This window comes from Bacillus cereus group sp. MG16 (assembly GCF_040459875.1).
Lineage (GTDB): Bacteria > Bacillota > Bacilli > Bacillales > Bacillaceae_G > Bacillus_A > Bacillus_A paranthracis.
On the sequence record NZ_JARVHE010000003.1, the window covers coordinates 1 to 57,671 of the forward strand.

The following is a 57,671-nucleotide window of genomic DNA, read 5'->3' on the forward strand; positions in this document are numbered from 1 at the left end:
AGTCAATCCCTAACAAATGAACAAAAAGAAAAACTTGAAGATATTATTACCTTGCAGCATTCGTCAGAATCCAATAAACGATATTGGGTTGGTTAAAAGAACCACCGGGACATCCTTCACCCGAAACCTTTTTAAAAAGTAATAGAACGACTCGAATACATACGAGGAATGGAATTAGAAACGGTGCAAATTAATCATTTGCACCGCAATCGCCTGTTACAGCTGTCTCGCTTGGGTTCAAGATATGAACCTTATGCATTCCGTGATTTTCAGAAAATAAACGATATTCAATACTAACCGTCTATTTATTACATCTTAATCAAGATTTGACGGATAAAGCTTTTGAAATTCATGACAGACAATACTTAGTCTCTTATCAAAAGGTCGTAAGGCTCAAGAGGAAATTCAGAAACTGAACGGTAAAAAGCTGAATGAGAAAGTTATACACTTTACGAACATCGGACAAGCTTTGATCAAAGCAAAACAGGAAAAATTAGACGTTTTTGAGGTTTTAGAATCCGTTATTGAATGGAATTCTTTTGTCTCTTCGGTCGAAGAAGCCCAGGAGCTTGCACGTCCTGCTGACTATGATTATTTAGACTTACTGCAAAAACGATTTTATTCACTAAGAAAATATACGCCAACGCTATTAAGGGTGTTGGAATTTCATTCTACAAAGGCAAATGAGCCACTTTTACAAGCTGTAGAGATTATCCGAGGAATGAACGAATCCGGAAAACGAAAAGTACCTGATGACTCACCTGTGGATTTTATTTCAAAACGTTGGAAAAAGCATTTATACGAGAATGATGGTACAACAATCAATCGTCATTACTATGAAATGGCTGTTTTAACAGAACTTCGGGAGCATGTTCGGGCAGGAGATGTTTCCATTGTTGGCAGCAGACAATATAGAGATTTTGAGGAATATTTGTTTTCCGAATTTACATGGAATCAAACGAAAGAGAATACGAGATTATCAGTTAGTTTATCATTCGAAGATTATATAACGGAGAGAACCAGCAGCCTTAATGAAAGGTTAAAGTGGTTAACTGCCAATTCCAACAAGTTAGATGGAGTTTCTCTTGATAAAGGAAAGCTGTCACTTGCACGCTTAGAAAAAGATGTACCAGAAGAAGCAAAAAAGTTTAGTGCAAGCCTTTATCAGATGCTACCAAGAATAAAATTAACCGATTTACTGATGGATATTGCTTATATAACAGGATTTCATGAGCAATTTATTCATGCTTCCAATAATCGAAAACCGGATAAAGAAGAAACAATTATTATTATGGCTGCTCTTTTAGGAATGGGAATGAATATTGGTTTAAGCAAAATGGCTGAAGCAACACCCGGACTTACATATAAGCAATTGGCCAATGTATCACAATGGCGCATGTATGAAGATGCAATGAATAAAGCCCAAGCCGTATTAGTAAATTTTCATCACAAATTACAATTGTCTTCCTATTGGGGAGACGGTACAACATCCTCATCAGACGGTATGAGAATGCAGTTAGGTGTTTCATCACTACATGCAGATGCAAACCCACATTATGGAACTGGAAAAGGAGCCACCATCTACCGTTTTACTAGTGATCAATTCTCTTCTTACTACACAAAGATTATTCATACTAATTCAAGGGATGCGATTCATGTTTTAGATGGTTTGTTGCACCATGAAACGGATTTAAACATAGAAGAGCATTATACAGACACAGCTGGTTACACAGATCAAATATTCGGACTGACTCATTTATTAGGATTTAAATTTGCCCCAAGAATAAGAGATTTAGCAGACTCAAAATTATTTACAATAGATAAAGCAAGTGAGTATCCAAAATTAGAAGCCATTTTACGTGGACAAATAAATACAAAGGTCATTAAAGAAAATTATGAGGATGTTTTGCGATTAGCTCACTCAATAAGAGAAGGAACAGTTTCAGCATCCCTTATTATGGGGAAATTAGGTTCTTATTCAAGACAAAACAGCTTGGCTACAGCCTTACGTGAGATGGGCCGAATAGAAAAAACGATCTTTATTTTGAATTATATTTCGGATGAATCATTAAGAAGAAAAATACAAAAAGGATTGAATAAAGGAGAAGCCATGAATGGACTGGCAAGAGCTATTTTCTTCGGAAAACAAGGAGAGCTTAGGGAACGAACCATACAGCATCAATTGCAAAGAGCCAGTGCCTTAAACATCATTATCAATGCCATCAGTATCTGGAATACTTTACATCTAACAAAGGCAGTTGAATATCAAAAACGGTCAGGTAGTTTTAATGAAGAATTATTGCACCATATGTCACCTCTAGGTTGGGAACATATTAATTTACTTGGAGAATACCATTTTAATTCGGAGAAAATGGTCTCGTTAGATTCTTTAAGACCCTTGAAACTTTCTTAACGTTGTTAAAACTGGGGGAATAGTCGGGGAAATGGGCTTAGCGTTGTAAATCCGCATTTTCCTGACTGTACCCCGACCACTACAAACAAATTAACAGTAAAAAGCCGATTCTCCCTTAGCGTACAAAAAATCGGCTTTTTCTATGTGAAAAATTGCTTAGCGTACGAAATTCGCGTTTTGTTGGTGCTACCCCTAATAAGGGACTTATTTCTCTCAAAGCATCATAAGTTGTACCATGAACGATTGGGATTAGACGATCTGTAGCAAGTAATACAGACAACTCTTTATCCGCAACACCTTCATTCGAAAGACGGTTCAGAAAAGCAGGAGTCACTAGTACAATTCCGACCTTTGAATTTACCAACCCCTTATCAATAGCTCGTAATAATGGTTGACCAAGTAAGACATCTTTTTCGCTAAACCATACTGATACACCTAAAGTCTCAAGTAAATCATGTAAGTCTTTAGCAGACTCTTTTCTATCATCCCAGGCATGACATAAAAAAACATCTCTTAAATCTGGTTGAGTAACAGTTATTTCTTCTACTTTATCACGAATTGGCGTAAGACTTCTAATTTCCGCTGGAGTATAGAGTACTGTGGAAGTAGACTTTGACCAACGTGCTTTAGAATTACGAGCCGCACTTCCATTACTGATTGAGTTACTTCTCCCCGTATTTTCTGAAACTGAAGAATAAGACGGGAAATAAGTATTGGAACTGTAATAATTACCACGAGAACGTCCGCTACATGCTGGGCAATTTGCTGCAGCACTTGCTGAATTATGTCCTCTTACTGGAGCTGTACATCTAACCATTTTTATACCTCCTGATATTTATGATTTAGGATTATACTCTTAGAATATATTACCTATTTTTATAATATCAGAAATAAATATTTTATGAAAAAACTTATTTGATAAATAATAAATCAAATGCCCCTTATTTTCGTAATAAGGAGCACTTGTTCTCAAAACCATGTTCAGTTGAATTTTTAACTTTAGTATATGAAATAGCTACACTTTTTTAGATGGACCTAAAAAATAAAAAGCTCTTCATATTGATTACAGCTTGATTCCATTATATAACAAATATTAATATCCAGAGTTTTAATGTTTGAAAATTATGTGAATTAACAAATAAAGGTCCGCCCTTCCTCTAAAAATCTCATTTATTTATTTTATATAAACAGTTTTAAATCAACATTGATATTATAATAAATTAATAAAAGTGTATACATAGGTAAATAGAAAAGAATGGTGCATTCTTATAGAAGAACATATATTTAAATTTAGGGTGAATTAACTATAAGAAAATGAGTTTTACGTTATAACCAATTACACTTCTTAAATATATACAAATGAAGTTTTCTTATCTTGTTTTAATTATGTTATGAAATAAGGTATATGAAAATTAAACAAACTTTCAAATCTAGGTCTGTCTTCCTCGATAGATTCTGATTCCTCTAATTTCAATTTTCCATCAGCATGTGGATCTGCTACTTAGCAACAAAAGCTAATCGTATTAGTTTGATTTGTTTAGTCAAGTCTGTTTTTGTAAGATTTTTCATTTTCGAAATAAATTGTGATTCGGGACTTGTTGAAATAGAAGAAACAACTTCATTTCCACATAAAACCTCTGTTCCTTTAAAATCGACGGAAAAGTACGGTATATCCCCATTCCAAGATTCCTCTTATGAAATTTCTTAACATTCAGTTTATAAAGGGTTTTACAGTAGAATTCTATTTCCATATATTTCAAGTTTTCTGCACCGAAGTCTTAAAATAATAAAAACCTCTTATCTTTTTCCCTCAATTGAAGGAGTTGTAATAAATGGGTGAATTTTTTTATAAAAAACAAAAATAAATATTTACATTCATATCTATATATGTTAATTTACAGAAAGTTGTAATAAAAAAATCAGAGGAGATGTTGTAATTGAATGATAGGCTGAAGAAATTAATTATATCGGGGACCCTAGCTGGAATCGTATTTAGTATTACAAATGTAGCTTCTGCAAATTCCACAGATATATCAGAAGAAACAATATATACAAATGCGATGAGTAGTGATTATACTAAAGATAATTTAACTTTTTCTACTGCTAATGGAGAAATTATAAAAATTGGCCATCTACAATCAATTAATCCTACAAAAAATAATTTTTATTTTTTTTCAAATAAGAAAGATTCATTACCTAATTTTAAAAAGGTGAAAAACGGAGTTGAACAATCTATAAAAATCGATCCTACAAAAAATAATGGAAAATATAAAGTTCCATTCGATTTCGAAAACGGTGAATCGATAAAGGTAGAGGAAGATGGTTCTGCAGTTATTTACAATAAAAATAAAGAATCAATTGCCGTTGTTATGCCCACTGAGGCTAAATCTCAATCTGGAGAAATTTTAGAAGTACATACTACACTTAAAAACGAGAACACCTTAGAGTATTATGTAAATATTAAAGAAGAAGTTAATCCCATAACAATTAAGAACACAGCCACATCATATGCTTTCTCACAATATTTTTCTAGTGGTAACTGGATTACAAGAGATGGTATGGTTTCTTTAAGCTTAGAACCCACAAGTGTATTAACAAAACTAATCGTAAACCGCGCAATTCGAACAGACAGTTGGAATAAAGTTAAGGATACTTTCTCGATGGATGATCAATGGGGAAATACAAGCTCTATGCAAAATCAATATTTATGTCATTATGATTTTGCAAAATCATTTAAGACACCATGGAACTTGGAACCGCATCGTCCAGATGTCGGCTATTTGAAGACTGTTGCTGCTACATGCAATCCGTAATAAACCCATAACTATCTAGAAGGTTAACTATCTAGTAGAGGTCACCATATAAAGAGCTTTCCAAGTTACATAACTGGAAAGCTTTTTTGTGGGACACAAGTATACAATCCAGAAAAGTCGAAGCCTGATATTCTTTTAAGAAGGAAATGAAGGGATTTATTATCATCTACAGTGATATTGTTCAAATTCAACTAATTGAAAAAAGTATATGGAATTGCAAATTTTATATAAAAAAGAGGATTCCCCATTTGGATACTTAAACTGCTTGAATAAATACTCACTTTTTCACATTCCTTATCTGCCTTTCTTTTTCTTAGTTAGTCATTGTTACTTCAAGTAGATTTCGCCCCACGTTTGCTGAAGTTACGAAAACCAAGCTAAAGTAGGAAGCGTGGTGAGTCAACGTACAAGATACTTATGTTTTCACCGTAGGAACTACGGACAGAGCCTGCTAAGATAACCGGTGGATACATCGGTGTTCGCAGGAATCTCCCACTTCAAACAGTCCGTAAGGACGGTTCAAACTGTTAAATGTAAATAATCATCTATTTGTTAACTACCTATAAGTCCTAGAAAAGAGCCTGAATCTGGCCAAGGAATTTCACGCATGTGCCCTCACCCCTCTTCATTTACTATATCAATGTAGGGACTAACAGGGGGATTCTCAAAAGTTTGTAAGAAACATTTTAGGATGAATATTTGATTCCACTTTATTTTAAATCTACATTAATTGTTCTTTTTATCTACAATTTCAACACTCATTGAACTAAACCATATATGACCAGTACTTTTTAAAGACACTCCTACTGATAATGTTTCTATATTTTTAGGTACATCTAAAATTACAAAATATTCTTTCCACGAATTTTCCACACTTAAGGAATTAGAATTTATATGATAAACCTCCCAGATATCTTTTTCCTGTTGCTCAGCCCTAATCCATAAACCAGCATATTCTTTAACTAACTTTGTCATGATCATCCCTGAAAATTTAACCCTTTCACCTACATATAGATGTTTATCCAAAAAACAGTATGATGTACCATATCCTTCGTTATTTTCTAAAGAATATAAGTTTTTTGAAACTTCATTTGTATATTTCACATTAATATCATTATATAAAATATAATTACCCGGATTTCGTCCACCTAATATCCATTCTGTCACTTTACTAGTCTTCATTATTATACCGCCTATTCATTTATTTAATTTCAATAATCTATTTAACCTAATTTGAATTATACTCATAACTACTATGTTTTTTTTGATAATTTTTGCTAAATGTCATTACAATCAACAACTTCTATATTTAAGCATAGCAGTCGTTGATTTATTAATAACAAATAAGCCCCAAAAGATTATCTGGGACTTCCTTTTCTTCTATTCTTTTTTATGTATTCATAAATACTATCCATAACAAATTCTTCGTTTTTCTTCCAACACCCTTCCGCTTCCTCTAATGTACAAATTTTTATTAACTCATTAATAGCAGTATCTTTTACTAAGAATGTGGCTACAGCGCCTGTAGATTTTGAGTATTTGGCTATTACTGCATCTATAATATTATCCATTTTCAAAGAAAAAGTTCCTTGAATATCTTGTTTTAACATTGCGGTTTCGGATAGTTCTTTTAATCGGGAATTAAGCATATATTCTACATAACCCATTGGCGAATCTATATCCGTACGGAAACGTATATCATCAATAATTTCTAAAACCAATTCCTCATGTTTTTTCCATTTTTCTAATACTGTAGGATATACTTTCCCTTTACATCGCTCTTCAAAACGTTTAATTTTCTGTTCAAATGTATTTGGCTGCTGAAATTCATCTAATTTTTTTTCAAAATGAGCTAAATCCGTGTCCTTTCTTTTTTGACTACCTATAATAAATCTAATTTTTTGTACCTTCCTACCTAACTTAATTTCTTCAAATTCAAAAGATATATCAGTTTTTTGATTTAATTCTTTTTGGGATGGTTTCAATACACGCTGTTTAAAATTCGCATAATTAGGATATACATCAATTGCATCTAAGTAATATCTTAGGTTCTCAAGGCTAATTGTCCGCTCTTTTATATGTTCATATTGTTTTAATAACTCATAAATTCGGATAGCGTATGTACTTTTTAATTTAACAACATTAGCCAATCTATAACTTGTAAATTTACTACTTAATTCTAATAAGAATGGCTTCAATAATGGATCAAAACGCAGATCAATTGTCCCTTTATTTTTGTTATAGATTGCTGAAGAAAGCCAAGAGACTTGTATTAACTCTTCTCCTATCCTAATTTCAATTACTTTAGACACTAATTCCTTTGTAATTTTACTTAGCTCCGTATATTTCGTTGACCCACTTAGACCAAGTAAATCATGAAATTGTTTAATTGGAAATGTATATGTTTTAAAATCCCGATCACTTGGTTCAATATTACTTGCCAAGCAAAGCAGCATCTTTTGTTCTACTAAATTCAAACGTGAATTTGCTTCAATTAAAGTATTAGATTTCGAAACAATATTATTCTCTTTAATCTGCAAATCTTGTTTTAGAGACATATCTACATACGTCCTTTCCTTACCAGCTTTATTGCTATAATAACTATAACAAATATACCTCTTTTGTTATAGTTAATTTTCAATAACCAAATTTGTTATCTTTAAGACCATCTTCGTTATAATAAAGAAACCAGATTTGTTATCTTTAAAACCATTTTTGTTATAGTAAAGCCTTAAAAACCCTTATATATCAAAGGATTATATATCCTTAAAACATATAATCATATAAAACATATAATCATATAAAACATATAATCATATAAAACATATAAAACATATAAAACATATAAAACATTAATATATAAAACAAACAAACATAGTAAATTATGCTTGCTTGTTTATTTATTTTATATATTATTGAACTACCCCCACTTTCACTTCGTTTAGAAGAGGAGGATTCCTAAGTAAAGAGTTCTATCGAACTCTAATTTATTAGGCTATCTCCACAGTCCCTGCGGTTAGAAGCCTTATTGCTTCATTCTTTAGATTGATACTTGCGTTAATATTCCTATCATGATGTGTACGACAAGAAGGGCAGTCCCAGTTACGTAGATTTAGATTTTTAACGTCTTTGTTTTGGTATCCACAACAAGAACATAGTTGGCTAGAAGCAAATGTTTTCGATACAACAATGACTTGTTTACCGAACCATTTTGCTTTATATTCCAACATGGTTCGAAACTGTGACCATGATACCTCACTAATTGCTTTGGCTAACTTATGATTCTTTAACATAATGGTAACAACTAAGAAAGCAGATTGAATTTTTCAATCTGCTTTCTTAGTTGTTACCATTATGAATTTCCCCTCAAAATATCTTCAACTTCTTTTATACTTAATTTACTTGCTTTTGCAATCGTTTCAATTGGCAAACCAAGCTCATGCATACCTTTAATCATTTGTATTTTCCCTTGCTGAACCCCTTTTTGAATGCCTTCTTTTTTCTTCATTACAAGCATAAGCAAATTTCGCGGCTTCATCCATCAACGCTTTTTCCCTCGCCTCATACGCTTGTCGGAAAGAAGAATTTTGACTCACAATTTCCCATTTATTCATTTATAATTCAAGAATTTCTTGTATTTCTTCTATAGATAAATTCGTAAATTTCGCAATATCTTTTATTGGCATCCCGTTTTTGTGCATACCACGAATAAGCTGTATCTTCCCTTGTTCAATACCTTTTTCAATGCCCTTTTCAATACCTTTTTGTTCTGCATAAGCAAACTTTGCAGCCTCATCCATAAGAGCTTTTTCCCTTGCTTCATATGCTTGTCGGAAAGAAGAATCTTGACTCATACGTTCCCATTTAGTTATCGCTTTTTGTAAAATAGGGTCTTGGTTCATCGCAATATCCTCCAATGTTTGGGTTAAATGTTCATCTTCATTCGCTGGAAGTAATAATAACCAACGAACAAACGAATCTTCCCAGGGATTTACTTGTTCATTCCGCCACTGTTGCATGAGTTTTGGAATTTCCACAATATGAACTTCAATATCATCACTTAACTTCTTTTGTTGCTGTTGATTCCATAGGATTCCTGTTGTATGGAATGCCTCGTATTCAGGAAACATAACAAAATTTAACAAATTGATCGTAATTGTTTTATGAAGAGAGCTATATGGCATTCCCTTTTTTAGTTGGGATGTATATAGCCTTCCCCAGTAATACAAACTTCTCTTAATCATGTCATGATTGTTATTCAGCTGTATTTCTACATTTACCTTTGTTCCGGTATCTAATGTTGCAGAAATATCTAAAATCGATAATTTATCCTCTTCATGTTCTCGATGCAAGTGTGGGTCTTCTAATTGTAAAGAAACAATAGGTGATTCTAAAGAACCTTGCAACATAGCATTTAAAAAAGCAATTAAAATATCTTCATTTCCACTTGTGCCAAATAATTGTTTAAAAGCAAAATCAATGCGTAAATTTACTAATTGTTGGTTGGACATGGGTTTTCCTCTCCCCATCTCATATAATGTTTTTCTTTCATTGTACATAAAAGAGTGATCCATATGCAAACAAGCTCTTATATCCGTAGAAATAAGAGCTTGTTCGCTACCATACATAATTAACAGATTAGTTGGCTTTCATAGAAATTGAAAGATTGCCTACTGTAAGAAAAACTCACGTTTAGTATACAAAATACGAACAAAAATGCCAATACATAAATATATTCAAGATAGTACATTACATTTAAAAAGTAAAACTAAGTTTGTATCTTTTGTAAAACTCCTTTTCGATTTACAAAAGATTTATTGTTAAAATCACTTCAAATCCCACAAGATTATTGGACCACTAATTTTTTATTACATGAATATGAAATTATTTTAGCTTGATGAACTTATATGGTTGCCTTTAAACAAATTCAGATTTTATATTTATTTGTATTTTTTTAAAGTTCCTTCATAATAAGCTACAATCGAAAACGTGGAACGTTCCTGAGAAACAAGATTGAGTGTCCCTTGATAAGTACCATCATCATATGTAAAAGTATTAGGGATGCTTATTATTGGACCGAGGAAAGGATTCGGAAATGTTTTAAAACAGCTTTTCACATATTCATTTGCTTCTACATTTTGTGTAACGTCTTTACATATCCCTTTATTGCTAGGAATATTCAGTCCATCCGCTTTTGCAGAGATTCCTCCCATAACAAGAAATCCTAATGTTAATACACTTACAACAAATTTTTTAAACATATAATCATCCCTTTTTATTAGTTGTCACCCTGATGAGAATTAATAACCTTAAAATACAGCTATTTGTTCAATTATAAACAATCTAAAGAGTGAATTCGTTTTGTAACACTAATACAAGTTAATTACTAGCTGTTATAGTATATTTCCACTTAAATATACAAAATCCTCCTTTTTTGTTTTGGGAGCGTTATAAGATTCTTAAGTTGATGGATGTGCAATATCCCCCCATAAAATAATAAAAAGTCTTGCTGTAGAAACAAGACTTTCCACTTCTATTTTTGTTCGATTGCATACCGGCTATCTTCGGAAGCATATAAACTTGCTGTATTCACTTTTATACTACATTTTCCTAGCCGCCGTTTTACTTCTGATTGTAATTTTTCATTTGCTTCTTCTAAAGAACTTGCTGAAATAATCGTAGATTGTGAGTCTGTTACCTTGCCACTATACATCACTGAAAAGTTCAATTCATATTGATGTATCAAGTTTTTCCCACTCCTTTTTTCCTAAATTTCCTCACAGATCATTCTTATTTATTGCTTGCTCCTGTAGTTTTTGAAGATAGGTACGCATTTGCGGTACATACCAGCTTTTTCTTAATCGGATGATCGTAATACCTACAATTAAAACCAAAAAGGCTTGTAGGAAAATATCTTGTGTTTCCCATAACGTGCACAAATACAGAAGGCTTCCCGAACAAAAATAATACATGGCCAATAATAGATTTATATTTGCAATTAGCATTTGTTTCTTTACAATAGCGGCTATTCCTGCTAAAACAACTGTACAAACTCCTATACTAAGCAAAATATATGCAATAACCTTTACAAAAATCATCCTCACACCCCTTTTTCTCTAAAAACTCATTTAAGCCACTTGAAAGACCGAATAAAGAACATAATCTTATTCGATACCAAATGTATCAATAGTTTCTTTAAAGTTAATTACAAGCGAATTTGAAGCGTCATTTTTTCTGAAAGGGAAACTTTTTGTGTTGAAAATCATATATACTTTGTTTTCCAACACATCCAATTGAAAACCCTGTAAAAAAAGTTGCACCTATGATTTTTAATCCCCATTGCCATGTATTTTCCTGTAAAAAATGATGCGAAACATAGAGACATACCCCTGTACAAATAATGATCCAGATTCCATATTCATCATATTTTCTCTGTTCTAACTTTTGTTCCTGGAACGGATATACCTGGATAAATAAAAAGGCTATCAGCAAAACTGACAGCCCAATTCCCAATACAATCATTTTTTATCGCCCCATTTCCACTCGATTACACCTCTTTATAGCGCTTCTGTAACAATTGCTGTACACGTGCCGCATACATTTTAAAATAGGGAATATTTTGCGCGGCAACCTTTCCAAAGTCCATATTCATTAATGTTTCTTCTAATAGTTTGAACTCAAATTCTAAGAATGTATCATGCTGTTTCTGAATTGAATGCGGGATATTATGCAAGGCATCCGCAATTTCTCGCACGTATGTCACACTGGATTCATCTTGGTTTGAATAGGAAAATACATTTCGAATCAATACAAACGTTTCTTGCAATATTTCATACCCGATATGATGCAATACATTTTGATTCCCCAACTCCCCTCATTCCTTTCTCTATGGTCCTTCAATTCCTGTATTGATCTGGAACTCATAATTTTCTATAAACCATTTTTCACCTTCTAATAGTAAATTTAATTTCATCGTGTGTTTTTCTTGTTGTTCTGTTCCATCAACCGTTACAAGATAATCATATTTAACCGTTACATCTGCTTTATTATCAGCGGTTTTGATGTAGTACATATCTGTTATCTTTGCTTTCGTTTGAATATGCATAGAGCCATCACCTTCTATATGGTTATGTACATCCTCTGGCGCATTTAATAATTTGTTTCGTGCTTCCCCTGTTATCATTTCTTTAATCTTTTCAAATCCTGGCTTTTCTTTTTGCTTGTTATCATTCTGTATTAACAGCTCTACAAACTGTTTTGCTACTTCTTGCCCTTTATCTTGGGTATTTTCTGTTAAAACTGTTACACGCTTTTCCAATGCTCGATTCTCTGTTTTTAGCTCTTTTACTTGTTCCGTCCATTTCCTTTCTGTCTGCTCAACTTTATGCTGTAAGGTGCGATTTTGGTTCCATAACCATACACTGATACCCATTAGTACAACTATGATTAAACCAACGATTCCCTGTTTCATCCCTAATCCTCCCTTTCTTTCCGCTTATTTTGGCAAATAAGGTGCTGGGTCGACTTGACCAAACGTCAAAGATGTTTTGATCTCAAAGTGAAGATGTGGTCCTGTTACTTGCCCTGTTCTTCCGCAAACACCTACCTGTTGACCGACTCCAATGTTTTGACCTTCCTGTACAGTAATGGACGACATATGACCGTATAAACTCCAATATCCATTCCCATGATTGATTACAACTACGTTTCCATATCCGCCAAACCCCGAACCAGAAGCGCCAAATTTCGCCCACTCTACAACGCCACCTTTCGACGCGGCAATTGGTGTGACACCGTCTTGGCAAGAATAATCAATACCTTTATGAATAGTGCCCCAGCGTGGCCCAAATGGGCTTGTGATCGTTGTTTGAGCGATAGGACGAATAAACCCTTGTGAGCTTGCTGATCCCGTATCTACAACGCCGCCTGGCTTTCCCGCTTCACAATTAAAAGTAAGGCCGCCCATTTGCGTCACAAATTTTGTTACTAATACAGGCCATAAACCATTTGTACCATGCGGATCATTTACGGCTCCTGGCGGTGCATATTTAGCTCCAATTGCTTCTATTGTTGTAATCCCCATACCGATATAATTTTTATATAAGTTTCGGGCCATAGCGTTGATTCCTTCATCTAAGGTGGCAAATTTCATGAAACCTTTCATTTGTGAACTACTAGGGTCCATGAGACCACCAGGGTTGTTATAGTTCTTTACTGCATTAGAAGTACCATTCCCCGTTTCCAATCTTGCAATGGCCGCTAATAAAACGGGATCGATTTGGTTTTGTGTTCCTGCATTTAAAAAGGCTTGTGCTTTCCCTGTAAAAACGCCTCCTAAATGGGGCTGTAATTCTTCTGGTGCCACTGTTTTTCCACCTGGCCGACAAACCGTCATTCCATTACTTGGGATGGTTGCTGGCGCTTCCTCTTCTTTTTTACCAATGCCTTGCCCCAAAACGATAAATAATAGAAATCCAATACAGACGAACAATCCTATTATGAAAGTAGAACTCCCAAAAAGAAATGTCAGTAACCAGGATTTCTTTTTCTTCTTCTTTTTTTGTTCTTGTGCAATCTCTTCTTGTACCGTTTTGTCTACAACTTCTTTTATTTCTGGTCTCATATCATCCCTCCCCCCTTACAACATGTATCAAGATTGATTGGAATATTTTCGAACAATCAGCCCATATGTAAGGGCCAAAAGAATAGGTATAATCGCTAAAACATGAAATAGTAACGTTAAAACAGTAGATTGCTGGTTTTGTATAAAGTCTAATAATCCAAAATGACAGATTCCTACAAACCAAATAAAAAAGGTTAGTTTCGCTCTATCATCAATAGGGCAACGTAACTCATTATGAATAATTTGGAGAGTTAGAAGAATGAGCGTATACCAGATCAGTAACCCTAAACCAATCCACCCTAATAAATCTGTCGGCCATTCTCTCTGTATGAAAAGAATGATTATGTTCATCCATCCTAAACACCCGATGCAAAGAAAAATACTGATACTCACCATTTTCATACACGTTAATCCCCAGTGTTTCATAGCTATATCGCTCCTTTTTTCGTAAAAAAATAGTAAAGTCCTAAAAGTCTAGGACTCTACTCATCTTTTTTTGGTGGCTCCAAATCATCTAAGTTATCTAAGTTTTGTGGATCAGTAGAAGGCATCCAGTTTTCACTTCCCGCGGCTACAGCTCCATATTGTATATCTGGCGTATCGATTGTTTCCGCTTCTCCTTGAATCGGTTCATTTTTACTTACTTCTTTCTCGTTTACTCGTGTTAAATCAGTAGAGGAAACAGATTCCGTTGGGATAAATGAGTCAGAAGAATTTATTACTTGTTTAGTTGACTCGACATCTATATTAGTATTTTTCACGACAATTTCCCCCGCTTCATTCACTTCTGCAGGTATAGCATCTGGAATGTCTGCACTTGTTGTTTCTGGTGTATGAGGTACAATGACACCATCTTCACTTACATCTGCACGAATTGTATCTGGTATTAAAGGTTCATTTGCCTCTGTTTCAATTGGTGTTGAGATTTCTTGTTGTGGAATATGTGTTGAAGTTTCCTGTTCTGGCTGTATTTCTTCTCTTGAAATGTCCATCGGAATTTCTTCTGTTGGAATGTCTTGTTGTGGGATATCGGATGGGATTTCTTCATGTGCTTCATGATTTGTTGACACTTCCTCTAATGGCAGTTCTTGTGTTGGTACTTCCGTTTGAATCTCTTCATATGCCTCCATATCGTTTGAAACTTCTTCTAGTGGTATTTCTTGTTCTGGTACCTCTGTTTGGATTTCTTCATATGCCTCCATATCAGTTGAAACGTCTTCTAATGGTACCTCTTGCTCTGGTACTTCTGGCTGTACCTCTTCATATACTTCTATATCAGTCGGAATGTCTTCTAATGGCACCTCTTGTTCTGGTACTTCTGGTTGAAATTCTTCATATCCCTCTATATCAGCTGGTATTTCTTCCCCTGTTGGAATTTCCTCATTCTCTAAAGATACAAGTTCTGGTTGAACGTCCATTTCTGATTCTTCTACCTCCGTTCCTTCTTGTTGTCCTTCTACTTCCTGTTCTAATGCTTCTTTATCTAAGCTGATAAGGTCTTGTTGCATTGGTGCCTCTTCTTCACCTGGTGTCGTTTGTTCTTTCCCTTCCTCTTCCTGCTGTGGTAAATTCCCCTGTTTATCACGATCCTGTAGAGAAATAAGTTTTCCTTTCTTTTGATTCTCTTCTTTTTCTTGTTCCGTTTGATTATTTGGTAAATCATTCGGTATATTGGCTTGCACTAACGGGTTGGCTTTTGTCTTTTCGTCGTTTGTCCCTGCATTTTCTAACTGGCCGCCTGCCGCCGCCAATTCAGCCGCGTTGTTAAAATGCATTCCCATTTTGTCTCCAATATAAGACATTGTATTTCCAGCGTACTCTTTCCCCTTATCTACAAAGTTTTCAGTCATAAGAGATATATTTGTGACCGTTTCATACACGCCACGTGCTCGACTAAAGGCCGCAACAATATTTCCTCTAAACAGATAGCAAAGAACGAAAACAAGAATTTGGAAAATCATTGTAGACACATATCCTGCAACGCCCACTTCTGGTAATACATACAGTAATTCTGCCACTGTAAAGATGATAACAAGCATGACTGACATAAAGATTTTTAATGCCAATGGGCGAATCCATTGTGAAGCCCAACTTTCAATGACTCTGCGGTGTCCTGGCAATAGAGCCACCGCCATAACGATTGGTGAGATAATACTCATGACAAGGAACCATAATTGGAACGCTACAATTAGTAAACAAAACGCAATTACTGGAACACCTGCGAATGTATTCACCACATAATACATGACTGTAAATACAAGACGTTCCCCTACAGACGTAACAATCATCATTTGGTTTCCTCTTTTTATTTCCTCTTGTACCTTGCTCTCCCTGTCTTTTCCTGGTGCTGTTGCTAATAATTCATCTACTCGTTTAGTACCTAATTTTTCTTTTGAATCTTCCCCGTATTGTAAAAATAAGTATGGTCGTTCAACTAACAAATCCCAAATCTGCTTTTTCACGGAAAAGATTGCATCTGTTTTGGAACGTCCTGGATCACCCGCAACTGTTCCCGTTGCTTTTGCTAACACCGTTACACTAATTTCAGAACTAATCGTATTTGCACTCTTTAAAATCGCACCTGCATTTCCAATGTACGTAACAATAAAAGCAATGACAAATACTGTTTTTACTAACTCACTTAATCCTTTTGAGGGCTGACGTTTAATAAAAAAGATATAACCCGCATAACAAGCGGATAACACACACGCAATACCGATAATTGCGGGGAATAATCCAGAAGATAAAAAGCCACCTTTTCCAATACCAGCTATATTTTGCATAGCCGCGCCTAGTTTATCCGCAACCGTATCTACAATGTCCAGGTTCAACGCTTGATCGACTAAGAAAATGGTTAATTGCCCCAGAATCACATTTAACTGAAAGGCCATATTCGCAAACCATTGACAGGTTGTATACAACATTCTTTGTAAGTCTTTCCCTACACTATCATCACCAAATAAGTATCCACCAACCTTTTGAAACACGTTCTTATCTTCTTCCTTTGGTTGATATGTGTCTATTTCGTAATACTTATCTTTGTAAATCCCATCTGTGTACCCACTAAATAGATTTTCGGAAATTCTCGCTCCCTTTTGTTCCTGTTTTTCTTCTTTTTTTGTATCTTCCGCTAGGGCCACATGGGACCCTAACGGTAGTAAAAAGAATACAAGAATCATACAAATAGAGAAAAGTTTTTTCATTCCTTTTGCCCCCATTTATGAACATGAACTGGTTCCATACTTCCTACAGTTGAATTTAAATTGTTCCAGTTCCATTCGTAATTTTTCCATTTCCCGTCCTTTTCGTCTTTTACCATTCTAAGATATAATCCCATTTGAGCTTGTTCTACAGGATCATAATATTTTACTCTGTAATAATACTCATTTTTATCTTCTTTCAACTCATATCTAAACAGGTCATATCTTTCTTTCATTTCTTGGCTAATATTTGGATTCCTTACTCCTTCTTCCATAAATTTGTATTTTTTATATTGAAGATCGTTTAATTTTTTTGTATCCATTTCAATATAAGCCTTTACATATTCCATCGCGGCTTTATCCGCTTCTTTCATATCACGTTCTTTCTGACTTTCTTGTTGATTTGCATTGCTCTTGGTTTCATTTGAGCAACCCGCAACCCCCGTTACCATCAACATTCCTGCTACACATAATCCCGACAACATACGTAATTTTTTCATCGTTCCATCCTCCATATACAGATAATTTAGAATACTCTTATCTGTATTGTAATACGAATTACGCCAATTGTTGTGCGCGTTCTTCGTCTGTTTTCGTAGAGGAATCAAATGCAGTCTTTAATTCTTGGAAAACAGGATCAATTTCTACAACCGCGGTTCGCCCAAAAATATCCTGGAATAAGGCTTCGCCACGTCTAAGCTGGCGTAACATTAAGATATTTTCTTCTGTGACCGGTAAGTTATAGTAACGCAACATTTCTTCCGCTTCCTTATCGTATTTCAGTGCAAAACAGAATTTCATCCCCACATTTGCAACCTCTTTATTTTCAGATTGATAATCGGATGCGTTTTGTGTTCCTAAATACAACCCGATATTGTGATAACGTCCTTCTCGAATGATTTTGTCAGAAGACGCCGCACCCTCTTTATTTTTCAAAATACTTGATGCCTCATCTTGTAGGTATACTTTGAAAATACTACGGTCGGAATGCATTAAGGATTTACCAAATGCCGCTAATGCAATTAAGATACTACGAGATAATTTATCTGTAACACTTTCATTCTTTTCCTCTGATTTCGGAATGCGTAAATGTTGAATTTGTAATACCTGTAATGGACGTTCTAGACTTAATACGCGGTAATCTTGACCTTGTTTACCAAACAATAAATCTCCTAGCTGGATGCCTTCTAAAGTCGCTAAACGATTTGTAAGAGCATTTAACTTTTCTAATTCAGTAGGCAATAAGTTAGGTTCTTTCTTCATTTCCACTAGCTCTTTACGAACCAAAGTTAAACATGCATCTTCTTTTTCCGCCACTCGTTCAATCGCTTTATATAAATAGTCATATCGGATATCCTCTAAACCTACATCGGATAGGAACGTCAAAATTTCAAGTGCTAAACTCTTCGCATCTTCTATTGTTGCGCTTATTCGGAATGGGTCTAAACAGCCCGCATCCTTTTTATCCTTCCCAAGTGTCCATACTTGCAAGGTCTCCTCATTGAATCCTGGCAATAATTCGGGCCACCTTGTGCGATCGCCCTTAGGATCAATAATAAATGCCCTTCCGCCACTCATCACGATCCAGAAAGCGAGTAAGTTCATTAAGAAGGATTTTCCTTTCCCTGTTTGCCCCGCAAACATAACCGACAAACTCTCAAACGCTGTCACAATGTTATCTAGTGCTTTCGCCGCCAAGTCTGGACGAACAAAAACAGGACGATTTAATTTCTTTGTCTTTCCAATGTAAAACCCTTGATTGTCGCCAATTTGTGTCGTGGCCCCAAACATGCCCTGTGCAAGCACACCTGGCTCTACAAATAACTTAAAGTCCGTATTATAACGTTTCGAGCCTGGTAAGAACTCGTAGAAGTATGCTAATTGTTCTCCATATGGATTGACCAATTCAATTTTCATTTTGCGATATTCTGTAATCAGTGTATTGACGCGTGATTTTAATGTTTTCTCATCTTCTGCATATACACAAAACAGTACACTTAATTCATATCCAGGTGCTCCCGTTGTTTCAAATCGATCTTTTACAATTTTGACGCCTCTTGCTTTGCGATCAATTGTTAAATCTGTTGTGCGGCCGCCTACCATTGCTTGTTGGCGTTGATCGTTTAATTCCAGTTCACTATTTGAGAGCTTTTGTGTAACCATTTGATTTTCCAAGTGATACGCTCGAATACTCATTTCAACAGGAAACTTTAACGAATGCGATTGAATGCGATAAATCCACTCTCCACCAGGAAAAGCCGATATTTCGGGCATATCTTTCACCGCAAGAAAAGCAACATGAGAGGTTTCGATTTCCCCTTCTTCATTTTGTCTTTCGAGTATAAGAGAACGTCCTGGGCTTTCATCAATCACCGTATCCGTTAATTGGATCATTTCTTGTAAATCTGGGCGGCGTACTTTTACCGCCTTTCCTTCTTCATTTTGCAACGTAACTGTAGAACCTACTTTCCAGTTTTGATCCCGATTCAGTTCTTTCATGCCACGTTTGAAATTATGATGGAATAAAAAGCGCGTTGTTGACGGTTTCGCACGTCTGGTATTATGAAAGGCCCCTCTAACCTGGCTAAATAACACGTCTTCTACTTCTAAATAATTTTCAATTTCCTCTTCTAAAATATCCGTCACATTCATACCCGATATGTTTTGGGCTGTCTCTGCAAATCCTTCTCTTATCTTCTTCATAAACTTCCATGTTTCTACGACAGGGTTACGAATTTGTCTTTCTTTCTGTTCCATATTCAGTTGTACTAAAACGAAAAAGCGATATTCCATGTTCTCTTTCGCAATGGCCGCATTTCGTAAGTATTCTTTTACCTTTTTAAAAAGAAAGCGTCCTGTTGGGGCCATTGGCCCTTTTAAAGTGGAAATATGTTCATCCAGAATTTCATCTGAATTTGTTGTACGAGGAATCACAAGTAAGTGGATATCATATTCTTGATGGGTAAAAAGAGCGAGTTGATTGCGATAATATACTTTTTTCGTGCTTTCGTCTTGATGATCGTATTCGAATCCGTCTACTTCATATACTGCGGATACTTTTCCGTCTGTACTAAACGCTAAATTCTTTTCAACGTGCTTTAATGGTGATCTGTTCATCGTTTTCAACATATTCAACTTCCTCCTTTTGGGGTAAAAATGTTAGGTTATAAGCGTGTATGTCTTTCTCTTCTTCTTCGCTAGATGAATGTACGATAGATATATCTTTAACGTCATATTGCACACACACATGACCACGAATCACATGTTTTTTTAGTTTAGGCAAGGTCACTAATCGGCTACTTTGATGTTTACGTAAACGAAATGTAACCCAGGATCGAACAAAAGAGAAAAGTGATTTTCCATCTGTTTTATATTTATCCGCGCCCCATACGAGGAAAAGAGGAATCACACCATAATACATGAGCCAAACTTGATCGATCATATCGCCAAATATCCATTTAAAGGGAGGAAGGAAGCGGAAGGCTACAAGCCCCGCTTCTACCGCCGCAAAATAACCAAGTGCCCTCCATGTAACCGCACGCGGAAGACGATACCCCATAATTTCGTACTGTCTTCGCATATAGTTCATATAGCTTCCGAAACAATAGACAATGATAGATTTTGATTCTTTTTCTTTCATGTAGCCCTCTCCCTTTCCATCCCTTACTTAGACGCCAAACAATCCGCCTAACCACGTTCCGATTGTTTTTAATGCATCTGGTTTGTTAATGAAGAATACAACAATTCCGCCACCAACAATTAACGTAATCGCTTTTCCCCATGCACGCTTTGCCGCTACGATCAAGATAACAATGATAAACGCACAATATAACGCGTATGTTCCTTGTGTCTTCATCATTTCGAAAAATCCTTCTAACCCGATTCCTAACACAAAATGATTTATATTGAACATATACATGCCCCTCTCCTATTTTGTTTTTAAGTCTGTTACGATCCATTGCTTTCCATCTTGTTTTACAAACAACGTATAACCTGTTTTCATTTTTGATTCAGAATGTGGATCAATCATAGATACCTCTGTTTGTACCTCATATGTGCCTTTTGTTTTTCCTGGATAAATCTTAGAGGAAAGTACATTTTCAAATTTCATGGCTCCTTCTAACCCTTTAATATCTGTATTGGCTAAAACATACGCGAGTTCTTTTTGTGTTGCGGTCGTATAGGATTTAAAAAAGGTTGGCAAAAATTCTCGAATGTCTTCTTTTACAGTCATTTCATGAATTTCCTCTCGTTCTTTCTCTTCTTTCCCTTCTGGTACTTCTGCTTTTTCATTCACCTTGACGATTTGAGGGAATCCACTAATCACAAAAGCCTTTCCATCTGATTGAACAGGAACCGACACTTGCTGGATCACCTCCTTATCCTCTGGCCCGCTATTATCTGCTTTCATGCGGCTTAATTTGTATCTCACTTTAAAAATTACGTTTGCTTCTTTATCTGTGACCTCATCTACTTTTAATACAGTTGCGTATAGAAAATGGGAATCCCATTGTATACTTGCAAAATCCAAACCAACTTGTGGATCAAGTGTTTTCGGTATATAGAGCTGTAAGCGCTCTGAACGCTTCTTCTTGCCTTCATCCCCTCTTTGCCACGTAAAGTATTCCTTTACAAACCCGCGCGCAAATTCAATCGCTTCTGGACGCGAGGCAAGGTTCTGTTTTTGCGTGACTTCCTTTGGAGTGGCGCTGGCCTTTGCTGTTGTATCTCCCTTTCCTTTTACTACGGTTGTGATGGATACAATGAGCATCCAACAAAACAGGAGCCAAAAGGCCCATTTTCCAATTAAGCGGCCTTTATAGGATGGAATCTTTGTCGCTTTCCTTGCCTTCCCCTGTTTACTTTCAAATGTTTTGGCAAACCACTGTTTCACCTTTTGAACCATATTCATCCCCCTTTCAATTTCGGTACTGGCGTAAAGAGCGTTCGTAGCAATCACAAGCAAATGAAGCCATACCAACCGCGGTTGATTCATCTTTTATTTCATTTCGTGCATAATTGATAAAATTGTTGAGTTTCGTTTGACTGCCTGTGATATATGGGAATCTAGCATGAACCACATACCGTTTATCTTCATCCCTACCCACTTCAAAGGACGCTCCATCTGTAGCCCGAAATTCTCTCACAAACTCCAAACCTTCCAATTCGTCCATCATGCACTCTCCTTTTCTCTTAAAACTGTAAGAAAATTGTTTGCCTTTTCTTTAAACATCCACCCTTTGTCTATCCTTGCTTGCTGGAACATGTCATAACAGCTGATTTCACGCTCGATTTCTAATATTGCTTTTTCTTTTGTAAGTTCTCCCCCATCACACTTCCATTCCAATTCATCTGTATTTAATCCAATTTCTATTTCAATAATTTTTCCGTTTTCCATCAGATAAAACTTCTGCATATATACATCTGTTTGAGACAAGCAAATCTCATGTACTTCCTCACAACCCATTCCCTCATAGATTTCCACTAGAAATTGAGATTCAACTTCTCCCACATTTCCTCTTTCATAGGTGTTTTTATGTGTAAACATTGTCTATCTCCCCCTCATCTTTTTTACTCCTTATCTATCCAAAGGTGATGATCCGCCAACTTAGATGCAATATCCACCATTTCATTCGGGAAAACTACTTTTATGAAAAGAATCATCCATGCTAAGAAACAGAAAATGAACATCTCCCATTTTTTTGTGTAAATTGCATACCCTATTAACACAAACATGACGATACTGATAACAACACCTACCAAAATGGGATTGCCATATGAAGATATTAGACTAGAATATGGCACCTTTTAGCCCCCCTTGTGATCGACCATCTTCCATATTCCCACTACCACCAGGAAGAGAAGTAACACGCCTTCCCATCCTTGCGTATAGTAAATTTCCACTACTTTACTTTTCACCGCTTCCCAGGCTTCTCGTGATCCTGGTACTCTTTCAAATAACCAATCTGAAAAGACAACTAACAGAAAAATACTGGCGCTTATCGATAAAATAAACCGAAACACATTCTTAGAACCTCACTTTCTCATTGGTATTTTGAATATTCCGATAAATATTTCCGAATGGGTCTTGCAATATATCTTGAAACAGTGTGATATAAACTGGAATTTCTGGACTGCTTACGCCTTTTAAGTAGCGAATCAATTCTTTTTCTCTACTTTCACTACCTGCAACAAATACCAGGCGCCATATTGGTATTTCATATCCCATACCAGCATGTGTCCGATAGTCTGCCTTTTTTCCTTCTTGCGTCATGAAATCGTTATAACGGATGATCTTTTTTTCTAATACTTCTTTTGATCCGTAAGAACGTTCCATTTCCATGAATACACCAATGTTTTTATCAATCGCTTCTTTTAATCCAATTACCGCAACCCCGTCTGGGCGTATGACGCGATTTTTTCCTTTTGCATATTGGAATGTAGCCCGCGGTTCGTTAATCCATTCCTTTAGTTCCAATCTTTCTTCTCTCTTCGATATTAATGTCATGGCACATTCAATCTTTGCTAACATTAAACTGTGATACACAAAGGATGCTGAACGTTGGGACCAACTACTTTTCCAATGTACACTCCCTCTTAATCCACAAACTGTTTCTACTCCCTTTGCCGCAAGCGTATATACGTTTTGCGGTCTTCCAGATTTACGAACCTGGTTTCTTGAAACAGGTATGGGAAGTAATTCATTTTTTAAATATTTTTCTTGTACCAAACGATTCAAACGGTAGTATACTGATTTTTTCTTATGGTTCGGATATACTTTTTCTGTTATATACTCCATATCAACATAGATGTGATTGTGTATATCCATGAGTAAGTTTTGGTCTTCTTCCAATAACAACATACTGCACATAGTCTCTACTCCTTTTCCCACATATCGAAAATGCTTTTTTCTCCTTTCATAACTGCCTCCATTTCATCCTCACCCTTTGATGGTTCGATGATTGGCGTTTCTTCTGGAAGTTCTATTTCTGATTCTTTTGTTTGTGTTTCTGGCTGTTTCACTTTTTGTTTTTCTTCTTTCACTTTTATCGCTTCGGTAGCTTGTTTTCGAAATGGGATAATTTGCGCTTGATGTGTGGGTTCAACTGGCTTTATTTCGGAAACAGGTTCTTTCACTTCTTCATTGGAAGGTGCTTTTTCTTCTAATTCATCTAGCCCCGATGTCACAACAGGTTCTTCTTTTGTTAAATTGACTTTTTCGGCTTGTTGATACTTGCCTTTTCCATATAGAAACTCATCAATTTCCTTGTCGATTTCTAATCCTGCTTTCCCATTTTGTTGCTCTAAAGAATGAATCTTTGCTCTGGTCCATTCATTTGATGCATGAATTTCTTTTTCGTTTTTATAATTCGCCGCTTTTCCATTTGGTAGGTATCGGTCTAATGGTGGAACACGTATCGTACACCACACATTTTTTGCCTCACCTCTGATATAATCTTGTGTTTGAATCGCTACAACTAAGTTAGGGAGATTTTGCAAATACTCTGTACGGAATTGCTTTTGCATAATGCCCTCTAACGTTTTTGCGGAATTATGACCTTGCCTACATACAAAGTAATTTCCGCCCGCCTCTGTTAACATGTCTGTTAGCTCTCTGTCTAACTGTCCCGAAACTTGCTGGGTAATCACCCATAATCCAAATCCATGCTTCCGATCCTTTGCGATGATTTTCGGAAGAACGGGTACTGGCACGTCATGGGCTTCATCTATTACGCCTAAATGTAGTTTTGAACCATGCGGCCGCTGTTGGGCGATACGGTGATATTGATTACAAATGTAACCGACTGTTAGTAATGTATCTTCTTTTCCCATGCCCGCTAAATCATAAAAGATAAGGTGGCCTTCATCCATCCACTTCCGAATTTCTAAGGAAAAGCCTGTTTGCCCGTACATACGCTTTAAATACAGCGTATTACGGAAGATATCTAATCGGTTTAAAATTGCCTGTGTGCTGTCTTCTAATGCGCTTCCTACTTCATATTTCCAAAAATGAGAGTAATATTTTTGTTCTGGCCCTTGTAAATTGGCTATTACGTTTGCTCGAAACAGTTCATCACTTATGAATAATGGGATACTTAAAATCGTATGAATTTGACTCTTATCACAAAGTAACGTCCCAATAATCGCCCTTAGTAATCGTTCTGTTTGTTGTGCTTGCCCTTGAATCATTAACTTAATCATTTCCATAATGGATTCAACCACTGTTTGGATATCTTCATTTGGAAAACGATGAAATAAATTCAAGGCTGGCGGATGATCTGTGTTTCGAAAACGGATAAAGTGAACCTTGCTCCAATCAACCTGTTTCCCATCCTTTTCCGCTTTTAAGAGTCGATTCATTGCTACATATGCCAAATCTTCGGTTGGATCAAATAGAGACAATCCACCCGCTTCATTCGGATTTTCTATCCATTTATCAATGACACTTTGCATCAATCTCATGGCAATGGTACTTTTACCAGACCCAACTTTCCCCGTAATGTAGCCATGATTTTTGAAAAAGTCTTCTCGAATTTTTACTAATCGATCCTTGATATAGGGATGCATCACGTGACCAATTGAAATGCCTTCGGCCAATAAATCATCTGGTATCATGTTTTCCCCTTTATCTAGATACAAGATGTTTCGCTCTGTCTTGCTGTTTTTATCACCCGTTACATTCGGAAGATGGAACAAGTTTAATAGCTCTGATCCCGTCCAGATCATTTTCCCGTATACGGGATGTGGTACAGCTGGCATACTGCGTCTTAATCTTCTGTATCTAAGCTCATTCACATCGGCCATAATACTTGCCACCATATGCCCTAAGTTCTTGATGACAGGTACACCAGGATAATAGTCACTTGCGAATGAAACAGATACTTGAAACGCCACTTCATTTTTGGCAAACCGTTTATTTAATGCGCGAATTTCTTCTTTTTCAAAGGCATCTAGCCCATGCTTTTTCTTCTTTCTAATGGCCTTTTCTGCTTTTCGAATCCCTTTTGTCAGCTGATACCCGTTATCTGGTGTAAAAGCAACATCAACCCAAGTCTTTTCTTCCATTGCACTTCCTAACATCGGTAATACATCACGTGTATAGCGTGCGAGTGATAACGTGGCATCTAGCCGCTTTCTCTTTAATACCATCCGTCCTCCTACCGCTTTCCTTGTTGGAAATGGCATTTCTTCCTTTGGGACGGTATAAATTTCACTGTGGGTATAGGCGCTTTGTATCGCTTGCACAACCTGTTTGATCTTATCCTCTGGACCACCTACATAAAAGCGGACACGCTCATTTTCTCCCTCTGGACGATACATCGTCATGCGGTACCAATCGCGCCCTTTTAACAGGCGTTCTAAAGGCTTTCGACCCGAACCATGTACATGCCGAATCATTTGCCCTAGCTTATCTGGTGTAACTTCATCATCTATGTGAGGGATGAATAATACATATCGATACCGCTTCTTTTCTAGATACAAATAGATGCCATGTAAAACAATTCGTATGACAATTCCTAGCAAGATCAATAAGGCAATCCCGCGAAACACACCGACTACAGTTGGCACCAGCTTCATCAATTCTGTGAGGATTTTTTCTTTAGAAAACCAGACAAATGCGACAGCTCCTATACCTAAAAGCATTTTCCAGTTCTTTTCTATGAAGTTTTCAATTTCTTTGTCGAGCTTGCTGTGCGCCACTTCTTCACTTCCTTTCTATCCTTGAAATGGCCTTATGCAAGGGCTACTAGTTTTTCACGATGCTTTTGTGTTCGTTCTTCTGCGGCTAACTGAATCAAGATTTGAGGTTGCATGATTCCATTTTGAGGTTGATTAATTTGATCTAAGAGTGTTTTATAGTTGAAGAGTTCTTGCTTCACTTGTTCAATATCTAATTCACCATTTACCATTACTTGTTCTTTCCAGAACGTTTCCCAGCATTCTTGACGATTTTGATACGCTTGTTTTCCCATCTTACTTCCTCCTTTTAAGTGGGGAGGATATTCAGTGAAAGAATGTCCTCCCATGAATATTATGATTTGCGCGCTTTTTTGTAAGGGTCTAGCGTGACCAAGAGAGAAGAGAAAATCATGTTTTTCCCCATTCTTCCCGCCCATTCTTCTGTACGCTTATTTGTTGAAGGTGTATGTGTTGTATGAGGAACTCGCCCGATATAAAAACCGCGTTTACTTCGCATATGCTTAATTGGTTTCATAAGAAATCCTCCTGTATTGTTTTATCTCTCTATATCGCTAAATAGAAATATTCTGTACATCTAAGAGGTTTCATTCATTATGAAGCTACTAAATCTAATTCTTCTAAATCTGTAGAAAGGATCGTAATTTCTTGTTGGTGCTCATTGAATAGAACATGTTGGATATTTTTTCGCAACTGAAACCCATCTTCCACCAATGCAAGTAAATATGATTTCGTATATTTCCTATCATTGATTTGATAATGTACATCAAATATGCACATTTAATCCCGCCCTCCCTTATCAGTTGAGAGTTTTTTACACTTCTTGATTCTTACGTTTTCTAAATGCGTAAACAGCTAGGATGCTACCAAGAACGACAAATGTAACACCAATCCATTTCCAATATGGATTTTCAGCTTTGCCGCCTGTTGTTGGTAAATGACTTTCTACTTTCTTAGGTTGTTCTTTCATCGGTTGTGGTTGTTTTACAATGTTTTGTGGTTTCTCTGGTGTTGGTACAGGTTTTTCAATGACCTGTGGTGTTTGTGGCTTCTCTGGTTGTGGTTTTGGTTGTTCTGGCTGTGGTTGTTCCGGTTGCTCTGGTTGCTCTGGTTGTGGCGTTTCTGGTGTTGGTGGAACTTCTTTTTTCTGATCTGCTACAACATGTTTGATAATCTCACCATCTGTTTTAATTTCAAAAGAGAATGTTTCTTCATTGATTAAATATCCCTCTGGTGCGAATGTCTCTTTATATGTGTATTTACCAGCTGGTAATTTCTCAAACTTTGCAATGCCTTGTTCGTTTGTTTTTCCCTTCACGACTTCCTGGCCTTGCTCGTTATAGATTGTAAACCCTGCACCTGATAACTTATTGTTTCCATCGGCTACATCTACTTTTGTAATTTCTATGCTACCCTCAATCTTTTTGTTTTTTACGGTGTGTTTAATAATTTCACCATCTGTTTTAATTTCAAAGGAGAATGTTTCTTCATGTAACACATAACCTTGTGGTGCAAGTGTTTCTTTGTATGTGTACTTTCCTGCTGGAAGTTTCTCAAACTTTGCAATGCCTTGTTCGTTTGTTTTTCCCTTCACGACTTCCTGGCCTTGCTCGTTATAGATTGTAAACTCTGCGCCTGGTAGCTTGTTATTTCCATCGGCTATGTCTACTTTTGTAATTTCAATTGAGCCTTTAATCTTTGTATTCTTTGCAACTAGCTCAATTGTTTTTCCGTTTTCAGTGATGCTAAACGGAATCGGGTCTTTTACCAGCACATAGCCCGCTGGTGATGTTTTTTCAATGAATTGGTACTTTCCAAATGGGATATTATCAATTTTGATTAACCCGTTTTTGTCTGTCTTATGCTCACTGATTTTCTTGCCTTTTTCATCAGCTAGGATAAAAACTGCACCTTCTAATTTTGTTTTCCCATCTTCATCTACTTTTACAAGCTGTACATTTCCTTTTACTTGATCGTTTTTCACTTCGAATGTAAGTGTTTGATTATGCTCTTTTACTTCAAATGGATACTTTGTTTGATTTAATAAGTAACCTTCTAATCCTTTCGTTTCCTGGAAGTAATACTTTCCAAACGGAAGAGAATTTACTTTCGCAATCCCTTCTTGATTTGTAGTTACTTTTGTAATTTCCTTTCCTTCTGGCGTAAATACTGTAAATTCAACACCTGGGAGAATCTTGCCTGTATCACTTACTTTTTTAATTTCAATATTGCCTTTGATTTGTACATTTTTCATTTCAACAACAGCAATTTCTCCTGTTTTTACTTCAATAGGCTTTGGTGTAGCATCTAATACATATCCAACAGGTGCTTTCACTTCTTTTACAGTGTATGTGCCAAGTTCTAAGTTACCCATTTCAGCGATACCGTTTTTGTCAGCTGTAATCGTTCCCATAACTTGTTGATTGCTGTTTGCGATTTCAAATACTGCGCCTGGTAGTAGCTTTTTGCTTTCATCCACTTTCATCACTTTTAAGGCGCCATTTGCTTTCCAGAATACTTGTAAGTCTGTGCTTACTTGTTCTGTACTGCGCTCTAATAATACAGTTGCATCTTGAATCGTACTTGTTCCTTTATATACGATTGCATGAACATTCGTTAGATTTGAAACGACTTTTAGAGATAGTTCACTACTCTTAGAGGATTTTGGTACTTGAATACGGAACTTTTCTCCTAGTTGGAATGTTTCTTTCACTTCACCTTGTTCTGTGACAATACGTGTGCCTTGTGGCGCATTGTTCATTTGTACTTGAAATGTACCTTTTTTCGCATTTGTTTGAACGTTATATGTTGTTGTTTCGAAATATTCACCGTTTAATTTGGCTTCTTGTTTATCCGTTGGAATGACATTCATCCAAACATCTTGTGTATCCTGGCTTTGATTTGCCGCATGAATGATGTTCTTTGCCGCTTTTTGAACAGCCGCATTTTTGAACTGTAATTCATCAACAGAAATCTGACCAAGTGCATTCCAAAGAGCTAATTGGGTTGCGTAATGGGCTTCTTTCCAATTGGAAACGCCTAAATTTTCTGGTGTTTTCTGTGGGTACCCATTCATTAAGACACGATAGGATACATCATCTGTTTTGCCCGCTTCGGGTAAATCCTCTCCATTTGGGGATTTTAAACCGTATACCAGACAATACGCAATTTGACCACTAGCGTTCTTTAGAAGCTCTGTACGAACATCTTTCCCATACTGCGGACTATAGGCCCAATCCATCTGATACCTTTCTCGATTGATTACCTCCGCACTGGCTTGATTCAGTGGAATCAAGAAGCTCATAATGAATAAAAGTACACTCGTAAAGAGTAGTAGTGTTTGATACGATCGTTTCAAAACCATTTTTTACAGCTCCTTTAGGATTATTCAGTTTTCAAAGGACAGAATATTTAGAATTTTATCTTTCTAAATATAGAACAATATACTTTAGTCATAATTATTTCGTCTTTTAGCCGAATTTCATTTACAATACACTTAGATAGATGTAATCAATAATATGAGGTTTATTCATTCTGTGATGGGTATTGCACGATAATATGTTGGTCTGAAAAGTTTCTCGATCGGAACTTCAAGGAAATCAGCTATTTTTTTAGCTTTATTGTCTTTCAGACTCCTTCTTCCAATTTCAACATCATATAATGTGCCGATCGGAATTTTAGCGCCTTTGGAAACTTCCTTAATACTTAAACCTTTGGATTCCCTGTATTCTCGTACAACGGTTTTGTTTTCATGTGACGCTAGCATTTTTTCACCCTCCCTTCCCTTAATTACATTGTATTCGGCTTTAAGCCGAAAGTCAACACTTAAAGTTCATATTTTTATCACTTTAAGTGATAATTTTTTACTTGTTATGTTAAACGTCTAAAAATGGAGTGATATAAAATGGAAATTACAGAGAATGTTTTAGGGAAAAACATAAAGAAATTAATAGCTATAAAAGGTGTAGATCGCAAACAAATGGCGAAAGATTTAGGAACAACTTACAGAACCGTTTCTAGTTGGATAACTGGTGAAAAGAAGCCTCGCCTTAATAAATTAGAAGAAATCGCAAGCTATCTAGGAGTAAACACTGCATCACTGTTACAAAGTGAAATTCCAGATGCCGAAATATTAAAAACAGTAAAAGGTGAAGATCCTGTTGAGCGTTTAGCACGACTTCTTCACGAAAAATACATGAGTGTGCCAGATGAATATAAGCCCCAGATCGAGAGAGAATTATTGAAATACGCGACTAAATTAAAAATGGAAGTTGAACAAAAAGAATAAGAGAGCCTCAATAATGAGACTCTCTTATTCTTCATTTTCATAGCTTGCGCATAATTCTATAATTTCACTAAAAGTTTGTAAGTCTATTTCTTTTACAATTTCAATCAACTCATTTACACCTAATCCTTTTGTCCCCATAACTAACCCTCCGCTTTTAGTATTATATTGTGAAAAAACATACAATAGTTTCACAAAATCCTATCCAGTAATTTGTAAAACTGTTTATAAAATCACAAAAGACACCGCTTAAACGATGTCTTTTGAAAAATATAAATTAAATTTTAAATTAAGAATCAGCCTCCACCACCTGGATCGACCATCATTCTATAAAATTGTTTTTGATTTTCTAAGTTTTCAACTTTAGCGTAATATTGTTTCGTATCCACTTTACTTGGTGAACTATTTGCTATGGGTAATAACAGCAAAGTAACTACCATCAATGCATATAACTTTTTCACTTGGTTCTCTCCTCCCCTTAATCTTATATTATACTTTCTGCATATTCATTGTATATTCCTTCTGCAAATTTTACATATAAAAAATCGTTATTCGCTTTGAACATATCAATAGACTTTTTTATTAACTGTACATCTTTTTTAGCCATACCCATATAACATGTTTGAAGTGGTGTTAGTTCACCATTTTTCAGCCTTATTTGCTCCAATATGTATATTGCTTGTTGGAATTTCCCTAATTTAATCAAGTATAATGCATATTCTGCAAGATGAAGTTTTTCAAAATCAATTTTGTCTAAATCTTTCCACCAAACTATCCTAATGAAATTAATATCATTTAATGCAATGTTGTATTTCAAACTACTTTTCGCACCATTTAATACATACAATGCTTCTTGGAAGAAATATAAAGCTTTTTTGTAATCGGAAAACATAACATTTTCCCCACTTCTAATATTCAACAAAGCCTCCATAACAGGGAAAAAGTTCAAATCCTTAGATGTTCTTAGTTCTCTATTTTCTCTTTCAAACTCTAAATTTTTATCTTTCCTTAATACTGCATAACTCCAAAGTTCTTTTACCCAAAATCCATATAATTGTTTCAAGTAAACATTAGTCACAAACCTAATATTATCCTCAATCCTAATTTTATAACCTTCCATTAATCCAAAATCGCCCAAATCACATAAAATCAACATACTAAGTATGTCACAAAAAATTTCTATATCGTAATTCTTCTTATTATTTTTAGCTCGTGCCTTTTCAATATTTAAATACACTTCTCTAACATTCTTTCCATTTAAACGCTCAATATATAAATTAAAAACATTTGCTAATCGTTTCATTTCCAGATCATTGTTTTCTTTACACATCTCATAAATCTGTTCCATTAGTGTAGAATGATCGTTTAAATGAGCCAGTGCAAACGCTACTTTTACATTAATATTTAACCTATCATCTAAAGTCTTTAAATACTCTATAATTTTCTGTTCTTGTTTATCTTTATCGTTTGTAAAAACCACATTTGTAATTTTAGAAAAAGTATATACAGATAACTCTTTATCTTTATTAATCCAGTTTGAAACTGTAGATTTGGCAACTCCAATTTCTTTTGCTAAATCTGTATATGTCTTATTTTTAGATGATAAATAATTGTCGATTTCCTTAGATAACTTCTTCATATATTGTCACCTCTTCTTGTTTTAAGAATATTCAGAAACGTACATGTAAGTAAGAAAATTATACCATATTGGGCGAACCTCTGTTTTTCTCAACTTATTTCAGAATATTCAAAAAAATTTTAGATGTAGACATGTTTAGACATTTAAATTCATATTTTATAGTCAAATATGAACTTATAGTGTTGATATTATTCAAATAGAATTGTAAAATAAAAATAACTTACTCGTATCATTAATTTTCCAGAAAGTACGCTGGATATAAATAAAAAAAAATAAAACCCCACCGCATCGTTTTTAATTGGTTCCCGGTCGCCAAACTAGAATCCAATTAAAAACTCCAAGAGATAGGGGCTTTAATTCACACTATAGGTATATGTGTTTTTCTTTAGTATCAAACTTGATACTAAAATTATACCATAACGTATATCTATTGTGAATATAAAACCTCTGTTTTTCCTGTTTATTTGTGGTGGAAAAATAGGAGGTTTTTTTATGCTACTCAATAACTTTTTACTAAGTACAGCAAAACGAGAATTAAGTCCAAACCTTGTTCATGTTCCTACAGGTGCTATCAATAAATCTGTTAAAAAAGTAATTAAAGCTATTGATATTATTCTGTTCGAGTATGAAGGTAAAACCACTAAAGAATACTTCGAACAAACACCACGCCGCTATAAGGCATTAGAAGTTGTTTTATCTTACCTAGTACAAGAAGGTTACTCTCAAATGAGACAAAATCAAATCAGTGAAAAATCGGGTATTTCTGTGCCGATCATCAACTTTATTCTGAATTGGTTAGAGGACCTTGAAGTATGCCATCAAATCAAAACAAGACGTCATGGTAAGATTGCACCATCTATTTACATATTAAGCCTCAATACCAATTATTTAAAAATCATTGAATATTTTAAGCAAAAATGGGCGTTTTCCATTGATATTTTTTCTACATTTACAAAGTTTCTATCTAAAAAACTAAGTAAAAAACAGGAGAAATCTACAGAACAAGCCGAAAAACCAACTGTGCCTACATGCCAGGGAATAGATATATTGGATGCTGTTGCTCCTACAAATGAAGAAGTAGAAGAAAAACAGCCAATGAATGCCCCTGATTCGGGTGAAAAGTTAGAACTACGCTTCCGCGAAATGGATGAGTTTATGAGCGAAGATCAAAAGAAACTGTATATGTATATCATAAGTAAAGATACAAATATTACTGAAAAAGATGCTTATACAATCGCATTACGTATGCCGCCAGACGTAGATTGGGAAGCAAGAAAGACTTTTGAGGATTGTGTACAGTTTTTTGAGATAAACAAATCACAAGAAAGTACGCCTGCACATTTCGTAACAATCTATACAAAACAGTTAACTGCAAATAGGAAGCGTAGACAGCAACAAGCGAAAGAAAACATAAGAAATATAGGATTGAGAAAATCAAATAAGAGTACAATCCCGTTCGATTTATTCAAAAAGATGCTTGATCCAAACGCTTAAATCGTATTTTTCACAAAAAAATAATTGTTTTATAGCCTTGTTCAAAAAATCCATTCCTAACAAGGCTTTTTGTCATGCCATTCTTTATTTTAATAGATTAAACATAATATCAATCTATTAAACTTTTATAAATTAAGGGTGTTTTTCACAACAAATTCGCTATGAATTTATACTCGAATTGAACCTGCTCTTAAATCAGTAATTAAATAAGAAGAATTTTCTAATCCCTTGTGAGAGTAAGGTTTATTGAGCAAAAATAAATCCTAATGTATTTAATCATTTTAATTTTTTTTAAAACAAGATTTATTATAAAAAGTATCCCATATTGGGAACTATATTTTTCTAGATTTTTAAACATAAACCCCCAGATCAAACTAAATACCAAAATAGAACTCTTCTTGTCATTTAATATACAAATCTACGGAACACCGAATATCTGTAGACAGTATAAATACTAATATTCGTGATTTTTACCATGAATATATAGTACAGCACTTTAAAAACAAACGATCATTTCTATTCATTATGAGCATTTCAGTAAAGAAAATAACCTCAGAATTAATTCAGAATAATATGAGATAAATCTACAGAATTAGTTGCGACAACATACTTAGGTTATTCTGAACTTATTCTTATCTTAAACTCATTGATAGAACTAGGTTCCGCGGAATATTTAGAAACTTAGATTTACCTTGAAGCTCTCCTGGTAAGGGTATCTTGATTCAGCTATGAATCAGATTCCGTTGCCAGGCAGATTTTCATAAAACTACGTAGGCGGGGCGGCGGCCATTCCCATTCCTCGCATATCGTCCTCCTTCAACATCGGCCCATCATTCGCCTTCCACTCATTCCTACACATCTATATATCCACCTATATCACAACCCTACGCCCTGTCTAGCCACGCCCACATGTCTCCGCATATCCCCGCATATCCCCGCAATGTCCTGGCCCTGGAATCCCACAAGCCCCAAAGAAAACACATCGAGCTAGAATCCCCTATTGCCTGTTTGTATGGTTCTCGTATATAATTGCGGTACACAATTTTTAGGACAAAGGAGTATATAAACATGACTTGGGAACTTTCCGTTGATGTTTTCCTTGCTGATCTGTTAAAACATGGCCGTAAATCTTCCACCGTTAAACAATACCGCTACGATCTCACCCTTTTCACATCATGGATTCAGAAGTACGTCAAATTACCTCCAGAATCGTTTTTTCATTCTTTTGATGCAAATGTATTAGAAAGATACTTAAAAGCTCTTAAAAAGGAACGTGGAGCGTCAATTTCTAATATCAAGCGTGTACGAGGCATTCTGATTAACTTTTTACAATTTCATGGCGCGGCCCAGGATTTAAAAAGTGATGTCTCCCCTCCTGGACTAACTTCTAAACACTTTGCATCGGATCAAGAGATAAAAAAGCTATTCCGCGTCATGCGTAGTTATAATGGATTAACCGACTACCAGGCGTCAGGAAGAAAGTTTATTCTAGAACGTAACCTTTTATTGATTCATTTCATGTTAGATTACGGACTATCCATCCAGGACATACTTACACTTTCTATGCATGATGTACACTTTGGGACAAATACGATTACCCCAGGAGGGTTACATGCCCACAAACGATCTATTACCCTTTCAAGAGAGCATGTAACACTTGCCTTATCTTATTACAACAAGATTCCTAACCTTGTAAGACCGCGCCAACAAACGGGCGATCCCTTTTTTGTGGCGTTTGATTTCGGCCCGCAAACGTTCCGCTGGGACTATGAAAACGATCACCCCGCCGCTTTAACTCGGATTGCTGTACAACGCATGTTACAAAAAGAAGCGAAACGCGCTGAAATCCATATAACACCAACTATGCTACGGAACCGTTTTATACTAAATGCGCTACAGAATGGCATGAAGCCTATTGAAATCAAAGCGTTTTTGGGATTAAAAAGCGTTGAGGCCCTGCATAGATACGTTCAATTCTGGAATAAACAGCAGTAAAAAGAAGACCAAACTAGAAAAAATCTAGTTTGGTCTTCTTTTTATTTTAAATTCAGTAATAATTGCCTTTTTTACATCACTATAAAAAACCATTATCAGCATTCCCAATATAGTTATAAATAAAGAAATTCCTTCAATGCCAATAAATATCCCTATAAATATAAGAACAATACCTATAAAAAAGCCAAAATCATCTTCACACTCATCCTTATCCTTTTTATTTAACTCCTCTCTAGCACCCTCTGATCCCTTTATTAACTCATCAATTGTTACTTCATATAATTCACTAAGTAAAATCAAATTATCAATATCAGGATAACTTTTATTGCTCTCCCATTTATAAACAGCTTGTCTAGTCACTCCAACCTTTCGAGCCACATCTTCTTGTGAAAAGCTTTTTGATTCACGAAACCTTTTCAATTGCGAACCTAAATTCATATTATTCACCTCTAAGAAATCATTACATATAAACCCCTAATCAATAAAGAAACCATTAATATAATACATGTAAACTAATGGTTCACATATTCAAACTCTTACTAAATCACCTTCCATATTCAATTAACACAATGTTATCAGGAACTAAAAAAGAATCCCATAAATACAAGAATATTTTTATCTTTAATTTAATGTAAAATTAGTATGATATTTGTTTTATGAAAAAAGTGATGATAAAACAGAGTTAGAAGTGATTGATTTGAAAAAAATAATTTTATTGTTTTTATTAATTATATTGAGTTTAAATATTACAGGGTATTTCAATAATATGGCTATACTAGATAAACCTAAATCTTCAGTATCTGCTAAGGTTAAATGTATTAATAAAGCATGGTATAAAAACATAAATTATGTGATAGTTTCTAAGGAGGAACTTATCATTTGTTAATCTTAATATAAAGGTGTTATAATTATATTCTCTAAAACTACCTAAAAAAGGCTATCAGCAATGATGGTCTTTTTTAGGTTGGTGAAATTGCACTAGCTAGTATGATAAGTGTTAACTAGCGTAAAGAAGTGCCATAATCCGCTTTGGCTAACTGCTACAAAAGCTCATGTCATTGCTAACGTTTGCAGTTAATCATCCACAGCTAGGGTAGACTCCCTAGATCGCGAGTAAATGCCACACCCCTTAACAATTTGTTAGGGGCTTTTTTATACATCCGACAAAATATGACAAAAATGATGTAACTGAATCTGTTATTATGTTCTAGAAATCTTACATTTATATATTTTAGGGATGAAGTGGATGTATCTAAGAATTAATTACGAGAGCACTCGAAAGGGGGCTTTTGGTTTGCCTAAATCAACAAGTATTCTCAGGAGAAAAAACGCATAAAAAAACCAATGTTTAAACATTGGTTTTTTTAGGTGATTACTTCTCCAATTGTCATAGTAGGGGGCACATTAAAAGTGTACGTTTGCACATAAATTAGACACATTCTAGGGAGACCGCCAGCATTTCGAAAAAAACTACGCTAAAAGTAGACAAAGTTTTATGCAAAAAATAGGGAGACATAGGGAAGCCAAAAGGCGCTCTAGAATAGGAATGTATAAAAAGATGCATAGAGTCATAGAAAAAGAAAAAGACGAATCCCTTCTGAGAATAAGAGGACACCTTTTTCTTCGCTACCGATAATGAGACGTTATGTTAATTAGAATTGTATAGATTATACATCATAGATATTTGTATTTTAAATTATATATTGTTATTATTTACTGGTTAATTTAGGGGAAAATAGGAGGGAAACATGGATTTAATTAAAGAAGTGACTTTATTAAAATATCAATTTAGACTTATGCAAAGTATGATTCAATCAGATGAGTTCCCATTTTATAACTTTGTTATAGATTGGGAACTTGAAGAAGAACAAGTAAAGGTTTTAACAAAAATTTTAATTGTATTTCATGATCGATTAACTAAAGAAGAAGTTTCGATTTTTGGACAAAATGATCATTTATTTTCTAAATTTAAACTTCCTTTAGATATGCTATACAGCTCCCAAAAACCTAATTTAAATGAGTTTAAACTATATATCACTAAGATTTTTTATCAAGAATTTGAATTGAAATACTTATTATTAAATTTAAAAAAACAATGTATTTTTGTGAATGTCTGTGATCATCTCTTAGAGCAATTACAAATTAGTAATAACATTTAATTCTGTGAATAGAAAAGTCCTTCAATTCAGTAATCTGGAGGGCTTTTGGTAATTTCCTAAATACATTGACTTCCGCTAACGATAATTATGTAGACATAAAAGTCCTCCAGTTAAACAATCTGGAGGACTTTTAATAGTTTTCTAAAAACAATGTTCCTAAATTATATTCCAAACGCAGTCATTCCTAAATAAACCAGAATATAACTAATTAAAGGAATTGAAAGAATCAAACTTGTTTTTAATAATTTATTTTTTTTATCAACCTTTACCTTACTTACAGGTTTTTCCTCTATAAAATCAACTATTTCACGATAAGTTTTTAAATTATTTTCTTTTTTTATATTTTCAACTTTCAATGATGCAAACATAAGAAAAATAGAAAGTACCAAAAGTGTTATAAAACCATAATAACCAAAAAAGTAACATACAGGTACAAGAGAAATAGGAAGTATAATCATTAATACTAACATGATGTAACTCCACTTAAAGAAATCTGATTTTTGAAGTTCTTCTTTCATGATTTTTACATCTCCTTTAACTAAATCATCTAGGGAGGCATTAAAAAGAATACTCATCATTAATAAATTATGAATATCTGGATAGTTTCTTTCATTTTCCCAGTTAGAAATAGATTGTCTGGAAACATGAATTTTTTCTGCTAACTCCTCTTGGGACATATTATCCCGTTTACGAAAATATTGTATCTGTCTACCAATGTTCATTTATACATCTCCCTTAAGTTTGAGGTTAAGTTAAAGACTAATTAAAGACTACCAAATTTCTTTATAATAACGTGATTTTAAGATGTAAAAATGTTTTATCATGCTATTTCCCCTTTATTTTTAGGTATAAGTGCTGGAGCAACTAATGCAATTTCTGATCAAAGCAACTGTTTAAAGGATAAACCTTTTTTGGATGGGAAAGGTTTACTTTTACTTCCTACAGGTACAAGCATATATCTTGTGAAGAATACATATAAATTAAAACAAAGTTAACAATCTTTTTGTAGTTAACATAAATACCATATAAAAAAAATAAATCATGATAAATCCTTGAAAAAATAAGGTTAATAACGATTTCTTTTTGTTAACTATTATTAAAAAATACCTTCCAATAAAGATAGAAAAATGTTATATTGTTAACAATATAACTAAAGGAGTGAATAGTTAATGAAAATTACTATGATGAATAAGGATTCTGGAAACTCACTTGATATGAACTTAATTGATGGTTTCTATATCGAAACCCCTACAAACGTTGTAGAAATCAGTAAAGACGAAGCTGATTCTCATTTTGTAGCAACCATTACTAATCCTAAAGAATTATTATCTCGCCTACTTATTTCAACAACAATCCCAGGAGAAGACACTGAACGATTCTTCTTAGTTGGCGACGAAGCTGCAAAACATGCATTAGCTAACAATCATGTCAATAAACTTCATGATAAAATTACAAGCCCTATCCCTTACGTAATGTTTTTATCAGCTGTTTCTTTCTATCATGCTATTAATGAAACTCGTGAATCAGATGACAATACTGTTGAAATTGAATATTTCCAAACAATGTTACCTATATGGTTACTAAAACGAACAGCTAAATTTAGTGAAGCGCAAAATGCAATGGCGGAACGATTTGCTGGAGAGCATGAAGTTACAATACATACACCAGGAATGGAAAAAACATTAAAAATAACTGTAGAAAAGGCAACTTGTCGTATCGAAGGAGAAATTGCACGTTTAGCAATTAAAAAGAATTTTGAATTAGAAGATCGTGAAGAGGCAAGACAATTCGATAACAACGATACAGTACTTGTTGATATTGGCGGCGGAACAATCGATCTAGTATTATCACCAGCCGGTTTAAAATCACCTAAGAACCGTGATTCAATGCAACCGATAGACAAATTATCTTATCTATCTCATATTGAAAAATTAAGAAAAGAAAAGTTCCTAGAAAAATTCTCTGATTTACGTTCATTCGAAACATTTATAGTAAACAATTTCCAAAAACCGAAAATGGAATTAGTTGATGGCAACACTGGCCAGCGTGTAGATTTAACGGACAAAATTCGCTCTTCTTTAAAAGAGTTTGCTAAGTTTCTAATTTTAAAAATCCAAGATGTAATGCCTGCACCAGCTGATAAAGTTTATAAATATGTTTATTTCGGTGGTGTTGCCCCAATACTAGAAACTAGCATTCATGAAGTCATTGAAGAAATGTATGGAGCCGAAATCGCTCAAGCAAATCATATTTTCTTACCAGATTCACGCAAATTAAATTTATATGGTCTTGAAGTAAAAAGTCGTGGCGAAATGCTGCAAAAAACAGAAAAATAAGTATAGCTAGAAAGGAGGAGCCGCATTATGGGGCGTACCAAAAAGACCGAGAAACAAACAGTCTTTGGACTTCGAACAGATCACATGAGCGAAGAAGTTTATAATCACCTTGAGCAAAAAGCCCGCTCAAAAAAGCTTGCAACGTATATTATTCAATTAGTTGAACAAGACTTAACACAAAAAGAGCCCTTTGATGCAAAAAAAGAACTTCTAAATGTCTCAAAAAACCAAGAACAAATGATGAATGCCATAATACAAATTACACAAACAATTTCAGATCTCCAGGTGGCTCCTGTATCTGCTGTTCTTATGCAAAACGATGATAATACCCATAATTCTCTGGCAGACGATTTATTAAAAGATGTAGGTCAAATGGGACAATTAATAACTAATACCAACATTACAGGATCATTAGATGAAGACGATTTAGAAGATCCAGATTTCTAAAACAAAAAGAGTTGCTCTCATACAGGCAACTCTTTTTGTTTTGTATAAACTTAAAATATCCCAAATAATTTCTTCCTTTTTGGCTCTTGGTTAGAAATATCAGCTTTAGCGTTAAGTTTTTCTAATTCCGTCATAATAAGATCAAGTTTCTTTTCTAATTCCTGATTTTTTTTACGCTCCGCTTCAAGCTCTTGTTTAAATAAATCATTGCTTTGACGTTCAATTTCAAGTTCTTTTCGAAAACCTATAAATTCAGTCTTGATATCCTCTAAAAAAATTCGAATTTCGCTCGATATGGATTGTAGCGCGTATTGCTCCTCTCCACTCTCAGACCTTGTTACAGCAACCTCCGAACGCGCTACACCCTGTGTCGCACGAGAATGCTGTGTCATCAACACGCTAACAGCGTGACTCAATGAAACCTTAGTTTTTTCTCTAATCTCTTTTAAAGTATTAAAAACTGTCACATCATCGGTATGATACAGTCTTGTATCGCCATCTTTATTAAACTCATAACCTTGTTTTTCGAGTTCTAAGCTATATTTTCTGATTGTACTTTCTGCTAGATTGGTGATACGGGAGACATCTATTGTTTTTAAATACACTTCACTTACAACATCATCTCTGCTCTCCATTCAACCACCTCCATTATAGTATCGCTACACTCTTACCACAGTATCATTTTACTAATTCTTAATACTCATTGTACACTTTTTATCCCACTTGCAAGCAAGTTTTTTTATCTCTCAATCCCTGCTTAATACTTGCAAGAGACTCCCATGGCGCTCCGCATTCTTTTCTATTAGTCTTCGCTTTAATGGTCAGGCGCACTTGTATCGATTCTATAGCGCTTATTAATTTCGACCTTTGTTATAGGAATCCCTAATTCCATTTAATTACTCTGTTAATTCCTAGATTACCTTTTTCTGTTTTCCCATTACTTTAGTTTGTTCTTTAACAACCACGCATTCACCTTGTGCTATAGCAGTGATATGTTCTTAGATAAATCGGAAATTAGTGCGAATCACCAAAACTTATAACATCCACACAAAAACAAAGATTCTAGTCTAAACAACCTTCATAAAATAAAGACGTATGATGAAAAAATACATCATACGTCTTTATTTTTGTTCTGACGAAACAAAATTCCTTTTAAATAAACTGAGTTTCAGCCGAGATCCATGTAAAAACAATTCTCAAACATACATTATTGTTACGGTACAAATAATCCTGGGTTAGTGCATTGATTGCTCGCCTTACTAATTTAACGATTGGCAAAGAGTTTTTTCATATCTGTTTTCCTACTTTTTCTAGATTGAAAGATTTTAATTTCTCCCAACTCTTTTTAGGGTGTCTCTTCCTTGTATGTCTTCTCTTTTGTTCCTTCTTAATAGCATCAATCAACATCTTGGGGCTATGGTGAAAATATGCGAGTTCATAGCCCTCCTCAATCATACCGAAATAATCACATTCATTATCAAAAAAGTAATTATCTCCAATTAACTTCTCAAATTCACTTTCAATATAACCCCAATTATGTACTTTACTATCAGAAATTGAAACACCCCTAGAAGTTACTTCGAGTTTATCCAATGAATAATCCATGTATTCTGTTGATATGCCCTCTAATTCTTCAATTTTCTTCATATGTTCCTGATTTTCCAGAATAAATTCAATGTACTTCTTTCCCATCATTCTCAGCCCCTTTTTTCACTATCCTTTATCCTTATATTTTTTCTTCTAACTTCTTATGTATTTTACTTTCTCTTTATAACCGTACCTTATATTTTACATATACCCATCATATCATCTCGAGGATATTGTACGCTAAGAGTTATTTACACCGTAACAATACTGTACGCTTTTATTTCAATGCACGCTTGATTTTGAGATACTTTTTGCTGCATCGAGATCTGATAATTAAGAGTAAGATACAGCCTGTGACTCGTTTTTATACGTATCACGGTAGGGTCAAAAATACTTTTCTTCAAAACTAACTCTTAAGATACTGTTGCAATCCAATGTATTTTCCATCTATATTCCCTTATATATATGTCGAAACCTTTCTTGAAACGGTCTTGCAAAGATTTGTTGTATGATGCGTAAGTCAAATCTTTGCATTATATGTATACCAGATTCCAAGCATAAAATTAACAAAATCGTTCGTCTGATTGCTCTATGAATTTATGAAATTCTAATCGGAAATTTAAGTTTTTAAAATAATGGGTAGAATATTTTCTGAAATATATGTCCAAACTTGTAAATAAATTAACAAGTTTAGGAGATGTGTTATATGTTTTTTAAAGATAATAAGACTCTTTTTAAAAAATGGCTAGATCGTCATGGGATTGAGCAAAAAGAGATACTGAAAGCTACAAAAATATCTAGCGCAACTTTAACAAAGGCTTGTCGCGACAAAACGTATATCCCAACACCCCTTGTAATGAAAAAGCTCTTGAAAGCTATTAGGAAAATAGACCCCTACGCACAACCACATGACTTTTGGAAAATGTAAATAGGCGCAAGAACTATTGTCCTTGTGCCTTTGCTTTATCCGTACTGTTTTTGTAGATCGGTCCAGGATCGGCCATACATGCGAGAATGCCTTTTTGTTAGAAAGGTATTATCATATTTTGGTTTAACCGGTGGCGCCATTTTACAAATGAAAGATGGTTGCATTTCTCCACCAGCTCTTACACTGATAATTGCGTGATGTGCTGGTATTTTATATGCTTGTTCTAGTGAAATTGTATCCTCAAATCGATGCTTAGATAATTCAAATGTCTTTGTATGATCGTTCATAAATAAGAATTGCTGTACACCACCACCTTGTAAATTCTCTTGTAATGACGGTTTCAATTTGTTCCAATGATGAAATGCATAGATGCTCCCTAGTCTCTCTTTTCTTCCCTCTGTACACACTCTACCCATCAATTTTGTTAATCCTTCACTTTCAAATTGTTCGGGTTCATTAAAGATAATAAACGCCCCATTTTCTTGCTCTTTTTTAGTTATTAATAACCTGGTCATGAAGGTTTTTAGTGTAATCCAATGAACCAGGGTTTTTACCGCATGTTCTCCTAATCCCCTGGCATTTGGAACCCTTAAAATAATAACTTTTCCTTCTTGCATCCATTTACCAAAATCAAGTTCTTTCAATGGGTCTTGTGCAAAGATATCATACAATCTTTCATTCCCAAAAAAGCGATTTAATCTGGTTATGATGGGATCACACTTATTCCCTAATTGTTCATTATCTCCCCACTGTATCAGCTCATTCGCAAGACGCAAATTCCCTTCATTCACTAATTCTTGAATGCGATTTACCCGAAAATCCTCGTCTTCTATAATACGTTTAATATTAAATAGACTTCCTTTACTTGCTTTGGCCGCATCCGTTAAATATTTTTCACTTCGGCTTAGTCCTTCAATTTGCATGAAATCAATCATTTCATCCGCAAATCTTGAAGCACCGTTCCGCCCTAGCTTTGTAATTACTTCTGTTAAATCTAGAGGTGGAATATAATCATTGTCGTTTAAATCCAGATCAATAATATTTTCTGGTGGTAATGCATCACGAATCCCGTCTGCCATACCCCGCCCACCTTCCTCTACAATTGCATCTGGTATGATAAAACTAATCTTATGTTTTGTATTTCCCTCAATAACAAAATTCTTAATTGCTGTATCTTTACCAGCCCCCTGTCCTCCTATAAAGACGTAACCTCTATAAAAATTATCTGGATTATCTATTGGCATATAGATTGGTATTTTTTGATCTTTCAATTCCGAATGTCCTAAAAATATTCCTTTCTCATCCCGCATAATCGATGGTATCTCAATTTCAACTTTCTTTTTTACACTCAATGCATCAGCATATTTTCGTTGCAACTCTTTTACAGGCATTTGCAAAGCTAATTTGCTCATTTCATCGGTACTCATCAAATTTACATTCGGATCAAACTTTGTCTTGCTTGATAGTTCGAAAGTATTTAATTCCTGTAATATTTCTGTTTGGCGTTTTCTCATTCTTATTTTTACGCCATGTAGTTCATTCGTTTCTGATAAATCCATCATAGAAAGTGCTAAGGTTTCCCCCATTGTCTCCCTGGTTAACCGATCATGGGAATGTGAGGCCACCCGTATACGCGTTTTAAAAACAGGCTGATTTCCTTTGTCATAACTCACACGATTTGTTCCAACTTCATCAGCGGTTGTATGTGCCTTTTTAATAATGTGCTCTTTGCTAAATTTTTTATCTGATTTAAAAAAAGCGTTCGAGAATGCCTGGAATGTATCAGTTAATAAATCATTTATTTCATTAATAACAGCCGCAACACCAATTTTAGCCCCTGTTACAAGTCGTTTGCCGCTCATATTAATCCTTTGAGGTGGTTTCTTCCCCTTCTTTAGCTTTTCAATGGCCCAGGAAGCGTTTTTTACCCATTTCTGACGGTTTTCCGCTTCATTACAGATACTCAATCGGCAAATGTCTCCATCATAACTTAATTCATCAATAACACTTAAAATATTAGCAATAGGTGTTTTTGTATCGTTGCTATTTGTATTTAAGGAAAAGATATCATGTTTCAAATATCGCATTTCTTGTACGATTGTATTTTCATTTGAAATTTGCAAATCTGATATTTCCACTTCCTTAATTGTCACACTCATTTTGTTCTCTAGTTTTCTTTTGAGCTTTAATGCTTGATATTCGCTAGTTGCTACATAAAATTCAAGTTTCTTCTGGCCCTTTTCCTGTTTGAAAACAACATCAAACCAGAAATAGTCCTTTTCACGATAATGAAATGTAATCCCTTTTCTTTCTATACGACTTCCCATACTTTCGTACATTTCATACATCTTATGGATCGCCCGCCATAAACGCTTTGTATTATTAGATACATCCGCATGAGGAATAATCCGATAGACAACCATTTTGTTTTTTTCTACTTGTAAAAATTGTTTTAAAGAATATATCTCTTTTCTTTTAAACCAGGATTTTTTTATTTTCTTAGGTTCATATAATACTGGCAAATATTCATTTTGTGCCAAAACAGGAAGGTTTGAATTTTCCTTATCACATATAATAAAGCCTTCTCCCTGGATCATCTTTAGGCCCCTCCTAATATGCATATTGCCAAGATAAGTCCGCCTGCAAAATAGGCAAGCGGCTTCATCATTCCGCCTTTGTTTGTCATTGAACCTATCATAATAAATCCAGCTGTCACCAATGCACCATATCCCATAATATCGGGCAAATTTAAAACAAACCAATGACCCAATTGACTTAATATATTGACCATAAATTCACCAACTGGCTTAAAAATCCATTCCATTTCTTTCCCTACAATAGCATCACTAAAGTTATTTAATTGATCTAGAAAAGAACCTTCTTTTGCCTTTTCTCCAATATACCCAGCTGTATTAGCCGCAATCATTTTTCCACCTTCTAAAATGAATTTCACAAAGAACCCTCCTTTTAAATTCCCTTTAAAAAGTCTCTTATGTCAACGCTGTGCCTAGCTAAAACATACCCACAACATGCACCAATTAAAATTTCTATTGCTTTTGTACGATGTCCCAACGCCCAGGCCGCACCCGAAAAGATAATAACTAAAACTACACCCGCATCAAACCCGTTCATAATGGCACTATGAACATTACCAAACGTCCCGTTAACTCCCGCGGCAAATGTTACCTTTGGAAGTATTAATATTAATGAACTCCCTGTAGCGGTAAAAACCTTTTTAAGTACGTTCTTACTATTTGTTTCTTTATGTGCTTTCTTTTTATAACTTTGGTCCATAAAAGAGCGAAAAGAGATCGTTTCTGTCTTAGTCATGTTGTAACACCTCTCGTATAATTTTTTAAGAACTACACATACTATCTATAAATGAAAAGTAGGAGGTCTAACGATATGCATGTTGCAATTGCTGTCGCTGTAGGCGCGATTATTGGATCACTTGTTAATGTTTTTGTTGGGTAAAAATACAGGCAGTGAGCTTTTTGAAGGCTCCTGTCTTTTTGTTTGCGCCTTAATTTGTTCAATACGTGCCGCGGCACTTAATTTCTTCTTACCTGTTACACTCTGTTCGTCTTGTCGAATTGGTGAAGGTACTTGTTTTCTATCCTCTTCGCATGTTATTTTTTTATGTTTATCGGGTATATCGTTCCAGATCAATTTCTTTACATAACCCGAAAAATTTTTACACTTTACATGTTGTAACATGATCCGATCCTTTTCATTCTTCTTATTAAATGCTACAGGTTTACTAAACTTTGATCTTTCCATTCTGTTCACCCTCCCCGATGTGACCGATAATATCGGTATTACTAAAACGTATTCCTTTCTGTTTGTACGTTATTCACCTTTTTATACAAAAAAATTCTCTACTTTTTTATTTAATCGATATGAGCGGTAATATCACTTTTCTCATAAAAAAATGACCCTTTTAGGCCACATTTTTAATCATTAGCTATCAGCGTGCTTTACGCTATTAGCTATATGCCGACAGTATGAAACTTGTGCAAGTACAATACGAAAAAGAAGCATCTTCTCAAAATTTCCGAAATATAAGAATTTTAAAATCGTATCAAAGTATAAAATGTTATAATTATACTGTTCCTTTTGCATCCATGAGAAGGATTTTAAAACCGTAAGACACTTAGAGAGGGGAAACAACTATGTCACTTTTACAGCAACATTTTGAAGAAAGAAGAGAGTACATTTTCAATCGTCTTAAACAACCAGAATACATGGAAAGAAGTATAGAAAAAGTTCGCCAAGCTCAAAAAGAGATTAAAAATACAGTACGAACGATTAAAGATGTATTACTCCTAGACAAAACAACCGATCCATGTTTACCAGAAATCGCTCAATTTTCTCTTCAACACATTATAAATTCCGAGTCTTTTGAGAATGTCAAAAACCTTGTTCCATCCTCTATGAAAAAGTTAAATGAAGAAGAACGTGCAAAAGTATTAGATGAAACATTAAGCGTAGCAAACCAAGTCATGAATTTAGAGCGTACTGTTTTTATCATGATGTTTAATGCAAAAGAGAAAATCCTTATGGATTCTTATAAGAAAAAACGTAGATCACAAACAGAACTCCATTATGATGTTGCTGACAAAGAAGGATTTAACAAAGCTTTTTATGAAGAGCGTATTGATTCATTACAAAATGACATTCGTGTAATATCTTTTAAAAAGCTATGTGAGAATGAACCCGCACCAGAGGACTTAGAACTATTCAAACAACGTTATGAAACAATTATTTTACCAAAGGTACAAGAGATTATTTCCCTAATTGAACCAAGTTTAATAGATGTAGACGTATTTTTAAATCCAGTCATCGAGTATGGTGTAGGAGATATCACTTTAGACGCAATGATACAAAAACTACACAAAAATCTTTCTTTATTTCATGAATTATCAAAGGTTGAATATTGTCCAACAGTTGAACTAACAGTAAAAGAATATGTATTCTTAGAAGCTATGAACGGTTCCAAAAAAGGAGAGGAGTTGCAACCATCTAAATGATGCATACACAAGAGAAATTTTATGAAAAATTAATAGAAGAGAAGAAAGAAGTAACGATTTTTCTAATAAATGGTGTCAGAGTGCCTGGAAAAATTATCGCTGTTGATAAATTTTCGGTACTAGTTTTAAGCAATGGCAAGCAACAGTTCCTTTATAAACAAGCAATTTCGACTGTTTCTTTATAAAAATAAAATCTTACAATTATAACATTTTTATCCTTTTGTTAATGTATCTCACTTCAAAAATTCCCATACATAATGTACTCTTAGATATAAGAGTTAGGTTTTTTCCTTTAGGGCAAGGCTGGTTTCAGCCTTGTTTTTTGTTTGCAATTTTTTCGATATTCTATATATAAAGGAGTTTAAAAGAAAAGGTGGATATGAGATTACTACATGACATGATCGAGGATCAAAAAAAAGAATTGAGCTATCTTGTAAAAAATTATGGATTTAGCCATTAAAAAGTAATTGATTATAGTCAAAAGTTAGACCTTTTAATTTATGAAGCAATGGGAAAATATCGATTAGATCAAAAAATGAGGATAAAAAAAGAATCCTTAATTCAATAAGGATTCATAACAGGAAGATAAGAGACAAATATAGAAATAAAAAGAATTAATTATATTATAATTGAAAAATATGAAAAAGAATATTGAGAAAAAATAACAAGATTGAATTTTCTGATTAATCGTTTTAAAATAAAAACGAGTTGTAGTAACAAGCTGTCATTAAACCCCTTACACCAAAAGGTTGGCAAATATCCAATCTTTTTTATGTAGATAGGCTCTCTTGCTTTTCTTGCATGAGAGCCTATCTACATTCGGGAACTACCTCTCATTATTATAAAGAAATAATCCATATAAAACCAATAGGTTTTTTGATATTAAAACGCTATATTTTTTATATTCTATGTTAAAATTAGTGATTGAGGGTACAATTTTTCAAGAGAAAAAGGCAAACAATATAAATACTTTCTGAAAGTGTTCAATTCAAGTTCGACAAAAAGCATTTGTTATTCTATAACAAATGCTTTTTGACAAATTACATTCTTTTTTATAACATAAAAAAGGAATTGAGTGTACCAGACTCAATTCCTTCGGTGAAGTCATTTGCCAACGAATACCTAGTGAAAGAATCCTTCTTTTATGATTGGATTCTTTTACTTTGTTTTGAGCATAAAACGTAATATTGTATATGCCATTTTTCTTGCTGAACATCCTCGTTTGATCGCTAATTGTTGTAAGAGCTTATGTTGAAATGGTGTTAATTCAAATTCGATAAAATGCTGAAAAGCATGAGACTGCTGAACAGGTACATCCTCCATATAAATATAATCTAACCCTTCTGTTACTAACTCTAATGCGATTTGATCTAAGCTTTCATTATAAAGGGCTAATTCTTCCAACCTTTCATATAAATGTGGTTCTAAAGAAATCAATAATTTTTTATTTTCTTTTCGAAACTTCTGCTTTTGACCTTTCCAATACTGTTGCTCTTGCATAACTGCATGTAACATTTTAATTCCCCCTATTTATAATTTAAATTTGTATTTCTCCCTTAAAATCAAATTCCTACTTATTGTTTCTTACAGTATCAACAGCGGCTAAACAGGCGGCTATCCCTAGACGTTTTTCACTATATATTTTCTTGTTCACTGTTAGGTACCAGCAACCATTTTCTTTTACGCTCAATAAATCGTCATATTGCCGCCCTAATTTTTCTAGAATAAAAGTGGATTCCTCAACAGGATTGAAATATTCAATCGGCATTCTAATAAATGGTGTACGATTCTTCCCCCAATATGTACCGCATTTTTCTAGCCCCAAAAACTCTTTTGCAATGACATAATCTAGCCTTTCTGTTGCAACAGATAAATCGTGATACGGTATCACCAATTAGAATCACTCATGGCCACAAACTCTTTTGCAATACTGTTGTATAAGATTTGACAGATACTAATGCCTTCAAAGTCATCTTGTGTGACAACAAAATCGGACTGTCTTAATTTGTGCCCGTTTTTATCCGTTGTACCAATTTCAAATTCCTCACTTTTCAATAATTGAACTGTTTTCATCACATGAAATTCCCCCTTAATTTCCTAAATAAACATGTTAAAATATTTTTGAAGGCATCTTATTTCTTGTGCCCTTCACCAGTACGATCACTCATCATACTTCCCCTTTCTGTTGTTTTATAGCAATGGAAAGGGATTGTTTTGTAAAGCGGCTTTTACTTTCTTGCATAGCGTTTTGAAGCAATTTTAACTTTGTTTCTTTGCAAAGAACTCTCCATACAGATACACCAATTTTCATTTTCTTGCCTCCCTTTTATACTTCTTCTCCACAATCATGACAAACCGTTATAGATTCATCTGTTCCTTTAATTTCGATTGTTTGATTATCTCCATGTGTACAAGAAATTTCTTTGTCTTCTATCTGTTTTTTCATGTGAATTACAACTTCTTCAATGCAGTAATAACATAGTCTTCCTAACGCAAATCCTTCCGCGGCAATCTTTCCACACGCTCTACATTTGTAATCTTCCATATGATTGCTCCTTTCTCTCTTAAAGGATTAATTCACTAAGCTGACAGCAATCAACGCACTAATTGGGGTTTGTGTAGTAATGGAACAAAAACGGCAATAGCATAAAGTAATTATAAAACATTGAAAGACTTCCTCTATTTCCCTCTTAAAATCCATACTCCTGTTTTATACTAAAAAGAAGATTAGTTCTACGGAGGGAATTAAAAATGGGTGTAAAAAAGTCAATTGATGATATGCACTTATTGGCCAAATCCAAAGGATTTCAGTGTTTATCAACTGTTTATATTAATATGTCTACACTATTAATATGGAAATGTTCACAAGGACATGTTTGGGAAGCGAAGCCCAATGGGATTAGTAACGGAAATGGGTGTCCGAAATGCAGCAATAGAAAAAAATTAACTATAAATGATATGAATACATTAGCCAAATCCAGAGGCGGTAAATGTCTTTCCACTGAATATAAAACGAATAAAATTCCCCTTACATGGATGTGTTCTGAAGGGCATATTTGGGAAGCCCGGCCAAATAATATAAAGAATGGTAGTTGGTGTCCGGAATGTAATAATGAGAAAAGGAAAAAGCCAGATAATTTATTAATTAAATGAGATTCAATAAAACAATTAAAATACTTCTTATATTAAGGTTACTAATAAAAATTTAATCAAATATTATTTTAACTATACATCAAGCCTCGTATATTTAGCGCATGTGTAGCAATGGAACAGAATCACGTAACAAGCATTAGTGGACATTAGGAATTTGTTCCTTTTCTTTTTGATGTAAAATCTATCGTCAAATATCTCTTATAAACTTATAAAATTCAGTTTTTTTAGAATTTTTTGTATAAATATGGTATACTTATTTTGTAAAAATTTTCTAGGAGGGTTTAAGGTGAAGAAATTAGTTTCAATTTTCTTATCAGCATTACTATTAGTCGGTGTTGCTCCTACTTTAAACGTGTTTGCAGAAGAAGAGAGCAAAGAAGTAACTTTAACAACAGTCACTGAATACAGCATTGTCCCAGAAGGCTTAGAAAATGTAAGTGTAGAAGAACTACAACGTGCAGGCTTTTCAGGGGGTTCAGCGACAGTTACGTGTAAAGATATAGGACATTCATTGGCAGATTGTGATACAACATATAAGGTAGTTGGTGATAAAATTTCACTTATAAATACTACGGTTACAATCAACGACCCTAACGGTGGTCATATTCTAGAGGGGAAATCTGATTTCGGTATAATTAATCCATCTAGAAACCCAGTTTACAGTGCAGTAAGTTTCGTTTTACCGCCAGGTACATATCGTTCAGAAATGTGGGGTAAGATTCAAGGGGGCAAGGGGACTTATACAGTGACAAACGTTAAATCCAGAAACTTCAAAATGTCTTCATGATCCTTTAATTAAATAGAATAAATAACCCAATCAATTTCAACCGAATGGGTTATTTATTCTATTTTTAATTTTCAAGATATTTTTTAAGTTCGTAAGCATTATATAAATTATTATCTATACAAGATTGTGCTGTTATTTTCAACCCTATTATTAGATGTTCTATTTCTTCATCCGTATACTTTTTTACACTTCCATTCCCAGCTACTTTTTTTGTATTATTCTCTAAATCTATAGTTATTCCTAATAGTACATGATTACTTTTTACATCAACGACTTGAATATAAAAATTTTTATTTTCCAAATCAATTGTAATAAAATCAAACCGTTCTACTAAATCAATTCGAGAAATACTTGTATAATCAGACATCATTTACCCCTCCATCTTATTTGATTCAGTTCTTAAACTACTCGCCACTTAATACCCGAATAGATTGTTTGAAGTGTGTGGTTCTGTTAACTAGACGTTTATGTTTAATTAAACTCTTTATTATAAAAAGATTAAATATAAGTATACAGGTCTAACATAAAGTCATTTACATTTCGTACCTAAAAACCTCGAGAAATGTTTATATATTTATACAACGTCCGCTAATGCTTGTTACGTGATTACCCCTATCTTAGATCTCTTCTATTTTAATCAATGAACGTAAATCCCCGTTTTCAACTTCTTCTGGTAAGTGAAACGAATACCTTCCTACAATATTTATATGCTCATGTCCTACTGGAGAGAGTCTTTGTATGTCCTCGTTATCAATTTCCACACCATTTTCTCTTATAGCATCAAGAGAGGCTGTCATATATCGAGTATTCCACACGACAATGGCATTGACAATAAGACCTAACGCACCTAACTGATCTTCTTGTCCTTCACGGTAACTTTGATATAAGACTCCTTCTTTTCCATACATCACTGCTCTCGCTAAACTGTGACGAGATTCACCACGATTTAATTGTGTTAAGATTTTTCTTCTATATGCTGAATCTGTAATAAAAAGTAGATTATGTTGAGTTTTAAAGATCCTGCCGAACTCACCGATTGCTCTACCTAACATAGTCGGTTTTCCTCCACGTTGCAAAGCTTGAATTAACTGTGTTGGATTTACTGTTCCAAGCTGAAGAGAACCAGCAATTCTCATAAAATCATCCCAATAACGAATAATTAAATCTGTACGAATTTTATGTCTTGAAATAGTATTTAAATCACCATAATCAGCAGTTCCATCCATTCTCCAAAACCTTGATGAACCGATATCTGCTATCCTTGGACTAAACTGATACCCCAAAAGAGCAAATAGACCAAATATAATATCACTATATCCAGCGGTATCCGTCATAATTTCTTTTGGTTGTAATTCAGTAGATTGTTCTAAAACAAGTTCCAACAATCGTAATGAATCTCTGATTGTACCAGGGATAACAATACCATGTAAGCCAGTAAACTGATCGCTTGTATAATTATAATAGGTTACACCACGCCCCACTCCAAAATACTTGGGATTTGCTCCTGAATGTGCCGCCTTGTCAGGTGTAACAAACCGTAGACCATCCGCTGAAGCTACTTCGCCACTTCCTAATAGTTGTGCGAGTCTCATTTTGGAATGATAGGAAACCAAAATGTTATTTGCTTGTGTAATCGTTTCGGCACGTAAATAGTTTTGTTCTACCCATGTAAGTCGATCATATTCAAGAGCGGGTACCCCCGCTTGTGTCACAGGTTCAAGTCCTATATTACAAGCTTGTGAAATAAGAACAGCACATATGCTAATAGAAAGGTCTTTCACTCTAGAATTTCCTTCACTAATATGAGTAAAAGCGTCAAGAAAAGGAATCCATTGATGTAATTCGAGAATGAGCTCCGGTAAATCTGTATGCGGCATTAAAGAATGAACTTGTTTTCTCAATTTTTTTAATGCTTTTGGTTCTTCTAGTCTATCTAGTGGAGGAAGAACTATTCTATTGTTTTCAATGCGAAACTCTTCATTTTCCACTAACTTTTTTTGAGCCTTTTGGTATGTCTCATCTAATTTGAAGGCTAAATCCTGTAAAGTTTCTTGTGCTGATGAAGACCAACCGAGCGTTCTTAATATATGTGGTTTGATTGATTCCCAATCTTCACCTTGTAATAGTTGAGCTCTAGGATCACAATATCTTTCACTCGGATCAGTGAAAATGTCATGACGCTTTAATGCTTCTATAAATTGTTCAATTGTCCAAAATGTATAAGCACATCGGTCTATTCGATGATTTCCCCCTTTCAGGATTAAATTTCTCCAAGAAGTTGACATCCCCTTTAATGGTGCCCCTATATATTTATTCCTTCCGGATTTATTTTCACTCTCAGCAAGAAAATTCCATGCTTGTAATGCATTTTGGCCAGAAGGGGTTGATTGAAAATGTAATACGGAAAATAACTTAGGTAGGACTCTCCGTATAGTTGAATAATTTTTAAATAATTCTTTGTATGGTACTGTTATATCTGGGGGTTCGGTTAAATGGTTTATCTTTTCGAGAGATTCCTTTACAATTTCCTTCGGATAGGTTGCAAAGATAGTTCTACGTATATTTTCATCTGTAATATCCTCATCAAGTAAAAGAGAACAAATATCTCGTAATTTTCTTGCAGCCGCATCTAGATCTTTAATGGTTCGAAGTCTTTTCTTAGTCCCTTTATTATTAGATTTTCTAAACAAATCACTAAAAAGAACTTCCATTCTTTCAATGACATCATCTTTTGCACGAATAGTGAACACAATGGCGAATGAGGCAAGAGTAGCTATTCGTCTTTCATCATTCATACGTTCTATGGTTTGAGCCCTTGCCATAGAAGCATAGCGGGCTAATGGTAAAATTCTTCCCATTGGAATTCCGGCTGTATTCCACTCAATAGATCCTATCTCACAAAATTTTTCATACCGCTCAATGGTTTTAAGTAGTCCAGTAACTGTTATACGGGCTGGAGGCTTTCTCAAAATATCCAGATTGGTTCTTTTATTTATAGTTGAATCGGAAGCCAGTAATTTCTCTAATGTTTCTCGTTGTTGATAATTGGGAAGACTAGCAAGTTTTCTCCAAAGGCGTGTATTTGCTCTGTCCCTTATTTGAGCAATCAATCTTTCCATTACAGTTACACCAGGTAATAGAATTTTATTTTCTACACATTTCGCTGTTGCCAAATCAAACAGAACACTTGGCCGTTCTGCTGAAACCCATGCACGTGTATATAACCAGCGTAATAATCTCCAATGGTATGGTTGTTCTGTAAAATCTTTATAATTATAAATTCGCTTAATTTCTTGCGCATGATTACGAGCTGTTCTTTCATTTGTATATAAACTTAATACGCTTAAATTTATATTAAGTTGTTCTGAAACATATAATGATACATTTTGAGGTACATCCGTTGGACGAGACAAAAAGGTTCCCAAAAATCTGACAGTCCCTAATTGAATAGCGAAACCTAATTGATTATGGTCACTCCGCATTTGAGAAATAATGGAACGATCTTGATCATCAAACCAAAAATATTTATTTAATTGCTCAGGGGTTGGACTTTCGGGAAATTTTCCATAATTTGCTTTTTGTTCATGAGTCAAAAATTCAACAGGCATCAGATTCTCCTTCTATCAAAAATGATGGTTTTTGATAATTGTATTTTTTGATAAATGATAAGATAAAAGACTAGGAAAACTCGTTATCAAAAATATTACCAAAAACAAATTAACATTAATATACCTTTTTGATAAAATTAACTCCACGAGGAGGTTATGTTTCATGAAAAGCCATATATACGGTTATGCTAGAGTAAGTACACAGCAACAAGATTTAATTCGTCAATTAGATTTATTGAAGAATTTTAATTGTACAGAAATTATTACAGAAAAAATGTCCGGCACTAAAAAAGATAGGCCTGAATTAATTAGGTTAAAAGATAAAATTAGAACAGGAGATACCTTAATTGTAGAAAGCTTTTCAAGATTAGGGAGAAGTACCAAGGACTTAATCGAATTAGTTGAGTATTTTGAACAAAAAGGTGTAAAGTTGATCAGTCTGAAAGAAAATTTTGACACGAATACACCACAAGGAAAACTTATGTTAACTGTATTTCAAGCATTCAGTCAATTCGAACGAGATTTAATCGTTCAACGGACAAAAGAAGGAATAGAAAGTGCTAGAGCTAGAGGAAGAAAAGGTGGCCGTCCAAGAATAAAAGAAAAATATATAGAAAAAGCCTTAAATCTATATAATTCTAAAGAATATAGTATTAGTGAAATAGTTACAATGACTGGAATTAGTCAAGCAACGTTATATCGATACATAAGAGAAAAAGAAATGAATAGTACAGAAAAACAGAGTGTTGAAAAAGAAAAAACTGCAGAAATTAGAATGTGGCTTAGAGTAGAAAATAATAGTAAATTTGTCAGAGGAAAAAGCAAGGTAAGGAAAGAAGTGGAGCAATATCTCAGATATTATTTTAATATGGAAGTAAATTCATCTGGTGAATATGTATTTTACGTTCCCTACAAAGATATTGATGATTTAACAAAACAGGTTGAAGATATTATTTGCGAGATTGCAAATGATGCTTATAGGAGAAATTGTTTTATTGAAGCAAATACATCTTGTGATGAATTAGACTTATATTGGTAAAATTGTAGAGAGGCGTCTTATTTTTGATGTAAAATCAAGTTTAATCAAAAATATAGTATGTCCCTTATCATTTAAATGATAAGGGACATACTATATTTTTTTATTTCATAGCCCTTTTTCTTTATATTTACTCAATTGTTCTATCCAATCCACATTATGCCAGCCTTCAGGTCGATAAGCAGGTGGGGTTGTATTCCAATCTTTAAAATACAAATCTTCATATTCTTCTTTTGCTATTCGTTGTTCTCTTGAATTACTTAATAAATTAAATAACTCTGTATTATACTGAATCTCTTCATAAATGACATCAACAAATTCCTCACGTTTATATCGATTCCAAGGCTTGTTTAATGTCAATATCTGTGCAATTTTAGCTTTAGAGACATACTGCTTTTGTAAAGCAATTAAAATATCTTCTTTTCTCCACATATCAATC

58 protein-coding genes and 5 pseudogenes are annotated in these 57,671 nt (G+C 34.4%); 15 read left to right on the top strand and 48 right to left on the bottom strand.

The genetic code is table 11. The features are described from left to right. A pseudogene (locus tag QCI73_RS29515) lies at positions 1–2,413 on the top strand (Tn3 family transposase); the annotation flags it as partial. A gap of 115 nt (positions 2,414–2,528) precedes the next feature. Here QCI73_RS29515 and QCI73_RS29520 read toward each other — a convergent pair. Beyond that, the gene (locus QCI73_RS29520) at positions 2,529–3,230 is read right to left on the bottom strand and encodes a toll/interleukin-1 receptor domain-containing protein (RefSeq protein WP_234449412.1); all 702 of its coding nucleotides are present in this window, start codon (positions 3,228–3,230) and stop codon (positions 2,529–2,531) included. A gap of 1,120 nt (positions 3,231–4,350) precedes the next feature. On the opposite strand from QCI73_RS29520, the gene QCI73_RS29525 reads away from it, so the two are divergent. Continuing rightward, a complete protein-coding gene (locus tag QCI73_RS29525; RefSeq protein WP_200730635.1) occupies positions 4,351–5,226 on the top strand; it encodes a DUF2599 domain-containing protein in 876 nt (291 codons plus the stop codon). A 726-nt stretch (positions 5,227–5,952) separates the two neighbouring features. On the opposite strand, the gene QCI73_RS29530 is transcribed toward QCI73_RS29525, so the two are convergent. The 30 genes and pseudogenes from QCI73_RS29530 to QCI73_RS29675 form a co-directional block, all read right to left on the bottom strand. After that, complete coding sequence (locus QCI73_RS29530; RefSeq protein ID WP_200730634.1) at positions 5,953–6,408, bottom strand: AraC family transcriptional regulator; 456 nt, start codon at positions 6,406–6,408, stop codon at positions 5,953–5,955. 176 nt (positions 6,409–6,584) lie between these two features. Further along, positions 6,585–7,784 carry a replication initiation protein gene (locus QCI73_RS29535; RefSeq protein ID WP_200730633.1) on the bottom strand — a complete coding sequence of 400 codons (1,200 nt, stop codon included), beginning with the start codon at positions 7,782–7,784 and terminating at the stop codon, positions 6,585–6,587. A 432-nt stretch (positions 7,785–8,216) separates the two neighbouring features. After that, positions 8,217–8,534: pseudogene (locus QCI73_RS29540) on the bottom strand (RNA-guided endonuclease TnpB family protein); the annotation flags it as partial. Positions 8,535–8,578: 44 nt separating this feature from the next. Continuing rightward, positions 8,579–8,840 (bottom strand): annotated as a pseudogene (locus QCI73_RS29545) (Rpn family recombination-promoting nuclease/putative transposase); the annotation flags it as partial. Then, entirely contained in the window at positions 8,841–9,737 is an 897-nt protein-coding gene (locus QCI73_RS29550) for an Rpn family recombination-promoting nuclease/putative transposase (RefSeq protein WP_137073730.1), read from the bottom strand. Positions 9,738–10,166: 429 nt separating this feature from the next. Beyond that, the gene (locus tag QCI73_RS29555) at positions 10,167–10,487 is read right to left on the bottom strand and encodes a hypothetical protein (protein WP_137073731.1); all 321 of its coding nucleotides are present in this window, start codon (positions 10,485–10,487) and stop codon (positions 10,167–10,169) included. A gap of 272 nt (positions 10,488–10,759) precedes the next feature. After that, positions 10,760–10,972, bottom strand: coding sequence for a hypothetical protein (locus QCI73_RS29560; RefSeq protein WP_200730632.1), 213 nt, complete (start codon positions 10,970–10,972; stop codon positions 10,760–10,762). 31 nt (positions 10,973–11,003) lie between these two features. Next, a complete protein-coding gene (locus tag QCI73_RS29565) occupies positions 11,004–11,324 on the bottom strand; it encodes a hypothetical protein (protein ID WP_200730631.1) in 321 nt (106 codons plus the stop codon). Between the two features lie 127 nt (positions 11,325–11,451). After that, positions 11,452–11,748: a hypothetical protein gene (locus QCI73_RS29570; RefSeq protein WP_000636253.1), complete on the bottom strand. Its 297-nt coding sequence runs from the start codon at positions 11,746–11,748 to the stop codon at positions 11,452–11,454. Between the two features lie 25 nt (positions 11,749–11,773). Beyond that, positions 11,774–12,094 (bottom strand): hypothetical protein, encoded by a 321-nt coding sequence (locus tag QCI73_RS29575; protein ID WP_200730630.1) that lies wholly within the window; start codon positions 12,092–12,094, stop codon positions 11,774–11,776. An 18-nt stretch (positions 12,095–12,112) separates the two neighbouring features. Then, a complete protein-coding gene (locus QCI73_RS29580) occupies positions 12,113–12,697 on the bottom strand; it encodes a hypothetical protein (protein ID WP_200730629.1) in 585 nt (194 codons plus the stop codon). A gap of 24 nt (positions 12,698–12,721) precedes the next feature. Then, positions 12,722–13,849, bottom strand: a complete 1,128-nt coding sequence (locus QCI73_RS29585) for a M23 family metallopeptidase (RefSeq protein WP_200730628.1) — start codon at positions 13,847–13,849, stop codon at positions 12,722–12,724. Between the two features lie 27 nt (positions 13,850–13,876). After that, positions 13,877–14,275, bottom strand: a complete 399-nt coding sequence (locus QCI73_RS29590; protein ID WP_320691786.1) for a hypothetical protein — start codon at positions 14,273–14,275, stop codon at positions 13,877–13,879. Positions 14,276–14,331: 56 nt separating this feature from the next. Next, complete coding sequence (locus tag QCI73_RS29595; RefSeq protein ID WP_200730627.1) at positions 14,332–17,052, bottom strand: CD3337/EF1877 family mobilome membrane protein; 2,721 nt, start codon at positions 17,050–17,052, stop codon at positions 14,332–14,334. Further along, positions 17,049–17,549: a hypothetical protein gene (locus QCI73_RS29600; protein WP_200730626.1), complete on the bottom strand. Its 501-nt coding sequence runs from the start codon at positions 17,547–17,549 to the stop codon at positions 17,049–17,051. Before QCI73_RS29600 ends, QCI73_RS29595 begins: the two co-directional genes overlap by 4 nt. Before the next feature lie 58 nt (positions 17,550–17,607). Continuing rightward, complete coding sequence (locus tag QCI73_RS29605; RefSeq protein WP_200730625.1) at positions 17,608–20,178, bottom strand: ATP-binding protein; 2,571 nt, start codon at positions 20,176–20,178, stop codon at positions 17,608–17,610. Further along, positions 20,138–20,689, bottom strand: coding sequence for a TcpE family conjugal transfer membrane protein (locus tag QCI73_RS29610; protein WP_078385946.1), 552 nt, complete (start codon positions 20,687–20,689; stop codon positions 20,138–20,140). Before QCI73_RS29610 ends, QCI73_RS29605 begins: the two co-directional genes overlap by 41 nt. Positions 20,690–20,716: 27 nt before the next feature. Further along, the gene (locus tag QCI73_RS29615; protein ID WP_000281809.1) at positions 20,717–20,968 is read right to left on the bottom strand and encodes a TcpD family membrane protein; all 252 of its coding nucleotides are present in this window, start codon (positions 20,966–20,968) and stop codon (positions 20,717–20,719) included. A gap of 9 nt (positions 20,969–20,977) precedes the next feature. Continuing rightward, positions 20,978–21,955: a conjugal transfer protein gene (locus tag QCI73_RS29620; protein WP_200730624.1), complete on the bottom strand. Its 978-nt coding sequence runs from the start codon at positions 21,953–21,955 to the stop codon at positions 20,978–20,980. 13 nt (positions 21,956–21,968) lie between these two features. Further along, a complete protein-coding gene (locus QCI73_RS29625) occupies positions 21,969–22,226 on the bottom strand; it encodes a hypothetical protein (protein WP_033703758.1) in 258 nt (85 codons plus the stop codon). Further along, on the bottom strand, positions 22,223–22,597 hold the full coding sequence (locus tag QCI73_RS29630) for a hypothetical protein (protein ID WP_200730623.1): 375 nt from the start codon (positions 22,595–22,597) through the stop codon (positions 22,223–22,225). Before QCI73_RS29630 ends, QCI73_RS29625 begins: the two co-directional genes overlap by 4 nt. Positions 22,598–22,620: 23 nt before the next feature. Beyond that, positions 22,621–22,854, bottom strand: a complete 234-nt coding sequence (locus QCI73_RS29635) for a hypothetical protein (protein WP_353824158.1) — start codon at positions 22,852–22,854, stop codon at positions 22,621–22,623. A 3-nt stretch (positions 22,855–22,857) separates the two neighbouring features. After that, positions 22,858–23,073, bottom strand: coding sequence for a hypothetical protein (locus tag QCI73_RS29640; protein WP_320691785.1), 216 nt, complete (start codon positions 23,071–23,073; stop codon positions 22,858–22,860). Between the two features lie 4 nt (positions 23,074–23,077). Beyond that, complete coding sequence (locus QCI73_RS29645) at positions 23,078–23,920, bottom strand: replication-relaxation family protein (RefSeq protein ID WP_098023117.1); 843 nt, start codon at positions 23,918–23,920, stop codon at positions 23,078–23,080. A gap of 5 nt (positions 23,921–23,925) precedes the next feature. Next, positions 23,926–26,751, bottom strand: a complete 2,826-nt coding sequence (locus QCI73_RS29650; protein ID WP_200730622.1) for a type IV secretory system conjugative DNA transfer family protein — start codon at positions 26,749–26,751, stop codon at positions 23,926–23,928. Positions 26,752–26,783: 32 nt separating this feature from the next. After that, positions 26,784–27,023, bottom strand: coding sequence for a hypothetical protein (locus QCI73_RS29655; RefSeq protein ID WP_200730621.1), 240 nt, complete (start codon positions 27,021–27,023; stop codon positions 26,784–26,786). Between the two features lie 59 nt (positions 27,024–27,082). Beyond that, positions 27,083–27,265: a hypothetical protein gene (locus QCI73_RS29660; protein WP_045351294.1), complete on the bottom strand. Its 183-nt coding sequence runs from the start codon at positions 27,263–27,265 to the stop codon at positions 27,083–27,085. A gap of 77 nt (positions 27,266–27,342) precedes the next feature. Continuing rightward, the gene (locus QCI73_RS29665; protein ID WP_065211861.1) at positions 27,343–27,528 is read right to left on the bottom strand and encodes a hypothetical protein; all 186 of its coding nucleotides are present in this window, start codon (positions 27,526–27,528) and stop codon (positions 27,343–27,345) included. Between the two features lie 34 nt (positions 27,529–27,562). Further along, positions 27,563–30,112 carry a SpaA isopeptide-forming pilin-related protein gene (locus tag QCI73_RS29670; protein WP_200730620.1) on the bottom strand — a complete coding sequence of 850 codons (2,550 nt, stop codon included), beginning with the start codon at positions 30,110–30,112 and terminating at the stop codon, positions 27,563–27,565. 165 nt (positions 30,113–30,277) lie between these two features. Further along, complete coding sequence (locus tag QCI73_RS29675) at positions 30,278–30,514, bottom strand: helix-turn-helix domain-containing protein (protein ID WP_000881199.1); 237 nt, start codon at positions 30,512–30,514, stop codon at positions 30,278–30,280. A 138-nt stretch (positions 30,515–30,652) separates the two neighbouring features. On the opposite strand from QCI73_RS29675, the gene QCI73_RS29680 reads away from it, so the two are divergent. Beyond that, positions 30,653–31,036: a helix-turn-helix domain-containing protein gene (locus QCI73_RS29680; protein WP_023523901.1), complete on the top strand. Its 384-nt coding sequence runs from the start codon at positions 30,653–30,655 to the stop codon at positions 31,034–31,036. A 293-nt stretch (positions 31,037–31,329) separates the two neighbouring features. On the opposite strand, the gene QCI73_RS29685 is transcribed toward QCI73_RS29680, so the two are convergent. Both QCI73_RS29685 and QCI73_RS29690 read right to left on the bottom strand, forming a co-directional pair. Further along, positions 31,330–31,494, bottom strand: a complete 165-nt coding sequence (locus QCI73_RS29685) for a hypothetical protein (protein ID WP_200730619.1) — start codon at positions 31,492–31,494, stop codon at positions 31,330–31,332. 23 nt (positions 31,495–31,517) lie between these two features. Further along, positions 31,518–32,672, bottom strand: coding sequence for an AimR family lysis-lysogeny pheromone receptor (locus QCI73_RS29690; RefSeq protein WP_088024367.1), 1,155 nt, complete (start codon positions 32,670–32,672; stop codon positions 31,518–31,520). Positions 32,673–33,164: 492 nt separating this feature from the next. On the opposite strand from QCI73_RS29690, the gene QCI73_RS29695 reads away from it, so the two are divergent. Both QCI73_RS29695 and QCI73_RS29700 read left to right on the top strand, forming a co-directional pair. Further along, complete coding sequence (locus QCI73_RS29695) at positions 33,165–34,166, top strand: Replicase RepFR55 (protein ID WP_088024364.1); 1,002 nt, start codon at positions 33,165–33,167, stop codon at positions 34,164–34,166. 1,068 nt (positions 34,167–35,234) lie between these two features. Continuing rightward, a complete protein-coding gene (locus QCI73_RS29700; RefSeq protein WP_200730618.1) occupies positions 35,235–36,161 on the top strand; it encodes a tyrosine-type recombinase/integrase in 927 nt (308 codons plus the stop codon). 24 nt (positions 36,162–36,185) lie between these two features. On the opposite strand, the gene QCI73_RS29705 is transcribed toward QCI73_RS29700, so the two are convergent. Then, on the bottom strand, positions 36,186–36,599 hold the full coding sequence (locus tag QCI73_RS29705; RefSeq protein WP_200730617.1) for a helix-turn-helix domain-containing protein: 414 nt from the start codon (positions 36,597–36,599) through the stop codon (positions 36,186–36,188). 1,310 nt (positions 36,600–37,909) lie between these two features. Between QCI73_RS29705 and QCI73_RS29710 the strand changes: the two genes are divergently transcribed. Further along, complete coding sequence (locus QCI73_RS29710) at positions 37,910–38,320, top strand: DUF1878 family protein (protein ID WP_200730616.1); 411 nt, start codon at positions 37,910–37,912, stop codon at positions 38,318–38,320. Positions 38,321–38,481: 161 nt separating this feature from the next. On the opposite strand, the gene QCI73_RS29715 is transcribed toward QCI73_RS29710, so the two are convergent. Continuing rightward, entirely contained in the window at positions 38,482–39,042 is a 561-nt protein-coding gene (locus QCI73_RS29715) for a helix-turn-helix domain-containing protein (protein ID WP_001020680.1), read from the bottom strand. Positions 39,043–39,489: 447 nt separating this feature from the next. On the opposite strand from QCI73_RS29715, the gene QCI73_RS29720 reads away from it, so the two are divergent. Together QCI73_RS29720 and QCI73_RS29725 are read left to right on the top strand one after the other, a co-directional pair. Then, positions 39,490–40,656 (top strand): ParM/StbA family protein, encoded by a 1,167-nt coding sequence (locus tag QCI73_RS29720; protein WP_088667559.1) that lies wholly within the window; start codon positions 39,490–39,492, stop codon positions 40,654–40,656. Positions 40,657–40,683: 27 nt separating this feature from the next. Beyond that, on the top strand, positions 40,684–41,103 hold the full coding sequence (locus tag QCI73_RS29725) for a hypothetical protein (protein WP_134189432.1): 420 nt from the start codon (positions 40,684–40,686) through the stop codon (positions 41,101–41,103). 50 nt (positions 41,104–41,153) lie between these two features. On the opposite strand, the gene QCI73_RS29730 is transcribed toward QCI73_RS29725, so the two are convergent. Together QCI73_RS29730 and QCI73_RS29735 are read right to left on the bottom strand one after the other, a co-directional pair. Further along, a complete protein-coding gene (locus tag QCI73_RS29730; RefSeq protein WP_200730614.1) occupies positions 41,154–41,738 on the bottom strand; it encodes a hypothetical protein in 585 nt (194 codons plus the stop codon). A 652-nt stretch (positions 41,739–42,390) separates the two neighbouring features. Next, on the bottom strand, positions 42,391–42,795 hold the full coding sequence (locus QCI73_RS29735) for a hypothetical protein (RefSeq protein ID WP_200730613.1): 405 nt from the start codon (positions 42,793–42,795) through the stop codon (positions 42,391–42,393). A 601-nt stretch (positions 42,796–43,396) separates the two neighbouring features. Here QCI73_RS29735 and QCI73_RS29740 point away from each other — a divergent pair. Next, the gene (locus QCI73_RS29740) at positions 43,397–43,618 is read left to right on the top strand and encodes a helix-turn-helix transcriptional regulator (protein ID WP_000465161.1); all 222 of its coding nucleotides are present in this window, start codon (positions 43,397–43,399) and stop codon (positions 43,616–43,618) included. 35 nt (positions 43,619–43,653) lie between these two features. Here the strand turns inward: QCI73_RS29740 and QCI73_RS29745 are convergent, their stop codons facing one another. The 4 genes from QCI73_RS29745 to QCI73_RS29760 all read right to left on the bottom strand — a co-directional run bounded on the left by QCI73_RS29745 (position 43,654) and on the right by QCI73_RS29760 (position 47,398). Next, the gene (locus QCI73_RS29745) at positions 43,654–46,215 is read right to left on the bottom strand and encodes an ATP-binding protein (RefSeq protein ID WP_200730612.1); all 2,562 of its coding nucleotides are present in this window, start codon (positions 46,213–46,215) and stop codon (positions 43,654–43,656) included. 2 nt (positions 46,216–46,217) lie between these two features. Beyond that, complete coding sequence (locus QCI73_RS29750) at positions 46,218–46,571, bottom strand: hypothetical protein (RefSeq protein ID WP_000668765.1); 354 nt, start codon at positions 46,569–46,571, stop codon at positions 46,218–46,220. Between the two features lie 14 nt (positions 46,572–46,585). Then, positions 46,586–46,948, bottom strand: coding sequence for a hypothetical protein (locus QCI73_RS29755; RefSeq protein ID WP_000167720.1), 363 nt, complete (start codon positions 46,946–46,948; stop codon positions 46,586–46,588). 117 nt (positions 46,949–47,065) lie between these two features. After that, positions 47,066–47,398: a hypothetical protein gene (locus QCI73_RS29760; RefSeq protein WP_200730611.1), complete on the bottom strand. Its 333-nt coding sequence runs from the start codon at positions 47,396–47,398 to the stop codon at positions 47,066–47,068. A gap of 392 nt (positions 47,399–47,790) precedes the next feature. Here QCI73_RS29760 and QCI73_RS29765 point away from each other — a divergent pair, with 392 nt between their 5' ends. From QCI73_RS29765 to QCI73_RS29775, 3 genes and pseudogenes are all read left to right on the top strand, one after another. Then, complete coding sequence (locus tag QCI73_RS29765) at positions 47,791–48,648, top strand: hypothetical protein (protein WP_200730610.1); 858 nt, start codon at positions 47,791–47,793, stop codon at positions 48,646–48,648. Beyond that, positions 48,648–48,833, top strand: a complete 186-nt coding sequence (gene hfq, locus QCI73_RS29770; RefSeq protein ID WP_086404307.1) for an RNA chaperone Hfq — start codon at positions 48,648–48,650, stop codon at positions 48,831–48,833. The genes QCI73_RS29765 and hfq overlap by 1 nt, the downstream gene beginning before the upstream one ends. A 212-nt stretch (positions 48,834–49,045) precedes the next feature. Beyond that, positions 49,046–49,216: pseudogene (locus QCI73_RS29775) on the top strand (aspartyl-phosphate phosphatase Spo0E family protein). A 590-nt stretch (positions 49,217–49,806) separates the two neighbouring features. Here QCI73_RS29775 and QCI73_RS29780 read toward each other — a convergent pair. The 4 genes and pseudogenes from QCI73_RS29780 to QCI73_RS29795 form a co-directional block, all read right to left on the bottom strand. After that, positions 49,807–50,163, bottom strand: a complete 357-nt coding sequence (locus tag QCI73_RS29780) for a hypothetical protein (RefSeq protein ID WP_000902064.1) — start codon at positions 50,161–50,163, stop codon at positions 49,807–49,809. 55 nt (positions 50,164–50,218) lie between these two features. Then, positions 50,219–50,721: pseudogene (locus tag QCI73_RS29785) on the bottom strand (hypothetical protein). Between the two features lie 94 nt (positions 50,722–50,815). Continuing rightward, the gene (locus QCI73_RS29790) at positions 50,816–50,959 is read right to left on the bottom strand and encodes a hypothetical protein (RefSeq protein ID WP_000690451.1); all 144 of its coding nucleotides are present in this window, start codon (positions 50,957–50,959) and stop codon (positions 50,816–50,818) included. 15 nt (positions 50,960–50,974) lie between these two features. Beyond that, positions 50,975–51,193, bottom strand: coding sequence for a hypothetical protein (locus tag QCI73_RS29795; protein WP_200730609.1), 219 nt, complete (start codon positions 51,191–51,193; stop codon positions 50,975–50,977). 206 nt (positions 51,194–51,399) lie between these two features. Here QCI73_RS29795 and QCI73_RS29800 point away from each other — a divergent pair, with 206 nt between their 5' ends. Next, entirely contained in the window at positions 51,400–51,801 is a 402-nt protein-coding gene (locus QCI73_RS29800; RefSeq protein WP_200730608.1) for a zinc-ribbon domain-containing protein, read from the top strand. A gap of 286 nt (positions 51,802–52,087) precedes the next feature. Then, on the top strand, positions 52,088–52,588 hold the full coding sequence (locus QCI73_RS29805; RefSeq protein ID WP_200730607.1) for a hypothetical protein: 501 nt from the start codon (positions 52,088–52,090) through the stop codon (positions 52,586–52,588). Positions 52,589–52,652: 64 nt separating this feature from the next. Here the strand turns inward: QCI73_RS29805 and dhp61 are convergent, their stop codons facing one another. Continuing rightward, positions 52,653–52,955: a protein Dhp61 gene (gene dhp61, locus QCI73_RS29810; protein ID WP_234449411.1), complete on the bottom strand. Its 303-nt coding sequence runs from the start codon at positions 52,953–52,955 to the stop codon at positions 52,653–52,655. A 250-nt stretch (positions 52,956–53,205) separates the two neighbouring features. Further along, positions 53,206–56,199, bottom strand: a complete 2,994-nt coding sequence (locus QCI73_RS29815; protein WP_200730647.1) for a Tn3 family transposase — start codon at positions 56,197–56,199, stop codon at positions 53,206–53,208. 160 nt (positions 56,200–56,359) lie between these two features. Here QCI73_RS29815 and QCI73_RS29820 point away from each other — a divergent pair, with 160 nt between their 5' ends. Further along, positions 56,360–57,235: a recombinase family protein gene (locus QCI73_RS29820; protein ID WP_200730605.1), complete on the top strand. Its 876-nt coding sequence runs from the start codon at positions 56,360–56,362 to the stop codon at positions 57,233–57,235. A 105-nt stretch (positions 57,236–57,340) separates the two neighbouring features. On the opposite strand, the gene QCI73_RS29825 is transcribed toward QCI73_RS29820, so the two are convergent. Beyond that, positions 57,341–57,664: a hypothetical protein gene (locus tag QCI73_RS29825; protein WP_200730604.1), complete on the bottom strand. Its 324-nt coding sequence runs from the start codon at positions 57,662–57,664 to the stop codon at positions 57,341–57,343. Positions 57,665–57,671: the final 7 nt, after the last annotated feature.

Bases quoted from the DNA above. Each gene is read 5' to 3' on its own strand.
- QCI73_RS29520 (WP_234449412.1), bottom strand. From the start codon at position 3,230: ATGGTTAGATGTACAGCTCCAGTAAGAGGACATAATTCAGCAAGTGCT.
- QCI73_RS29530 (WP_200730634.1), bottom strand. From the start codon at position 6,408: ATGAAGACTAGTAAAGTGACAGAATGGATATTAGGTGGACGAAATCCG.
- QCI73_RS29535 (WP_200730633.1), bottom strand. From the start codon at position 7,784: ATGTCTCTAAAACAAGATTTGCAGATTAAAGAGAATAATATTGTTTCG.
- QCI73_RS29550 (WP_137073730.1), bottom strand. From the start codon at position 9,737: ATGTCCAACCAACAATTAGTAAATTTACGCATTGATTTTGCTTTTAAA.
- QCI73_RS29555 (WP_137073731.1), bottom strand. From the start codon at position 10,487: ATGTTTAAAAAATTTGTTGTAAGTGTATTAACATTAGGATTTCTTGTT.
- QCI73_RS29565 (WP_200730631.1), bottom strand. From the start codon at position 11,324: ATGATTTTTGTAAAGGTTATTGCATATATTTTGCTTAGTATAGGAGTT.
- QCI73_RS29570 (WP_000636253.1), bottom strand. From the start codon at position 11,748: ATGATTGTATTGGGAATTGGGCTGTCAGTTTTGCTGATAGCCTTTTTA.
- QCI73_RS29580 (WP_200730629.1), bottom strand. From the start codon at position 12,697: ATGAAACAGGGAATCGTTGGTTTAATCATAGTTGTACTAATGGGTATC.
- QCI73_RS29585 (WP_200730628.1), bottom strand. From the start codon at position 13,849: ATGAGACCAGAAATAAAAGAAGTTGTAGACAAAACGGTACAAGAAGAG.
- QCI73_RS29590 (WP_320691786.1), bottom strand. From the start codon at position 14,275: ATGAAACACTGGGGATTAACGTGTATGAAAATGGTGAGTATCAGTATT.
- QCI73_RS29595 (WP_200730627.1), bottom strand. From the start codon at position 17,052: ATGAAAAAACTTTTCTCTATTTGTATGATTCTTGTATTCTTTTTACTA.
- QCI73_RS29600 (WP_200730626.1), bottom strand. From the start codon at position 17,549: ATGAAAAAATTACGTATGTTGTCGGGATTATGTGTAGCAGGAATGTTG.
- QCI73_RS29605 (WP_200730625.1), bottom strand. From the start codon at position 20,178: ATGTTGAAAACGATGAACAGATCACCATTAAAGCACGTTGAAAAGAAT.
- QCI73_RS29610 (WP_078385946.1), bottom strand. From the start codon at position 20,689: ATGAAAGAAAAAGAATCAAAATCTATCATTGTCTATTGTTTCGGAAGC.
- QCI73_RS29615 (WP_000281809.1), bottom strand. From the start codon at position 20,968: ATGTATATGTTCAATATAAATCATTTTGTGTTAGGAATCGGGTTAGAA.
- QCI73_RS29620 (WP_200730624.1), bottom strand. From the start codon at position 21,955: ATGGTTCAAAAGGTGAAACAGTGGTTTGCCAAAACATTTGAAAGTAAA.
- QCI73_RS29625 (WP_033703758.1), bottom strand. From the start codon at position 22,226: ATGATGGACGAATTGGAAGGTTTGGAGTTTGTGAGAGAATTTCGGGCT.
- QCI73_RS29630 (WP_200730623.1), bottom strand. From the start codon at position 22,597: ATGTTTACACATAAAAACACCTATGAAAGAGGAAATGTGGGAGAAGTT.
- QCI73_RS29645 (WP_098023117.1), bottom strand. From the start codon at position 23,920: ATGTGCAGTATGTTGTTATTGGAAGAAGACCAAAACTTACTCATGGAT.
- QCI73_RS29655 (WP_200730621.1), bottom strand. From the start codon at position 27,023: ATGGGAAAACAAGCGTATCAAAATCGTCAAGAATGCTGGGAAACGTTC.
- QCI73_RS29660 (WP_045351294.1), bottom strand. From the start codon at position 27,265: ATGAAACCAATTAAGCATATGCGAAGTAAACGCGGTTTTTATATCGGG.
- QCI73_RS29665 (WP_065211861.1), bottom strand. From the start codon at position 27,528: ATGTGCATATTTGATGTACATTATCAAATCAATGATAGGAAATATACG.
- QCI73_RS29670 (WP_200730620.1), bottom strand. From the start codon at position 30,112: ATGGTTTTGAAACGATCGTATCAAACACTACTACTCTTTACGAGTGTA.
- QCI73_RS29675 (WP_000881199.1), bottom strand. From the start codon at position 30,514: ATGCTAGCGTCACATGAAAACAAAACCGTTGTACGAGAATACAGGGAA.
- QCI73_RS29680 (WP_023523901.1), top strand. From the start codon at position 30,653: ATGGAAATTACAGAGAATGTTTTAGGGAAAAACATAAAGAAATTAATA.
- QCI73_RS29690 (WP_088024367.1), bottom strand. From the start codon at position 32,672: ATGAAGAAGTTATCTAAGGAAATCGACAATTATTTATCATCTAAAAAT.
- QCI73_RS29695 (WP_088024364.1), top strand. From the start codon at position 33,165: ATGCTACTCAATAACTTTTTACTAAGTACAGCAAAACGAGAATTAAGT.
- QCI73_RS29700 (WP_200730618.1), top strand. From the start codon at position 35,235: ATGACTTGGGAACTTTCCGTTGATGTTTTCCTTGCTGATCTGTTAAAA.
- QCI73_RS29705 (WP_200730617.1), bottom strand. From the start codon at position 36,599: ATGAATTTAGGTTCGCAATTGAAAAGGTTTCGTGAATCAAAAAGCTTT.
- QCI73_RS29710 (WP_200730616.1), top strand. From the start codon at position 37,910: ATGGATTTAATTAAAGAAGTGACTTTATTAAAATATCAATTTAGACTT.
- QCI73_RS29715 (WP_001020680.1), bottom strand. From the start codon at position 39,042: ATGAACATTGGTAGACAGATACAATATTTTCGTAAACGGGATAATATG.
- QCI73_RS29720 (WP_088667559.1), top strand. From the start codon at position 39,490: ATGAAAATTACTATGATGAATAAGGATTCTGGAAACTCACTTGATATG.
- QCI73_RS29725 (WP_134189432.1), top strand. From the start codon at position 40,684: ATGGGGCGTACCAAAAAGACCGAGAAACAAACAGTCTTTGGACTTCGA.
- QCI73_RS29730 (WP_200730614.1), bottom strand. From the start codon at position 41,738: ATGGAGAGCAGAGATGATGTTGTAAGTGAAGTGTATTTAAAAACAATA.
- QCI73_RS29735 (WP_200730613.1), bottom strand. From the start codon at position 42,795: ATGGGAAAGAAGTACATTGAATTTATTCTGGAAAATCAGGAACATATG.
- QCI73_RS29740 (WP_000465161.1), top strand. From the start codon at position 43,397: ATGTTTTTTAAAGATAATAAGACTCTTTTTAAAAAATGGCTAGATCGT.
- QCI73_RS29745 (WP_200730612.1), bottom strand. From the start codon at position 46,215: ATGATCCAGGGAGAAGGCTTTATTATATGTGATAAGGAAAATTCAAAC.
- QCI73_RS29755 (WP_000167720.1), bottom strand. From the start codon at position 46,948: ATGACTAAGACAGAAACGATCTCTTTTCGCTCTTTTATGGACCAAAGT.
- QCI73_RS29760 (WP_200730611.1), bottom strand. From the start codon at position 47,398: ATGGAAAGATCAAAGTTTAGTAAACCTGTAGCATTTAATAAGAAGAAT.
- QCI73_RS29765 (WP_200730610.1), top strand. From the start codon at position 47,791: ATGTCACTTTTACAGCAACATTTTGAAGAAAGAAGAGAGTACATTTTC.
- hfq (WP_086404307.1), top strand. From the start codon at position 48,648: ATGCATACACAAGAGAAATTTTATGAAAAATTAATAGAAGAGAAGAAA.
- QCI73_RS29780 (WP_000902064.1), bottom strand. From the start codon at position 50,163: ATGTTACATGCAGTTATGCAAGAGCAACAGTATTGGAAAGGTCAAAAG.
- QCI73_RS29790 (WP_000690451.1), bottom strand. From the start codon at position 50,959: ATGAAAATTGGTGTATCTGTATGGAGAGTTCTTTGCAAAGAAACAAAG.
- QCI73_RS29795 (WP_200730609.1), bottom strand. From the start codon at position 51,193: ATGGAAGATTACAAATGTAGAGCGTGTGGAAAGATTGCCGCGGAAGGA.
- QCI73_RS29800 (WP_200730608.1), top strand. From the start codon at position 51,400: ATGGGTGTAAAAAAGTCAATTGATGATATGCACTTATTGGCCAAATCC.
- dhp61 (WP_234449411.1), bottom strand. From the start codon at position 52,955: ATGTCTGATTATACAAGTATTTCTCGAATTGATTTAGTAGAACGGTTT.
- QCI73_RS29820 (WP_200730605.1), top strand. From the start codon at position 56,360: ATGAAAAGCCATATATACGGTTATGCTAGAGTAAGTACACAGCAACAA.
- QCI73_RS29825 (WP_200730604.1), bottom strand. From the start codon at position 57,664: ATGTGGAGAAAAGAAGATATTTTAATTGCTTTACAAAAGCAGTATGTC.